This is a genomic window from Chryseobacterium proteolyticum (assembly GCF_046591535.1).
GTDB classification, from domain to species: Bacteria; Bacteroidota; Bacteroidia; order Flavobacteriales; family Weeksellaceae; genus Chryseobacterium; species Chryseobacterium proteolyticum.
Genome location: NZ_JBJLWK010000008.1, coordinates 1 through 57,671, shown reverse-complemented (window position 1 = coordinate 57,671; position 57,671 = coordinate 1). Strand labels below are relative to the sequence as shown.

The window sequence follows — 57,671 nt, the reverse complement described above, 5'->3', positions numbered from 1 at the left end:
ATTTACAATGTTATCAGATTGTTATTCAATCTAATGAAATCGGGCTGGATGAGATCATTATTAAAATCAGTACGGATAGTGAGTCTGAAGATTTCGTAAGCGAAGTACGGGATCACTTCCGGGCTAAGTTAAGGGTAAGTCCTAAGATTGAAATCGTGGAATTTGAGACTTTATCTAAAGTTGTACATAATCCCAACAGCAGGAAACCGATTACTTTTATTGATATGAGATAGATAAAAGAAATAAAGTACTTTAAACTAATAGAAAAGCGGCCTGAAACTAGGCCGCTTTTTATTGTAATTCTTGTTGTTGTTTCTCTATTTTAATCAGGTTAGCAAGATTTTTTATGACGGTATCGTGCTTCTTTACAAAAGGATTGTCTTTATTCCACACATAACCCGCCAGGACCGCACATATTTTTCTTTTCACATCTTCGTTTTCCGGCCTGTGGAAGAACAGCTCCTGTAAGTTTCCTGTATACCATTCTTTTACATAAGTGGTAAAAACATCCACACCATATAATATGTAATCCGAATATTCTTTTTGCCAGTCAATAGTTTCCCCGTTCAATTCTCTGATGGCAAGTTTGGCTGCCAGCATTCCGGATTCTGTAGCAAAAGCCATCCCCGATGAAAAAACAGGATCTAAAAATTCTGATGCATTTCCGGTAAGGGCGAACCCGTCACCGTATAGTTTTTTTACAGAGCAAGAGTAATCAACTAGTTTTTTAGGTTCAAAGATAAAGTCTACGTTTCCAAAACGTTTCACATAATAATCCGAGAGTGAAATTGCTTTTCTGAGAGCTTCCGTTGTGTCACCATTTTCTGCAAGCTTTTCAATATAACCTGTAGGACCTACAATTCCTACGCTTGTATTTCCATTAGAAAAAGGAATGACCCAAAGCCATACTTCAGTTTCAATGATATCGAAAGAGATTAAGGTTCCTTCCGTTCCCGTTTCTCTATTGATATCTTCAACATGCGAAAAAATAGCGGAGTGAGGAGATAGTTTTGAAGGTTTTTCCAGATCAAGTAAACGAGGCAACACCCTTCCATAACCACTTGAGTCAATAACGAATTTTGCATGGATTTCTTTCGTCTCGCCATTCTTATTTTTTACGGTGGTCACAGAATCTGTTCCTTCAAACCTGATGTCGACTACTTCTGTTTCAAATTCAAGGTCAATTCCTTTATTGATGACTTCGTTGGCAAGTGTATTATCAAAATCAGCTCTGGGAACCTGCCAGGTCCAGTCCCAACCTTCTCCGAATTTGTCACTGAAATCAAACAGGCAGACTTCATCACCTCTCAGGAAGCGGGCTCCCAGTTTTTTTTCAAAGTTCATTTTGTCCAGGGCAGGGAAAAGTCCGGCTTCATCAAAGTGATCCATTACTCTGGGAATTAGGCTTTCGCCAACGACCAATCTTGGGAATCTGGCTTTCTCAACAACCTTTACATTGATGTTGTTCTTCTTTAAGTATGAGGAAGATACACATCCTGAAGGTCCGGCACCGATTACAAGAACGTCTACAAACTCTTTACCCATCTTTGATTTTTTATTTTAATAATAACTTCTATCTTTGCCGCAAAATTAGTGACAATTAATTAATATTTTATAAAATTATCTACTATTACTTCTGATTAATGAAAATAGACAACTTTTTAGAACTGAGGGATTTTCAAAAAATTATTATTGAAAATGAGAAAATAGAACTGGATGATACACTTTTGATAAGAGTGGAAGAAAGCTTTCAGTTTTTAAAAGAATTTTCAAAGAATAAAGTAATATATGGTGTAAACACAGGTTTTGGGCCAATGGCTCAATTTAAAATCAGTGATGAAGACACCCATCAGCTTCAGTATAACCTGATCAGAAGCCATTCTTCAGGAATTGGGAATCCTCTTCCTGCAGCCGAAGTTAAGGCTTGTATGTTAGCGAGACTTAATACTCTGTCTTTGGGAAATTCCGGTGTTCATAGTTCTGTTGTCTATTTACTTAAAGAATTGATAAACAGAGATATTATCCCTCTTGTTTTTGAACATGGAGGAGTGGGAGCAAGTGGGGATTTGGTCCAGCTTGCCCATTTGGCATTGGTTCTGATTGGTGAAGGGGAAGTATTTTATAAAGGTGATAGGCAATCAACAAAAAAAGTTTTTGAAACGGAAGGATTAGAGCCGATAAAAGTTGAGATCAGGGAAGGATTAGCTTTAATGAACGGAACTTCTGTAATGTCTGGTATCGGAGCTGTAAATGCTTATAAAGCGAACCAGCTTACTGAAATATCCATAAAGCTTTCCTGCGCGATTAATGAGATTGTTCAGGCTTATGATGATCATTTCTCAGAGGTTTTAAACGGAACCAAAAGACATTATGGACAGCAGAAAATTGCTGAAAAAATGAGAGCCCATTTATCTGACAGTAAACTGATCAGAAAAAGAGAAGATCATTTGTATACCCACTTCGAAGAGCAGGAAAAAGTATTTAAAGAAAAGGTTCAGGAATATTATTCATTAAGATGTGTTCCTCAGATTTTGGGGCCTGTACTGGATACTTTGGAATACACAGAGAAAGTCCTTGAGAATGAGATCAATTCCGCAAATGATAATCCAATCATCAACGTTGATGATAAACATGTATATCATGGTGGAAACTTCCATGGTGATTACATTTCGCTGGAGATGGATAAACTAAAGTTGGTCGTAACTAAATTAACAATGCTTGCAGAAAGACAATTGAACTATCTTTTAAACTCCAAGATCAATGAAATTTTACCTCCTTTTGTTAATTTAGGAAAATTAGGATTTAACTTCGGAATGCAGGGTGTTCAATTTACAGCTACCTCTACTACTGCTGAAAGCCAGATGCTGTCGAATTCTATGTATGTCCACAGTATTCCTAACAATAATGATAACCAGGATATTGTAAGTATGGGAACGAATGCAGCGGTTATTTGTAGAAAAGTAATAGAAAATGCTTTTGAGGTGTTAAGTATAGAAGCGATCACAGTTGTTCAGGCAATCGAATATCTTGGTTTCCAGGATAAAGTGTCCTCTTCAACAAAAAGCTTATATGATGATATCAGAAAAATCATCCCGGCATTCTCTGACGATATGGTGATGTACCCTTATCTGGAAGAGGTGAAACAATATTTTAAAAACAACAAAGGATGAAAAAAGTGTTGATTTTTTCTCTTATCGTATTGGGGCAAAGTATATTTGCTCAGCAGCTTGCATTGGTAAAAGAAAAGGCGAAAATAGGATATATTGATAAATCGGGAAATTACGTAATTGAACCTGCATATGAAACAGCAAGAAGTTTCTCTGACGGATTAGCAGCTGTGAAAATCAAAGATATGTGGGGGTTTGTAGGGAAAGATGGTAAAATGGCTATCGAACCTTCCTTCACGAAGGCGAGGGATTTCAATGATGGACTTTGTGCTGTGGAACGTGATGGAATTTGGTTCTATATCAATAAGAATGGAGAAAAGCTAAACATGCCGTATTCGGATAAATTATACGATTTTAACAATGGACTTGCCTTAATAAAAGTTTCAAATAAAATCGGAGCATTTGATACGGGCGGAAAGGTTGTAATACCCGCAGAATATGATGTTATCAAACCCTTTCAAAATGGTTATGCGAGGATTTCTCAGAACGGATTATGGGGAATTATTGATACAGCCGGAAAAGTGATTGTTCCTGTGGAATATAACGATATCGGAGAATATAAGAACGGAGCAACCTGGGCGCAGAAAGGAAAAGCTTATGGTATTATTGATGGAAGTACTTTTTCCATCGCTGAAGGTGCGGATAAGGTCTGGGATTTTGGAAACCAGCCCATTACTTACGCCCGCAGAAACGGAAAAATAGGATTTGTGGACAAAGCAGGAAAATGGGTGATAGAGCCTAAGTTTGATAAGGCGAGGGCATTTAATCAAAATTTAGCTCCTGCATATTCAGGAGGAAAATGGGGATATATTGATATGAAAGGAAACTTTGTAGTAGAACCTGCATATAATGATGCTGAAGTTTTTAGCAATGATAACCTGGCTCCAGTAAAGGGAAAGAATTGGGGATTCATTGATACTTCCGGTAAGCTTGTTATTCCGATGGATTATGATATTTCAGTAAGCTTTGGGTTCAATGAAAAAAATAAAGGTTTTAATGACGGCGTTTCCAGAGTGAAGAAATCCGGAAAATGGGGTTTTATTGATAAAACAGGATCCCTGGTGGGAAATAAATGGTTTTATAATGCAGAACTTTTTCAAAATTAAAACTAATTCTAAGAGATGAAATGTGCAATTGTAACAGGTGGTTCCAGAGGTATAGGAAGGGCAATCTGTATAAAACTGGCTGAGGAAAAAAACTATCATATAATGATCAACTATACTTCTAATGAAGAGGCAGCAAAGGAAACATTGGCAAAAGTTGAAGAACTTGGAGCCACTGGAGAAATTCTTAAGTTTGATGTGGGAAATGCCGAAGAAACCCTTAAGGTTTTAGGAGATTGGCAGGAAAGTAATGCCGATGCATTGGTTGAAGTGATCGTAAATAATGCAGGGATTACCAGAGACGGTCTGTTTATGTGGATGAAGAATGAAGACTGGAATAGTGTAATTAATACCAGTTTAAATGGTTTTTTCAATGTTACGAATTTTTTCATTCAGAAATTGTTGCGTAACAAATATGGCAGGATTATAAATATGGTTTCAGTTTCCGGTGTTAAAGGAACTGCCGGACAAACCAATTATTCCGCTGCAAAAGGAGCCTTGGTGGGTGCAACAAAAGCGCTTGCGCAGGAGGTTGCTAAAAGAAATATCACGGTAAATGCAGTAGCTCCGGGATTTATAAGAACAGATATGACACAGGAGTTTAATGAAGATGAATTAAAGGCAATGATTCCTGCAAACAGATTTGGGGAGGCTGAAGAAGTGGCTGACCTGGTTGCATTTCTGGCTTCACGAAAATCCTCCTATATTACAGGAGAAGTGATTAATATTAATGGTGGTATTTATTCATAATCAATAGCATAAGAAAGATGGAAAATAGGGTTGTGATTACCGGAATGGGAATTTATTCTTGCATCGGAACTTCTTTAGAAGAGGTGAAAGAGTCCCTATATCAAGGCAAATCAGGGATCGTTCTGGAAAAGGAAAGAAAGGAATTCGGATACAGATCAGGGTTAACAGGACAAGTTCCTAAACCGGACCTTAAAGGTCTTCTGAACAGAAGACAGCGTGTAAGCATGGGAGAAGAAAGTGAATATGCTTATCTTGCTACAGTAGACGCCTTAAGACAGGCTCAGGTCAGCGACAGTTTTCTTGAAGATCATGAAGTAGGTATTTTGTATGGGAACGATAGCGTATCTCAGGCTGTAGTGGAAGCGATTGATATTGCCAGGGAAAAGAAGGATACTACATTGATGGGATCAGGTGCCATTTTCAAGTCTATGAACTCTACGGTGACCATGAACCTATCCACGATTTTTAAACTCAAAGGAATTAACCTTACCATCAGCGCAGCTTGTGCAAGCGGATCACATTCTTTGGGGCTTGCTTATCTGATGATCAAAAGCGGTCTGCAAGACATGATTGTTTGCGGCGGAGCTCAGGAGACCAATAAATACTCAATGGCCAGTTTTGATGGGCTGGGTGTTTTCTCTGTAAAGGAAGACGAACCTGAAAAGGCATCAAGACCTTTCGATTCTGCACGTGACGGATTGATCCCGAGTGGGGGAGCGGCGACCTTAATCGTCGAAAGCCTTGAATCTGCCCAAAGGAGGGGAGTTCCTGTTTTAGGAGAGATTATAGGATATGGTTTTTCTTCAAACGGGGGACATATTTCTACTCCTAATGTAGATGGTCCTGCTTTAGCAATGGACAGAGCTCTAAAACAATCCGGATTAAGTGCTAAAGATATAGACTACATCAATGCACACGCTACATCTACTCCGATAGGAGATGCTAATGAAGCACGTGCGATCTACGAGATTTTTGGCAGCGAAGTTCCGGTAAGCTCTACAAAATCAATGACAGGACATGAATGTTGGATGGCGGGAGCCAGCGAAGTGATTTATTCGATGCTGATGATGGAGAATGGTTTTGTAGCTCCGAACATCAATCTTGAAAATCCCGATGAAGAGGCAAAAAGGATAAATTTGGTATCTAAAACAAAAAATCAAAAAATTGACGTATTTTTGTCGAATTCTTTTGGGTTTGGGGGAACCAATTCGGCATTAATTGTAAAAAAATTTGATTAAAAAAGATGGAAAGAGAAAAAATTGTTGCTATCGTTAATGATTTTTTAGTAAATGAATTTGAGGTAGATGGCGATGAGATAAACAAAGACGCTAACCTTAAAACAACTTTAGGTTTAGACAGTTTAGATTATATTGACATGGTTGTCATTATTGAGGCTAACTTCGGAGTGAAGTTAGGCGAAGCCGATTTTAAAAAGATGGTCACATTTGATGACTTCTACAACACTATTGAAAACAAAATAGCTAACAAAAACGCATAACTATCGACTGAACTTTATTTTTTATTATAAAAATCAGGCAGATCAAAAATGAACAAGTGGAAAGGTAAGTCTAAAGGAACAATATCAGGATATAAGATATTTGTTTACTGTATTAGAAATATCGGCATCAGAAGTTCATATTTTGTGCTTTATTTTGTAGCAACCTATTACTTTCTGTTTCTAAGAAAGAGTAATCAGTATATCTTTTATTACTTCAACAAAAGATTAAAGTATAATTTCTGGAAGTCAAAAATCGCTGTATTTAAAAGTTACTTTACTTTTGGAAAGGTTCTTATCGATAAGACAGCCATATCGATTGGCTTAAGGGATCGGTTTACCTATGAATTTGATGGGATCCAGAATCTTAAGGATCTTCTTAATGAAAAAAAAAGGCGGCGTACTTATCAGTGCTCATATCGGAAATTTCGAAATCGCGGAACATTTTTTTGCAGATATTGATTTCGATTGTCAGATTAATTTAGTGACTACGGATCAGGAGGTTACAGCCATTAAAGAATATATGGACAGTATTGCTGTTAAAAAAAGCAATATCAAATTTATTTACGTTAAAGATGATATGTCCCATATTTTCGATATTAATACCGCCTTATCTAAAAATGAGTTGATTTGCTTTACAGGAGATCGCTACTTTGAAGGCTCTAAATCCCTGGAAACCGAATTGCTGGGGAAAAGTGCCAAGTTTCCGGCAGGTCCGTTTCTTATTGCCTCCAGGTTAGGAGTGCCTGTGGTGTACGTTTATGTTATGAAAGAAAAGAATCTCCACTACCATTTATACGCTAGGGTTGCACACGTAAAAAAACGGGACGCTCAGGGGTTATTAAACTCTTATGTCGAGAATCTGGAGAATATGATTAAAAAATATCCGCTGCAATGGTTCAATTATTTTGATTTCTGGGATGATATTAATTAATTTTCTATACTTTTAAGGCATAAAAACTAACAATAACTCCAACTGCTAAGATTTCTTTAGAAGTTTAGATCAATGAAGCTTACTGTATTTGTTTTTGTCCTTGCATAATCTTAATGTAAGGAAGAAGCAAAAATAAATACTCGTCTGCTTAATAATTTAACCTCTGAATTTCTTAGCTTTAAAGAAATGAGACGCTACTTTTGAAAAAAGAATATGACATACTTGTAATCGGCAGCGGTTTAGGAGGTCTTGTTTCGGCTTTGATTTTAGCGAAAGAAGGTCTTAAGGTATGTGTATTGGAGAAAAACAATCAGTACGGAGGTAATCTACAGACCTTTTCCCGTAATAAACTTATTTTCGATACCGGTGTTCATTATCTTGGAGGGCTTTCAAAAGGCCAGAACCTGAACCGTTTTTTTTCCTATCTGGAAATTATGGATGATCTGGAAATCCATCAAATGGATCTAAACGGATTTGATAAAATAACTTTTAACGGAGATGATACAGAATATCCTCATGCGCAGGGTTATGAGAACTTTGTTTTTCAATTATCCCGTTTCTTTCCTCATGAAAAAGAAAACCTTGAAAGATACTGTGAGGGAGTACAATACGTCTGTAATCATTTCCCCAGATATAATGTGGTTGGAAAAGATCATTACAATGAGGAGATCCTTCACCTCAATACCCGGAGATTCATAGAATCAATTACTTCTGATAAGAAGCTGCAGGCCATATTATTAGGGTCTAATTTTCTGTATGGCGGAGATTCTGAAAATACCCCGTTTTATGTGCATGCACTTACCGTTAATTCCTGTATTCAGAGTGCTTATAAATGTGTGAAAGGAGGAAGCCAGATCTCCAAGTTGCTCATCCGCAAATTACGGGAATATGGTGCAGATGTTCACAAGCATTCTGAAGTCTCTGAAATGATCTTTAATGAGGATGTTTTGGTAGCCGTAAGGACTAAAACGGGTAAGGAATATGCTGCTAAAAAGTTTATTTCCAACATGGAAATCCGTTCTACTCTAAAGCTGATCAACGAGAAAAGACTAAGAAAATCTTTTCTTAACAGGGTTTTAAGCTGGGAGCCTATTTCTTCCTGCTTCAGTGTCTATATTGTTCTGAAGCCGGGAAATATACCCTATTTTAATCACAACATCTACCATTATTCTTGCAGTGAACAGGTTTGGAATGCTTATCAGTATAAGAATGAAACCTGGCCTGAGACGTATATGCTAAGCTCCACGCCATCGAAGCATCATCCTGAATTTGCAGAAAGTATGACAGCAATTACTTATATGGATTTTGATGAGGTGAAAAAATGGGAGAAAACAGTCAATACAGTAACGGATGAGCATGAAAGAGGGAAAGAATATGAAAAGTTCAAGCAGGAAAAAGCCAACAGGATGATTGATGCGCTGGAAAAGAAAATTCCGGATCTCAGACAATCGATTAAACATATATACACCTCTTCACCACTTTCTTATCGTGATTATATAGGAAGTTTTGAAGGAAATATGTATGGATATATAAAAAGTTCTGAAACCCCATTGAAAACAATGGTTTCACCAAGGACTAAAATTGATAATCTTTTTTTAACCGGACAGACTGTTAATATGCATGGTATTTTAGGCGTGACCATAGGTGCTTTTAATACCTGTGCCGAGATTTTAGGGAAAGGACTTATTGATGATCGTTTGAAAAAAATGGATACAAAGAGTGACAAAGAGAGTTAATTTCAGGTTTTCAATTCGGGATGATAGAAAGTGGAATGAGGGTTTTCAATCTTCCTTTTCTATCTTACGTATTGTTGATATCTGTAAGATAGTATGCTCGCTCTTATGCACTATTACGCTCGTCTCATGTGGTATTCAAAAATCCATACATCATCTTCCTGAAGTAAAACAATATGCTTTGGAAGTTCCCAAAGTTGAAAGGATTAACGATTCTACCTTTAGTTTTAATCAGAATTATTTAACAAAGAACCGGCAGCAGCTTTGGGAATTATATATCAAGGGAAATCCTTTACAGTTGGGATACAATAATGGTGCATTGACGAAAGACCTGATGCAGAGGCAGGAAGCCATTTTTTTCTCTAAGGTAGAAGGATTTGTACCATCCAATTTTAAGCAAAAATTACTACGAGGATTTCTAAAATGGTATAACAGGAAGATGTACCTGAATGTGAGGGAAGATTATCAGGCTGAACTATACGGATTGTCCCGTTACTCCTCTGATCAGTACAACTTTATTGCTCCAAGGTATTTAAGAAGCCTATATCTTCATGGAGCTCATGATATTGGCCACGCCATGCAGGATCTTGCTTTGGTGGGATGCAGCTCTCTGGCAGTTTGGAATGATAATACGGAAGATGGAGACCTGCTGATTGGTAGGAATTTTGATTTTTATGTTGGAGACGATTTTGCAAAAAATAAGCTTGTAGAATTTATAGAACCTGAAGAAGGTATTCCCTATATGTCTGTCAGCTGGCCCGGAATGATCGGGGTGGTTTCCGGAATGAATAAAGAAGGAATCACGGTGACGATCAACGCAGGGAAATCCAAAATCCCATTAACCGCAAAAACCCCAATATCTCTTGTAACCAGGGAGATTTTGCAGTATGCTAAAAATATTGACGAAGCCATTGCTATTGCTAAAAAAAGAAAGGTTTTCGTTTCAGAATCTATATTGGTAGGAAGCGCCAATGATAAAGATGCAGTGATAATTGAAGTTTCTCCCAACAACTTTGGAGTTTACCGGGTTCAGAATTCAAGTCGTATTGTTTGTACCAATCATTTTCAATCTGAGTCTTATAAAGATGATAAGAAAAACAGGAAACATATTCTGGAAAGCCATTCGGGATATCGATATGAAAAACTTCAGGAGCTTCTTCAGGAGAACAAAAAATTAAATCCTGAAAAGATGGCTTCGATTCTCAGGGACAGGTCAGGTTTAAAAGGTGAAAAGATAGGATATGGAAATGAAAAAGCCCTTAACCAGCTGCTGGCTCATCATGCCGTCATATTTTCACCTCAGAAGAAATTAGTCTGGGTTTCTTCTAATCCTTATCAGTTGGGCGAATTTGTTTGTTATGATTTAAACAGGATATTTTCCGCAGATCGTTTGAAATCCGGAGAATTTGCTGTTTCCAGCCTCAATATATCTAAAGATCCTTTCTTAGACTCCCGGGAATTTAAAAATTATGAAGAATACAAAAAGCTTCATAACCAGATAGATGATGCTTCAGAACGTACGGGAGAAATGCTGTCAGAAGATTGGATCCGGCATTATCAATCCTTAAACCCAGATTTCTGGCTTGTTTATTACCAGGCGGGGAAGTACTATCTCAGTAAGAAAGACTTTTATAAGGCAAAGGCAGCTTTCGAAAAAGCTCTGACGAAAGAAATCACTACTGTCCCGGACAAAAGGAAAGTTGAAAAATATCTGAGAAAATCCGATAGAAAATTGAATTAAGACTGTTCTATCTAAAACCTTCCCATTCCCTTTAATACTATTGAATATTTAGTGATCATATTTTATCTGATTTTTATTGGGTATAAAAATATATGTGTTTGTGGGATTGCTTGTATTTTCAGTTATTTTATTGAGTAATTTGTTTTATTTATGGCAATTTGTTTTATTATTTTAATTAAAAATTAATTTTAAGTGAAAAATATTTTAAAACATTTGAATTTATTAATTATATTCGTTTGTTTAAAATTAATAAATGAATGAAGAAAATCTATTTTTTATTTCTTTTGTCCTTTCTTATTATGTACTCCTGTAAAGATGAGAGAATCGAAGGAATAGGCGTTGAAAATCCCCGTGTTAATTTCGATATTAATGCTGTTCCCTATGCAAAATTATCTACTTATTCTTTTTTCACCGGCGAATTGAAGAACCTGGTTCCGGCACCCAAAGTAATACCTTATGAACCTGCCAGTTCGCTTTTTACAGATTATGCTTTAAAGAAAAGATTTATCTGGATGCCGGAAGGTACAAAAGCTACTTTTGATGGTGATAGCAAAACATTGGACTTTCCTGTTGGCACTGTATTGATAAAAAGTTTTTATTACAATACCATACAGCCCGGTAATACAACGAAAATTCTGGAAACGAGATTAATGATAAGAAAATCCAGTGGATGGATATTTGCCGAATATTTATGGAATGATGGCCAGACAGAAGCCAACCTCGTATCCGGAAACGATTTTACCAGCGGAAGCTCCAAAAATATTACATTTAAAAAAGAAAATAATGAAATTCTGAATATTGACTACAGAATTCCATCGGAAGCAGAATGCTATGCATGTCACAAATTAGACAATAAGCCTGTCCCTATCGGGGTAAAGCCCCAGAATTTAAATACAACATACAATTACCCTGGAGGAGTTAAAAATCAATTGCAAAAACTGGTTGACGAAGGTTATCTGGTCAGCTATCCTGCAAACATCGTTTCTACAGTGAATTATAAAGATACGAGTAAGCCTGTGGATATCCGGTTACGATCCTATCTGGATATTAATTGTGCTCACTGCCATCAGCAGAATGCACGTTGTGATTATCGGGCTATCCGATTGAGCTTTAACCAGACTACAAACCTTACCAATATGGGAGTTTGTGTACTGGCAGATGAACCGATAGATGCCTCATTGGAGAGAATTATAACACCTGGAAATCATAACAAATCAGTGATGAGCTTCAGGCTTTCTTCTGTAGATGAAAGTAAGAGAATGCCTTTGCTGGGGAGAACTATCGTGCATGATGAAGGGGTCGCCCTCTTAAATCAATGGATCAATTCTTTGAACCAAAACTGTCCCTAAAAACTAAACAACCTGAAGAAAACATGAGAAAAAATTTATCCCTTTTTATTTTGTTATTCAATATAACCTGGGGAATTGCACAATTAACGTGTGCTTCTGCATTGAATGTGGTGCTGGGAACAAATACAGCACCTGTAATTACCGGAACTGCAGCTACTACGGCATGTAATATCGGACTGCCTGGTACAGCCGGATTATGGTATAAATATACCGCGACCCAGGATAGGAGTGTTACCGTCTCAACAGTCATTACAGGACAAAATGTTGATACCCGGGAGATTATATTTAAAGGCACCTGCGGAGCATTGACCTGTGTAACGGCGAATGATGATTTTTTAGGAAACGCTTCTCAGGTAACATTTACAGCACAGGCCGGCACAACATATTATATTGTTTTTGATAATAAGTGGTCCAGTTCAGGATTCAATTTCACGGTATCTGAAACGGCTCCGCTTGTCAACAGGGTGTCTTTTACCCCGCAGTCCGGTAATGTTTATGGTACTTATAATAATTGTGTAGTAGATATGAACGGGGATTATCTGGATGATATTGTATCCGTTTTGAGTAACACGCAGATTGCAATCTCCTACCAGCAGCCTGGAGGAACTTTTAATCCGGTTACCTATAACGTTCCCAACACCACAGTTACCCCTAGCTGGAGCATAGCAGCTGGAGACTATGACAATAACGGATTTAATGATCTGATATATGGTTCGGGAAATGGCATTTGTTTTTTAAAGGCCAATGCAGATGGAACGGGGTACACTTCTGACAGAAAACCCCAAACATTCCTGACACAGCGTACCAATTTTATAGATATTAATAAAGATGGAAAGCTTGATGCTTTTGTATGTGATGATAATGCGCCGAACCGGTTCTATTTGAATGATGGTACTAATATGAACCATAACCAGGGAGGATTGGGAGATTTTCCTTCAGGAGGTAATTATGGTTCTATCTGGATTGATTATGATAATGACGGAGATATGGATCTTTATATTGCAAAATGCAGTGGTGGTGGTTCAGGGCCAGGAGGAAACGTAGATGAGCTGCACCGGAATAATGGTGATGGAACGTTTACGAATGTGGCAGTGGCGGCTAATATGGCGAATCCTACACAGACATGGTCCTCTGCATGGGGGGGATTTTAATAACGATGGCTGGATGGATGCTATCATAGGGATAAACTCTACCTCAAACGGGTTGAGCAGAGTCATGAAAAATAATGGTAACGGTACCTTTACTGATGTATCTGTAGGCTCCGGATATGATATTATAAGCAATCTAAGCAGGGAATATGTGGCCTATGATTTTGATAATGACGGATTCCTCGATGTATTGGGAGCTGGAAATACAATTATGTTTGGCAATGGAAATTTCCAATTCACTCCTAACCTTAATCCTTATAGTCTTGACTTTAACAAGCGTCCAATAGGTGATCTGAATAACGATGGCTTCCTGGACATTCAAAGTGGACAAACGATCATGATTAATGACGGAAATTCTAATCACTGGTTAAAAGTGACATTGAGGGGAACCCAGAGTAACAGAAATGGAATCGGGGCAAGAGTTGAGATTTACGGAGAATGGGGTAAGCAGATTCGGGATGTGCAAAGTGGGGTAGGTTTCATGAATATGAATACTCTTAATGTTCATTTTGGAATCGGGCAAGCAACAACGATCGGAAAAGTGGTCGTAAAATGGCCTTCCGGATTGGTAGATGTCATTAGTAATGTTACCCCGGATACAACATTGCATGTTGTGGAAGGAACACATCTTGATGTGAAGGAAGTGCAAAATACACAAGAACTGCTGACGGTTTATCCTAATCCGAGTGCGGACCTTTTAAATTTCAAATCCAACGCCGATTTCGTTCCGGTGGAGGCCAGATTATTTGATGCAAGCGGTAGAATAGCTTTGCAGACAAAAGTTGAAAGAAATACAATATCGATTAAACAGCTGAACACAGGTACTTATATTCTTGTGTTATTAGATAAGAATGGCAAATTATATTCGCAGAAAGTAACTAAAAAATAGTACTACAATCAATTAATAACTTCAAACTGCAAAGTCGAAAGGCTATGCAGTTTTTTATTTAAAATACTATATTGCAGGCTCAAAATAATATTACATTATTCTGAGAATAAGTAAAAACGATTCAATGATTTCGAAGAAGATTAAAATCTTATTTAGTATTCCTTTTATTATTATTGTGTGCTACACTTGTTATTTAATAAGTGTATATGATTCCATTCCCGAGATTATCCCTATCCACGGATATGGGAAAAATACAGATGGATTTGGCAGCAAAATGTTTTTATTTTTTCCCATCATTCTTAACCTGATCCTGTTGTTGTTTATCTGGTGGATTATCAAAAGTCCTCATAAAATTAATTTTTCCTTTGAAATAAAAGAGGACGAGAAAGCCAGGACCTATGCAACAGCTCAAATGGTGTTGGTTATCGTTTCGATATTTATTACTGTTATATTAACCCTTTTGTTATTTTCAGGGGTTGTATTTAAATAAATTAATTATTCAGGATTTACTTTATTAAGAAAAAGATAGACTGCAGCACCTGAAATAGCAGATGCTGTGCTTGCAAGGATCATACTGCCGATAACATATTGAAGGAGGTTATTCTTTACCAGATCGAAATTTAATTCCTGGTTAAAAACATTGCTTTCACCATGTACGAAAGGAGCTCCGATAAATAAAGAGATTGCTATGATAAAAGGAATAAAGGGAGGTAAGCTTATATTAGATGCGACAAAAGCCAACACCTTATTTAATTTAAATAATACTGATAAGGAAATAACAAGCAGTGTCTGAAATCCCCAAAAAGGTGACAGCCCGATAAATACACCTAATGCAACGGAAAAAGCTTTCGTTCTGTTACTGCCATCACTTTCAAGCACATCCTCTTTAATGAACTTTTTGAGACTTTTCTTACGGAAATTATTAATAAAATTTCTTGGAATAATGTAGAAAAGGGTAATCGTAACAAGAATGGTATTCAGGATACTTATCCGGGTAAAATCTTTAAATGGCCTGAAATGAGAAACCCTTTCTGCAGGATCATATAGAACCTTAACAGGAACATTCTTTACAGGAATATGCCGCCATGCAGATCTTACAATAACTTCAATCTCAAACTCAAATTTTGGGGTAAAATATTTCTTGGGGATCTTTAGTAATGGATACAGACGGTAGCCAGATTGGGTATCTTCTAATTTAATACCTGTTTCAAACCAAAACCAGAAATTAGAAAACCTGTTTCCAAAGCTGCTTTTCTTAGGAATTCCGTCTTGAGACATATTTCGGTTACCGATGAGCAAAACATCTTCTTTTTCTTTGATAAGGGCTTCTGTAAAAACCGGAATGTCATCCGGGTAATGCTGGCCATCAGAATCTATTGTTATAGCATAATGAAATCCTGATTCTTTTGCTTTTCTGAAACCTGTTCTTAAGCCGTTTCCTTTACCTTTATTTTCCTGAAGTGTAATGACTGTAATTTGCGGATAGCCGTTCAGTATCTGAGCTGTGGAATCCGTGGATCCGTCATTGACCACAATAATGTTTGAAGTATATTCTAAAACACCATCAATAACTCTTGCCAGTGTTCTTTCATTGTTGTAGGTGGGAATTAAAATACAGATTTTCTTTTCGGAAATTGTATTTTGTACTTCAGGAAGGGTCATTGTTTTATTTTAATGAAGCTTTGTCTGCTGGAGTAAAAGTTTTAGACTGCGCTGCAAATCTCTGAATATAGGCTTTTAAAGCCTGATTCTGCTTGCTGTAATTGTTCAGAATGAATAATTTATCATCTTTTAAACTGGAATGGTATCCTACAATTTTAGGAATATTTTCCTGAACGCTCAGGCGGATCACTCTCAATTCAATATTGTTAGGATTATTTTTAATAATACTTTCAAGACTTGTTGCACCTGTTTTTACAAAAGATTTTCTCTTTCCTTTTTCAGTGGTTACCTTGGCTTCCATAATTTGTGCAGCTGCTTTATAACCGGAAATAACGGGATCAGTTGAAGACTGTTTTTCCGCGATATTGATAAAGGACTGAGTATTGGCGTTCGATTGATTGGCTTTCGCATAGCTGTTTCTCAATGACTCCAGATCAGAGGACTGAAAGAAAAATGTAAATACAGCTACCAGCGATAAGATGAATTTCATAATTTCTATCTTTTATAATGTACAGACATCTTTAATGCAATAGTCTCGCCAAATAAAGTCGTGTTCTTTACTTTAATCTCATCTTCTCCTTCATTAATATCGAGCTGTACAGTAAGGTCGGGTGTTTCAAAAGGATTAATGATGGCCATAAACTTCACATTGGAAGCTGTTTTTAAGAACAACTTTGAACCGGTGATCTCTTCTGTAAGTTCTTTTACAATTTGCATCATGCACACTCCGGGCGTAACCGGATTTCCCGGGAAGTGTCCCTTAAAAATTTCGTGATCACTGTTTAATCTGATATGGGCAACGAAGCTTCCGTTTTCCGCTTTGTCGTACGATTTTAGAGTATAAAAGTCTGTAAGAATGGTTTGCATCTGTTACTCGGTTTCTGTTATTTGAACTAACTTTATATTGATCTTGAAATCTTTATGTTGAAGATTGATACTATCCGCGAATATATGTTTTTTTGCTTCAAAACTAAAATCGATTTTTGCTTTATTATTCCTTGTGTACATGATCTGATGAAGCAAGCTGTCCTTTTTATCAAAAAACAGATAATACTTGTTGTGGTCTTCCTGAGAGACAAAAATCTTTGACTGATCATTTTCAAAACTTTCCTGTACCGGATAGGTCTGCTTCAGAAGATGTTGAAAATCATTCTTCAGGAAGTTTTTTACGATTTTCTTATCGAGATCAGGAATGATATAATTGATTTTGAAATCTTGATCTGAAATTTCAAAATCAATAAGCTTATTCCCAAAATCTGATGTCAATGCCACGCGATGTGTCGTTTCGTTGATCCTTTTTATGATAAGAATTCCACTCACTTGATTTTTATAAATATCGATCTGGCATTTATATACATAATCTTCTTTTGAAGAAAAATATAAGTTCTCAACAGATTTCTCAGTGCCTGGTGCAGGTTTTACATCAATAAGCTGATAGGTCTTACAGGATATGAAAAACAGTAGAAGAGTACTATAAAGAAAACTCTGATGCAGAAATCGGGGCATTGATCTTTGTGTTTTTGAAAACTATATTCGTCGTATCTCCCGATGCTTCCAGCATATTGACCTGGGCAACGGTGGATTCATTTTTAGGAAAATATAACTCGATCTGTTTGATGTACTTCAGGAGCTGAGCAGATTTAGGAGTAAATTTTGCAATATTGTAAGCAGAGCTTTTGAAGTAGGTGACGATGAATTCGGGATCACTAAACATTTTTCCATTGGAGCTTCCTACAATAAGTTTGTTGATTTTTTCAAATGTTTTACTTTTTGCATCAACAGAGGATTTCTTCCCCTGATCATTGATGAAGATCTTATTTTCCTTAAAAACAATGCTGTATTGATAAGGCTTGGTGTATTTCCAGCTTAGCATATTGGGCGATTTAAGAGACATCTTACCATAGGTGACAATGTTCTTATCCAGGAAATCCATTTTTTTGGTTTGGGTAAAGTCGCTCTGCAACGTTTTGATTTGTTGTGTTTCAGATGATACCTTCGTTACAAACGCCTTTGCCTCAGTTCCTGTCATTGCTGTGTTTTGAGCAAAAAAGAAACCTGAAACCAATAAAAATGCTCCGAAAGCAATATTTTTAATCATTTTTTATTTGATTTTATAATTGAATCAATAGTAAAAGTAGTATACTTTTTATCCTTCAAAAATAGCAATAAATCTACCAAAACACGATAGGTCTTTTCTGAAGTGTCGTGAAGAAGCACAATGCTGCCGGGTTTTATTTTAGATGTAATCCTTTTGTAGATTTTCCTTTCATCTTCTATAACGGTGTCTAGCGATCGTACATTCCAGCCGATACTTATTTTTTCGTTTCTTTTAATTGCTTTAGCTATGGAAGGATTGGTCACTCCAAATGGAGGCCTGTATAATACGGTTGCGGTGTTTCCCACAGAGGCAATTATTTCATCACATTTTGCTATTTCATCAGTCATTTTTGCTGTCGGTAGAAAACCCGTTGAGTTAGAATGAGTATACGTATGGTTTCCAATGTTATGACCTTCGGCAATAATCCTTTTGAACGTATCAGGATATTTCTCAATTTGTTTTCCAATACAAAAAAATGTTGCTTTGATGTGATGTTCCTGAAGCAGATCTAAAAATTGAGGTGTAAACTCAGTCGGTCCGTCATCAAAAGTAAGGGCAACCTCTTTAACTTTTGTTTTTTTATGGGTAATGCTATTCACAAAATAGCCCAGCTTAATATCAAAGGAACCCCAAACCACAAATGCCGAAAAAAGCAAAAAGCAGAATACATATACCCAAAAGCTCCCGTGAAATGCATAAATAAATACATTACAGAATATATAAAACAGGATCATTGAATAATGCTTCATTGTATTGTTTTTTTGAATTTCCAATCTAAAATTTTTCATCTGGGGTTTGGCACAGCAGAACGAAAAATCTAAAAAATTGAGAACATACAAGGTGTTACCCGCTTACAATTTAACGATTTTGAAATGTAAAGATTAAAAATTCCGTCCTTTTATCCTATCATACCTTTTCTAACAATACCAAACTATGATCATTTCCTAAAAGATGATTGTACAAAAGCACATTTTTAATCGCATTCTTTTTTATAGAATTGATCATCATGATCTCCGGGATTTGTTGATTTTTCAGAATATGACATGCCATAAATGTTGAAAAACCACTTGCCGTATTGTATTCTCCGCTTAAATGTTTATAATATAGCAATGCTGATTCAGGAAACAGGTTCATTGCTGTTTTATAATACGTATCCGATTCCTGATCGCCACTGAATCCTAAAATTACGGCATCAATATCGGTAAAAGAAAGATTATTCTTCACGAGAAAAGCTTCAATAAATCTTTCGGTTTCCTGCTGTTCAAGTTTATTGGTTATTTGAACGTCCCTGATCTGGGCATAAGAATTTTCCGTCTTATTTTTTCCAATGACAAAAAAGCTTGAACCTTCACCCCATAGTACACCTTTTGTTGTTGATGTTAAAAAATCAACAGGAAAATGTTCGGTTTTTTTAATGATGTGGCGGAGCTGGTAAAGTTCCATTGTTCTTTCAGTCTGTTCATCCGTAGAGCCAACAAGTATATTTTCAGCCTCATCATCGGTAAGCTGAAGTTTGGCATCCAATAAGGAAAACTCTAGAGCTGAAGAAGTATTGACATAAGTAAAATTATAAGCGTGGCATTGTAGAGCCAAAGCAATCTGGCCGGCTACGGTATTGTGCGTCGACTGAATAAAATAAGTTGGAGTTAAAAATTCCTCCTGATTGTCGATTACATTTTTTAAGAATTTTTCAGAATCCTGAGAACAGCCCATTCCGGTTCCTACAATAATGGCATCCGGTTTTTCTATTCCAGCCTCTTTCAAGGCATAATGAGATGCGACAGAACTCATTTTTACCGTTTTAGACATCCTCCTGATCATTGCTGCGGGAATAAATTCTTTATATGCCGGTTCTATTGCTTTTACAATTGGTACAGAGTTTTCAGGTTTGAACTGACCAAAAAAATCTTCAGCTAATGTATCCTGTACCGAAATACATGAAGCCCCATTGATATACACTGAACTCATGGCTTGGAGAAAATTAGGGTTGAACAGTTTCCTCCGAATCCAAATGAGTTGGATAAGACATGGTTGATATTTTTTTTTCCTAAGTTCAGTAACCGGAACTAGGTTGAATTCTTCCATAGGAGTTTTAAAATTCAAATTCGGAAATATAATGCCGTGCTGAATGGCTAAAATGGAATAAACTGCTTCTATTCCTGCTGCAGCGGCTAATGTATGTCCTGTAAAAGCTTTGGTGGAACTGAATTCGGGAACATTTCCTTCTCCGAAAATACGGATCATTGCAATTCCTTCCGACAGATCATTATTGGGAGTGGCTGTCCCATGAACATTGATGTAGTTAATTTCCTCTTTGTCGATTCCGGAAACCTTTAATGCCTGCTGCATCGCAAGATAAGCGCCTTGTCCGTTTTCAGACGACGCGGTTTGATGATGGGCATCATTAGCATTTCCATAACCTGAAAGGTAGGCAAGAACCTTTTTATCCTCTTTTTTTACAACTTCATCAGACTCCAGCACCAGAAAAGCTGCGGCTTCACCTAGATTCAAACCTTTTCTGTTCTGGTCGAAAGGAGTATTATAAGAATCAGTAAGAATCATTAGGGTATTAAACCCATTGAGTGTAAATTTGGATAAAGAATCTGTTCCGCCTACGATCACACGATCCAGCACCCCATTTTTAATAAGCTTAGCTCCCATCATGATCGCATTCGCTGCCGATGAGCATGCGGTACTTATTGTTGATACCATTCCTTTTAAGCCCAGATAATCTGCAATGGCTAAAGAGGAGTTTCCTGCATCATGAGCATCAATATATTTTTGCTTTTCAGGAAAGCCTTCATAGTTGTAGAAATACTTTTCAGTAATATCCATTCCTCCGACACTTGTCGAGGAAATCAGGCCTGTTCTGAAGGCATTGATATCGGAAATTCCTGCATTTTCTACAGCTTCTTTTGCGGCAATCATTCCTAATAAAGAGGTTCTTGTAACATTGTTGTCTTCATTCAGCCGAAGGTGTTGTACAAGTTCTTCATTAGACTGTTTTATTTCACCTGTTTTAATGTGTCCTGTATGGCGGCTTTCAAACATTTGTATGTCCGAAATGCCATGCCGGCCGGTTGTCAGCGAAATAAAATTTTCTTCCACGTTGTTGCCAACGGAAGAAATGATGCCCATTCCTGTTATGGCAATTTTATGACCCATTAATTATTTTGTTCTGTTTTCTTCGATGAATTTTGCCATCGTATCGATAGATTGAAAAATTTCTTTTCCTTTCTTTGGATCAGCTAATTTTATTCCATAATCCTTATCCAGAAGAACAATCAGTTCTAACGCATCAATAGAGTCTAATCCTAAACCACCACCAAATAACGGGTCTGTGTCTTTGATTTCCTCAACAGCTACATCTTCAAGGTTAAGAACTTCTATAATTTTGTGTTTTAATTCTAATTTTAAATCTTCCATAATTATTATTTTAAGGTAACCCTATAACAATGTGCCAGATTACCAATGATATTTTATAATGCGAGCAAATATACAAAAGCTTTATAACTTTCCTGATATAGTTCCACCCAGCCACACAATACATTTTCTGCTTTTCCGGACTTCAGTAATTGCTGGGCATAATTGTTTAAAAAAATTTTCATCAAATTCGTCTAAAACGAAAAAAGCATTTTCAGTCTGCATTTTATGTCGGACGCTTATTTCTCCTACACAAATGTTAGGCAATGTATACACAAAGACCGCAGGGCTGGGAAAATAATTCTCGTTGGAATTGATGCTTTCCTGATATTTAAAGTCCGTATCCAGACTTGATGATTTATTGGCAAAAACCAAAGCAGTTTTGCTGTTATCCTGATCTTTCAGAAGCATTTCTGCGGCTAAAAAAGCAAGTTTGCTTAGCGGATCCATTTTATGGAACTTAGGATAATTAAGATCAAGGTTCTTGTAGGCTTCTTTAGCAAACTCCTGAAATGTTGTTTCCTGATTTGAGAAGACTATATTCCCGTTCATAGTAATTGTAGAATTTTCTATAGTGCAAACAGCTGTTTTCTTCATCTTATCCGGTTTAACATTTTTCTAAAACAATTGCAGCATTACATCCTCCAAAACCAGAAGCGGTTTTTAAAATATATTTAATTTCTGAGTGTTGCTGTTCTTTTATAATATGCAGAGGTTGGGAGACACCCATCTCTTTAAAGTTTTTGGAGGGAAGAAGGGTATTGTGCAAAGCGCTTTCCATTGAAATGATACTTTCTAATAATCCCGATGCGCCAAGACAATGTCCGTAAAACCCCTTCATACTATTCAACGGGACATGTTGAAGCTCCATTCTGTTAAAAGCAATAGCTTCCATTTCATCATTATACAGGGTTGCTGTTCCGTGTGCAGAGATAAAATCAATATCAGTGGCAGCTACTTTAGCCTCTGTCATGGCATTCCTGATACTTTTATACAGTCCGTCTCCTGTTCTTGAAGGACCTGAAATATGGTTAGCATCATTAATAGCAGAATCTCCGAGAACTTTAAACCTAAACTGATCGGTTGAAATTGTCCCGGCAGTTATATATAACGCTGCCGTAGCCTCTCCGATATTAATTCCGTTTCGGTTTTTATCGTAAGGCTGGCAAGGTTCTGTTGCCAAAGCCTGAAAAGAGTTAAAACCGGAGATAACAAACTCCGTGATTTCATCACCTGCAATAACAAAAGCATCTTTATAATTTCCCGATTGAATCAGGTTTTTAGCTACGCCAATAGCCATCACTCCTGAAACACAGGCGTTAGAAACAACAATGGGCTTTGATTTAAATCCAAAAAAATCAGCGATCTTTTGTGCCAGGACAGAAAGAAATGCCTCCTCTGGTAAAGAAGATTGATTCTTTAGTAAGCTCACATTTCCCTTTGTGGTAGATAATATAAAAGCTGTTTCTGTAGTAATGTCGTGCCTTTCTATTAAAGGTTTTAAGCACAACAGGAACATTTTTTCCAATCGGGTGAAATTCTGGTCGGGAAAATGGCTGTTGAATTCCGTATTTAATTTTTCAGTATCCACCATTGAAGCATATACTGCTTCCTGGTTCTCTAAAATTGGATGCTGAGCAACTCCGGACTGGTTTTGCAACAGAGCATGCCAATTGTCGTTGAGGTTCATACCCAGCGGAGTGACACAGTTATAATCAGTTATGTAAATCTCCTTCATCATGACAATTTCATTTTATCTTTCCATTTCTGAAAGAAGTCGGGATTATAGAGGCATAAATTTCCGTCATTATCTAAAAATACCTGAATGGTCTCGCCTTTGCAAACCAGTTTATTATCCTGATTGAATATTTCATAAGTAAAGATCAGTTTTGCCGCAACCGAATTCACAAAAGTAGTTTCTATCCTGAAGGTTTCTCCGTATTTTAAGGGAAGAAAATGCTCGCAGGTGCTTTTTACAATAGGAGTAAGGTAACCGGCATTCTGGATGTCGAGATACGAAAGTCCGTGCTCTCTTCCAAAAGCTTCCCTTCCGTCTTCAAAATAGACAATATAATGACCATGCCAGACAATTCCCAAAGGATCTGTTTCATTGAATCTTACTCTGACTTGTTCAGAAAAGGTAATATTTTTTTTCTTTAGACTGCATTTTTTTTCCTTTCGTAAAAAATAGAAATTGTGACCATAGCGATATAAAATAAAAATAATAAAATAAGCTCTTTCGCTATATCGGTGATTCCACTGTTTCTTAAAATAATATCGTAATACGCATTAAGTCCCCAGTTCATAGGTGAGAACTTGGCCATATGCTGCATAAATTCAGGCATCAGGAACACGGGAACCCAGATTCCACCAATAGCAGCCAATACAACAACAGATGTTGCGCCAAAAGGCGCAGACTGTTCCTGAGTATCTGCAATGGTTCCCAATAAAACCCCAAACCCAATAGCGGCAAGCCCGGCAAATAAAGTAACCACAATAAGGTGGAACATTTTTCCCGACACATCGAAAGCCGGAAGATTCATGTATGGAAAAAGGTATATACCTACAGCAACCATCAGTAAAAACTGAATCATACAAATGATCAGATAAGTACATGTTTTACCGAGAATATGAATATAATAAGGTGTTGGACTCACTCTGGCTCTAACACTGGTGCCCTGGCTTTTTTCTTTAACCAGATTGATGGAAAGAGGGACTACAATGAAAAAGATAGCAAATAATGTCCATGCAGGAACGTTATGCTGAACAGAATTCGGGATTATCTCCACATTGCCTTTCGATGGAGTGATCTCTTTAAAGCTGATGAGATTCTTGTTTTCCTCCAGGTTTTCTGTTGTTCCGAGCTGATCCTGGAAAGCTTTGTAAATTTTTTTATTTTCAATCTCAAAGATCATTTTATTCACAGAATTCATCACTGAGTTTTTGAAGCCTGCATTGGTTGCAGGATCAAAATATAAATGAATATCTTTTGTCTTTGGAGCTGTTTTTTTTTACAGCTGCGGAGTCAGTTTCCAGTCCGAAAGAACTTACGATCGTCTGAACTTTGGATTCTATATTGGAATTCAGGTTTTTGGTTAAGTCTTCAGGAATGACAATGGCCATCTGATATTCGCCCGAAAAAACGGCGTCCCGGGCGGACTTTTCGTTGTAATGGGTCAGAAGCTGAAATGTCTTGCTGTTTTCCAGTTCCTTTTTTATATTTTGAGAAACGTCAGACTTGTCTTTATCGATAAAAATGATTGGTATTTTGGATCCTTCCAGATTTTTAAAAGTCGAATCCTGAATCAATGTGATCGTAACGATAAGCAGCAAAGGCATCACAAAAATAATAACGATCCCTCCGATATCCCTTTTTAATAAAAGAATTTCTTTAATAAAACTTCTCCACAATTTATACAACAACATCTCTTAGTTCTTTTCCGGTTAATGAAATGAAAACGTCTTCCAGATTTTCGGCGGAAGCTATCTGTGCAACAAGCTCCTCCGGGGTCCCTGTAGCATGGATCTTACCTCTGTCGATAATGGCAATTTTTGTACAAAATTCCTCGGCTTCTGAAAGATGGTGGGAGGTATAAATAATACAGGTTCCGTTTTTATTGAGTTCCTGAAGGAAATCAATGATCACTTTTTTGGATTGTACATCTACTCCTACGGTAGGCTCATCCAGGAAAAGGACTTTAGGATTGTGAAGTGTTCCTGCAATAAGATTACAACGACGTTTCATACCTCCTGAAAATTGTTCTACCTTTTTATTGGCAAATTTTGATAATCCCATAATTTCAAGGGATTCATCAATGCTTTTATGAAGTGCTTTATGCTTGAGCCCATATAAGCTTCCAAAGAATAACAAATTCTCTTTTGCAGTAAGGGTAGGATAAAGAGCATATTCCTGAGGAACTATTCCAATGATCTGCTTTATTTTAAAACTGTTTTTCTGTGGTGAAAGACCATTAATGGTAAACTGGCCGGAAGTGGGCTTGATCAGTCCCGAAAGCATGGAAATGAGGGTCGTTTTTCCCGCACCGTTTGGCCCAAGAATTCCATAGATTTCGTTTTTGTCGATATTTAAAGAAATATCATTGACAGAAAACTCATCAGAGTTCTTGTATTTTTTATAAAGATTTTTAATTTCAATAATATGCTCTGCCATATCAGATTGCTTTTCTTAGTTTTTTATAGAAAGCTTCTTCCAGATCTGCTATATGAAGCATTGATTTCGAAAGTTCCTGATAAATATTGCTTTTTGAATTCCTGTTTTTATAAACGCGGGCAATATCCACAGCAAAGTCTCTCCATAGATCACCTATGGCTGTAATTTCTTTTGACAACTCCCTTAATTGATCATTCTTAAGAATTTCTGCTGCTTCTTGTAAAAAAGCTCCGTAAATAAATCTAAATCCGCCACCACCAGTTCCTATTTCTTCCTGCATTCTTATTAATTGCCCCAAATAATGGTTGGTCACTTTCGTTCCTTTTTTCTCAGCCCATTTGGGAATACTTTTCGCGACCCATCTCATGGCTTTTACTCCTATGAGAGGCACGGGAGCAAGCATATTTTTACAGGTATCTTTAATCCCTTTTTTTATGGCTTCTTCCAAATGGATGTTTTCAGGGATATAAACGGGATAATACATGTGGCCTTTTGGCGGTAATGCTCCCTTTGCATATCTTACTTTTTCGAGTTCAGCTTCAGATAATGTGGTTACGTAATCCATTACAGGATCACTGATCAGAAACCTTCCGTCTTCCTTTCCGTAAACGACAAGATTATGCGCATTAAAATGAAATTTATATTCTTCCGGGAAATACGTAAGGTTAAAAACCCCGACCTGAAGTCCTGTAGGGATATTGTTCTCTAAGTTTTTTTCTAATGCTACCTGGGCATCTTTAGGATTTGAGAATTTTTGTCTTTTAATTTTAATACCCAATCTTTTTGCTGCTTTGCTGAAAATAGCACCTGGCATCGGACGATAGCTAAAGCCCGGTGCAAAGTTTACTTTTAGGAAAGGCAGATACACAAAAAATAACCCCGAACCTATTCCGAAAATCATAGGTTCGCTTAATTTTATACCTTTATAGAGTAATAAATTAGAGGCAACACCGTTTTCGCAATGAGCGGTTTGGTGGTGTTCAAAATTCAATTTCATCCTTATATTTTTTTTATTTCAGGGAAGATAGAATCAGTATCAATTATGTACTTTATCTTATTATCTTCCATTGAAATTTTTTAATTCTTCTACTGTGATTCCAAATGCATCAGCATATTTTTTCAGCACAGTATCGCTTAGTGTTCTAAATACTTTTGGTTTGGTATGTCTTTTTATCCGCCACTGCCACATTCCGACATATGCAGAAAGGACAGCCATATCCATTTTATTTAATTCCATGAAATAAATGATGGGACTTACGGTCTGAGCAGCAACGTTTTGCCGGGCTTCTTCTATCCTCTCATTAATAAGAGCCATGGATTCGTCAAGGGCAAGCTTTTTGGCTTCCCAGCCAATACTGTTTGCTGTTGTATAATTGTCATTTTCATCGGTAACATATACCACTTCGGTCATGTTCGCTGATTTCAGATTACTTTCGTCCTGTGGAAGATCCTGCTTTTTCATAGTCTGTTTTTTATTATGATAGTTTTTGAATAAACAGATTGATTTCAGCTCTTATCAATAATTCATCATTATTAAAAGTTTCGCAGAAGATATTGCATATATTCTCATATTTGGAAATAAGCGATGCCTTCGAAATGATCGTATCACCCACTTTCGGTAATGAAAAGATGTCGATTTTTTTAATATTGGTAATGAATCCGATCACTTTTGTTTCTATTTCGGGCCCTTCAAAAAAACTCTGGCCTACAATAGAGGAGCATGTTTGTGCGGAATTTTCGATTAACCCTGCTTCTACAAGTTCATTGTTATGAACAAAAATATTATCTGCTGTTATCAGAAAGGAAGTGATCACATTTTCTTCTGTTAATTCCAGAATATAATCCACCATCAGCATAGGTTCCCGATGAGGTAAAAAGTTATGGATATTGATGATATTGTCTTCCTTAATTTTCATTACTATTATTTTACAACAGTTTTCATTTGAGAGCTTGCGATAGTTAGTCCGTTCAGTTTCGTAATACAGTTAACTAATGTAACTCCCATTACTTCGTTGAGGATTGCCACTTCTGTTTTTAGCTCATCTCCAAGTTTGGGTAAAGATTCCGCGTCAAAAGATTTGATGGCTCCTATATAACCCGTTGGAGCTTCTTTACCTAAAAGGTAATACTTATAGCCTGTATGCAAAGCTACACTTTGAGCCTGATGTTCGATCAATCCCGATGCCTGGAAGATTCCATCCTGCAGGAAGATATTGTCTTCTTTTATCGTAAAACCCGAGACCAAATGATTCTCAGAGTATTCAGTTAATTCATTCACCATGACAAAAGGAAACCTCTGTGGAATTAAACTTTCCACAAAACTTTTATCAGATGTTGGCAGATTGATTTCCATTAGCAAACCGTTAATAATGCACAGGAGTAAGCAAACCTTCCACTTTCAGGAACACAAAGAAGTACTTTTTCTCCCTTTTTCAGTTTTCCTGAATTCATCAGTTCTTCTAAAGCAATGAAAATAGAGCCAGCTCCAATATTTCCTACTTCGGAAAGGTTATAATACCATTTTTCCCATGGGAAATCCATTCCTTTTTTGGCAAATTCTTCCTTAAGCCCATTTTTAAAGTAACCGGATGAAATATGTGCCAGGACATGATCTATTTTTTCAGGGTCTAGCTTGTGCTTGTCGAAAGAAGCTCTTAAACTTTCTGCCCCTTTTACTAATATATATTGATCCAGAAGCTTTGTATCCTGCTTTAATGCAAAAAGAGACTGCTTCAGCCATTCATCAGATGGATAATCTGCCCATGATTTTAAGCTTCCGTCCTCTTGCTTTTCACAGCCGGAATACATACAAGCTTCAATTTCATGTGCATAAGAATAGAAATCGATGAATTCTACTTTTAAAGAAATGCTGTTTTCCCTTGGTTTGTTTTCTAATAATAAAGCACCTGCACCATCGGAAAGCATCCATCTTAAAAATTCTCTTTTAAAAGCAATAATAGGTCTTTCCTCCAGTAGTTTCAGGTTTTCTGCTTCGTGATTGAATTTATCTGCTGTCATCCAGGCCGAAAATCTCTCAGAACCTACACAAACCGCATTATCACGTACACCGGCTTTTACAGAAAGAAAACCATAATTAAAGGCATTCATTCCTGAATTACAAAGTCCTGTTGAGGTATTGATTTCTATAGATTTTCCCACATTCAGCTCTCCATGAACCATCGAAGCATGAGAAGGCTGAATCTGATCTGCAGAAGTAGTTCCACAAGATAATAACTGAATATCATCTTTCGTGAAATTTTCATCAAACAACCCTTCTACAGCTCTTGCTGTGATCTGGGCATTGGTATGGGTAGGTTGGCTGTTTTTATCTAAAGCGTAATATCTTGTTTTAATCTGATTATTTCTTAAGATCAAAGCTCTTGCTTTAGAGGGGGTGTCATTGACCAAGCCAAGATAGCTTTCCATCTCATCATTAGAAACCGGATCATTGGGTAAGTATGTTGAAGCTTTGGTTATAAATACGTCGTTCATCTCTTATTTTAAATTTATTCCTTGTAAATATTTTTTTTTCTTTCATTCTTTTAGATCTCAAAAGAGGTGCCAACAATATGTGAAAAACTAAAACAATAGGGGAAATAATCCATATCGCTGCCATCAAATATACCTTAAAGAATTTGATAAGCATAGGTCGCTTTTCTTTTTTCCTGATAATAAGGTTAGACCATACAGTAAAGATTTTGTTCCCTACTTTTTCCACCCTTACTAAAAAAGGTCTGATTTCTACAGCTCCGTTCTTTACCAGTTCAGGTTGCAGATTATCATAGTGGTTATTATCGAAATGCCTTTTGATGATGTTACCGTATTTTCCGGCTCCGGCAATCTCTTCATCGGAAATTCCTGCTGCCGGAAGCATTCCCGATTTTTCTTTTTTTCCAGTTGTCAACCAGCGCAAAATAGTCAATACACTGGTATAATTATCATGTCTGTCTACCAATGCAATGTTTCCGACCAGTTTTGCATTTAAGTTTTTTAAATATACCTTAAGTTTTTCCTGCGAAAGCATCCACATATTTCGGGTTCCTGAAACAGTAACGACAGGAGTGTCTTTTAAAATGTTTTCCGCATAACCGCTTTTTAAGAAAGAGATAATTGGAATTGAGGGAGTTAAATACCAAACCTGGTACCCGAAAATAATAAGATCGAATTTCTTATTCAATACTTCTTCGGGCGGAGGAAGGATTTCTCTTGGGATCTGTAAATAAGACTCCGGGAATGTATTGAAAAAAACATCACCTGGCCATGGAAAAGGGAAGTCTTCCTTAAGCTTAATGCTATAATAGGTGACATTATATTCGTCCTTTTTATCCTCAAAAGGCTGGGCAATATTCTTTACAATATCCTCTAATTGGCCCGTTTGTGTATAGTATAAGACAAGTATGTTCTTCTGCATGGAAATTTTTATTGTTTACAAAAATATAATTTTATAATTTATCTGTTATCTCTTATAGATTTTAATTGATTCTGAACTAAAATATAAATTATATTCGTCGTTTTGAAACAATAAATTTTTAATATTGAAGAAAATAATAATATCAGGAAGCTGATCAATACTGTTTAAAGCATAGTTTTCACTGGAAACTAAAAGTATACCAACCTTTTTATTAATCTCTGAAATTGTGGATATATAGTTTATTTTTCTTTTTTTTAACGAGATAATTATGATCAGCGATTTCTCTTTTTTCAATATCCGGAATCAAACTGAATATCTTGCGGTTTGCCTGTTGAAGAGAAAGTAGGATATCAATCTGGCCGTAGTCATCTGCAATATGAAGAAGCGTTGCGTCTTTAGGAATATGCTTGTTCAATTCAAAGTAAGCAGACTTATTGATCCTGAAATCTTCTTTAACCTGTTTTACAATCTCATTTTCCTTATACAAAAAGCTCAGAAACAGCTTCTTTTTAAAGTAATCCTCATCCTCCAGCTCTTCTCTTAGCTTTGAAAACTCTTCTCTGAAATAAGCGTTTATTTTTTTTTGTTCGTTCAGAATACGTGGACCCAAAACTCTCATCATTTTGATGGATACGATCTCCTACTTTTACCGTAATGCTCCCATCATAAATGATAAAGTCTCCTTTTGGCAATACTTCCGAGTTGCCATGAATATATACAGGCAAAATATCCAGATTCAATTGTTCAGAAAGGTAGAAAGCTCCTTTATGAAATCTTTTGATATCATTCGTATAAGAACGTTCTGCTTCCGGAAAGACCACCAGCGAATATCCTTGTTGTACCTTTTCTTTTAGTTTGTCAATTCCGTTTTCAATACCTTGGGAAACCGGATAAAAACCTAATGCCTTTACAAGTTTTCCAAAAATGGGTGAGTTATACACCCAATCATTTACAAGATATACAATCTTGTAATTGGTCATTGCCAGTGCTAGTGTATCCAGGAATGAAGTATGATTGGCAATAATAATAGCAGGTTTACTGAAATCTTCTTCAGGATTTTTTATCACCGTCTTTTTTACAAATGGATTACTATATAAAACAGAAGTTAAAAACCGGGCAATGAATATTTTGATATACCTGAGTGTATTTCCCTTGGCATTTTTAACAAAAAAAGCGCCAAATAAGGAAAAAAGAAATCCTCCCAGCCCATAGTAGGCAAACGATACCACGGAGTGAAGGAATAATCTAAAAGTAATAGGAGAAAGTCCCTTTTTTGCTCTGTTAATAATTAAAAGTCTGAACCAGAACGGATACAAAGTAGAAGTAATGATAATAACCGAAAACATTCCTATTAAAGCCACCAGTGCCAAAGAGTGTAATGCCGGATGCTTGGCAAAAATCAATGAGCCGATCGATAAAATAGTGGTGAAAACAGCTAATATGATTGAGATCCTGTAAGTAGGAAGTTCATTTTTACCTGTAGTATGTTCCTTTTGCATAGCCTTTGTCAGAAAGATGCTGAAATCGTCTCCGACTCCAAAGATGAGGGTACAGACTACAGTACTGAAAATATTGAGTTCCAGCCCTAAGAAATAAAGAATGCCGGCTGTAACCACTCCTGTTAATACAATAGGGAACATGGTAAGGACAGTGAGTTCAAAATTTCTGAAAAAGACAATAATAGTAAGGATGATGGCGAGTAGTGAATAATTGATCAGGGTGTTGAAATCTCTTTTCAATAATCCCAGAAAATTCTCATTCATTTGCTGGCGGTCAATAGCAAGAACATCCTGCTTTTTTTCTACATCTCTGATAAAGGCATCTCTTTTAGTTTCATCCACTTTTATAATATTGGAAATAGTATAAAATCCTTTTTCATTGCTTAAAAATTCAGATACCTGTAGTGCTTTTATTTTTTCATAATCCTCAATGCTGCGGGTGGAGTAGTTTTTGTTTAAAAGTTCTGTAAATTGCTTAAAAGCTGAACTATTAAATCCAAATTTGTTTCCATTGCTTACCAATTCTGAAACCGTTTGATTTTTCTTTGGGTCGTTCCAGAATTTTTTCCAGTTTTCAATCTTTTTTTTGCTGATCCTTTTCAGACAGGACTACATTGCCCAGAGAATTATAGCTCAGGATTTTTCCTTCCTTTTTTTCTTTTTCCAGAAAATGGTTCAGTTGGGTGTTTCGGGTTAATGCTTCTTCTTCAGAATTACCATAGGAAATGGTGTAGATTGATTTTGAAGTAATATCTGAAAGCTTCTGTAATTTTGCTTCACTTATTTTCAGATCCTTTGGAATGTAATTTAGATCTCCAATGTCTTCATTAAAACCCACGTGCCTGAATCCAAATAAGCAGGCAATAATGACCAGGGAGCATCCTATAATTAGGGGTTTGTTCTTTTCATAGGGATAAAAGCCGATCCTGTCAATGAAATTTGTGCTTGCTTTTTCCCCTTTTTCTTTAGGATTGTATAGTTGGGGAACAATAATCAAGGCTGAAATAGAAGAAAGCATTACGGTTATGGAAGCAAATAGTCCCAGATCCTTTAAGGCTTCCGATCTTACAAAGACGAGACATAAAAAAGAAACCGCAGTGGTAGCACTGCTTAAAATAATAGGTTGGGTAATTTCTTTATAGAGTTCTTCAATATTATTATTGTGTTTATAGTGTGTAAGAATGTGCAAGGCATAATCTATTGTAATTCCGATAAGGATTGCTCCGACACTTAATGAAATTGCTGAGATCTTATCCTTAATAAAATATAAGATAAGCAGTGCCAGCAGAACAGAAAATACCGTAGGAAGAAAAACAATAATCGGAGTGAAGAAATTCCTGAAATAATAAATAAGCAGGATCAGCAGTACAGTCATGGAAATCATTACTGTATTCTGAATGTCCTTTTTTATCTGTTCAGCATTTGCAACCGCAATTACGGGTGAACCAAAGTAGCTGATTTCTGTCTTTCCTTTAAATTCTTTATTAAGATCATCCTTTATTTTGTTGAGCTGGTCTACAAAAAATTCATTGTTTTTAGTATCGTTACTTTTGTTTTTAGGATCAATAAAAAGTAATAGATTTTTTCCGTCTTTCGTTACAATAAAATTATCCTCCAGCTTAAAATCTTTGCTGACGTTAAGTGCATTCAATTTTTTAATGCCTAAAAAAGTAATTCCGAGGGGATCTTTTTTTTATAAATTCTTTTGTAACCAGGCTTGTTGGGGAAGCAAGAGAAATGTAATTGTTTTCTACCTGTTTTGCAATGCTGTCTTTCTGAATCTTCCTGTTGATTTCTTTATAGTCATTTTCATCTAAAAACAAAGGGAGGTTTTGATTTACAAAATCAAAAGTCTCGGAAATTTCACTGTCATTTACCTTTCCCTGAATCGCTCCGATATACTTTTGTAAAGGAGAAATTTTTTCCAGAAAAGTATTGGCGGTTTCAGAAAGCTGAAAATTATCCTCCGAAGATTTATTCTCAATGATGACGATGATCTTATCTGAAAAATTAAGTTGTTTAAGAATTTTTGCAGTAAGATCAGATTTTTCACTTTTAGGAATGATCTGATTGATGTCTTCCTCGAAATTTATTTTTGATGCAAAAAACAGGCAAACCAAAGCAATTCCCACTGCAAATAATGCAGATAGAACTCTGTTTTTGGAGATTAAATAGTATAAAAATATAAAAAAACGATGCATCGCATTAAAAAATCAAGTTTGCAAATTTAATTTTTTAAGTATTAGTTCAAAACTTTTACCCCGTAAGTTTATTTTAAAATCAATAAAATGTTTAGGTAAAATAAAAAAAAACTTTTACTTTTGCAAATGTCCCTCCTAATAATATATTTTAAAACAAAATTATTCTGAATAAAAAGCTGTTTTGATATGTTGAAAATATTTGATGAAAAAATAAACGGATTTTTATTTACGATAATACTTCCGCTTTTGCTGTTCTCAATGTCCTATTATGGATTTGAGTCTTCATACACAAGATTGAAAACAGCAGAAAGGCCGCCCGATTATTTGTTTTCATCGGTCTATGCTTATCGGGTGCTTCCCAACTATCTCAGTTTGTATCTTACGGACATTGTGGGATATATTATTGAAAATTATCTGGGCTTTTTTCGGAAATTTCTACATAAAAACGGAACTGCATTTTATCATGGTCTTTTTCTGATGAACAGTTTCTTCTTTATTCTTTCTTCCGTTGTTTTTAATAAACTACTTTCCCTGAAGCCGGTTTCACTTCTTTTAAACATCAATCTAAAAAGAGTTATTCATCTGCTGGCCGTGTTTTTTATTGTAATCACGCAATATGCACCTACAAATTGTGATATGATGGCACTTTTTTGTTATCTGACAGGAGTGTTTTTAACATTAAAATATTTTCATACAAATAAGACGGCATATTTTTATATTCTAATTGCTTTAATATTTCTTTCGACGTTCGTTAGGGAGACGGCTTGTCTGAATATTGCTTTTTTTGCTGCGCTCTTCCTGGATATGGATGATCTCAGAAAAGGAAATTATACAATGGTCGCAAAAACAATTCCTCTGGTGATCTCTTTTTTAACAGCCTATTTAGGATTGAGAATGATTGTTGTTCAGGAAACCACTTTTGTAGAAGGCTTTTATATCAACAGGAACTTCGAAAGCCCGTTCAATCTGGCGGGGCTGTTATTTGGATCCATAGTCTTGTATTTTGTATACCTGTTGGGCGTATCTGCTGACAATAAAACGATATTTAAAAAGTATTTATTTTTCTCATTGCCTTATCTTGCTATGATTACCATGGTGGGACTTTACTGGGAGGTGAGGCTTTTCCTTCCACTTATTCTGACAGGAATTATAGTGGCTTATCATCAATTTAAAAATTCCCTGATCCTTTCATGAGTTTATTGCATCCATATTACATCATTGCGATGATCTACATGCTTATTTTTAGTGTGCAGGAGATCTTTGGAAATAAAGTTGATAAAAAGTGGTTTTGGTTTTTAGGGGTTTACCTGATTATTATTGCCGGGCTCAGAGATAGTGTTGGGCCGGATTATGGGAGTTATAAAGGGATTTATATCTATTCAGATACAAAAGAATATTGGAGTATCTTTTTAAAGGCCCTTCACATAGAAGGTTCAGAGAATGTTGATATAGAATGGTTGTATGCATTGATCAATAAGATCATGCTTAATGTGTTCAATGCTCCGTTTTACATGCTGACACTCGTTATTGCTATTTTTGCTATATTTTTTAAGATAAAATATACAGAAGACAATACTTTTTATCCATTTACTTTTACGCTGTTTATGTTTATTCCCAATTTCTTCATTGGAGAAAGTGGACAGATCAGGCAGAATCTTGGAACTTTTATTATATACTTCGCAATCAGGTATATTAAAGAAAGAAAATTATGGCACTATTTATTCTTTGTATTCATAGCTTCAGGGATTCATAATGTATGTTATATATTTCTACCCATGTATTGGGTTGCACGCATACCTTTAAATAAAACAATGATGCTGGTATCTATTATTGTTTCGATCTTTTTGTCTCCATTCGAAGTGTATAAGGTTTTTGGTAACTTTTTGAGTAATATTGCCTCCGATAGTATGCTTGTGGAAGGTTTTAACGGATATGTGGATGAGACGGCGCAGCGATTAAATGGGGGATTTGGTATTCCCGAAGCGTTAATGGCAATTCTCACATTCTTTTTATTTGCATTTGATACTCCCATGAAGGAAAAATATCCATATTATGAATATCATAGGAACTATGCCGTCATTGGAATCTGTTTTTATTTCATATTCAGAAACAATCCGGTGTTCTCATCCAGGCTTGCGGGAGCGTTTATTGGTTTCTCATTTGTATTGATTCCTAATGCAATGTATGTTGTTTCGGCTAATAAAAAGAGATTAATATATTCCTTTATCATTGCATTGACCATATTCAACTTCGTGGTATTTTCCAGTTTCAGAAATATTATTGCAGGTAGGTTCACCATTGACCTCTATAAAAATCATATTTTACCTTAACAGTAAAGTAAATGTATTGACAAAAGGCGCACTTTAAAGATGCGTCTTTTTTCTGTTATCCCTTATCAATGCTCGTTTCTTTACGCTCCAGGCTGTATTTTTCCTTATTATTTGTGAACTTAATATACCACAAATTTAAAATTCAATACAATAATATTGTAGTTTTGTGCTGTTTTAATCAAAATAGAATATCTATAAATAATTGTTTTATTTAATAGTATTTATATAATAATTAACTTATTAAATATATATTTATAATATAAATCACTATTTATTGATGCGGGCTTAAAATTTGTATTGGTGTTTCTACACCAAACCTAAGGATATGAGAAACAGTATACTAAAAAAAATGACGGCAATTTTTTGCCTTGTGTCAGTGAGTGCCTATTGTAGCAATGGGTATAGATATGATAAAGATGATGAGTGGCCAGGTGATCACTATACAAAAGTTAACGATTCTTTGGTCAGGATACCACAAAACTATGATCAAAGAGTGATCAATTCTGCTGATACCCAAAGTTTTTCATCCCAGCTTAATGTAAAAAGTAAAGTAAACCCACTTGCCTTAGATTGGACTAAGGCGCCCAATAGTTATATTTTTGATCCTAACCAGGAATATGGTGGCCTGCTAATACCTGTCAGAAAAGCCTATGCCATGTGGGAAGATGATAAATATATAGGAAGTGAAGGTATTCCCGAAGGAAAATTAACAGCTGATGTATTATGGGAAGATGTGCCTGGGCTCATTATAAGTGGAGGAAATTACGCTCTTGAAATACTTGATACAGGGCAGAATGCCAAAATTAAAGTTCCTGTAAATAAATCAAAAGAGGGAAATGCTGTAATAGCATTTAGAATAAATGGCGAAATTTTTTGGTCATGGCATGTATGGGTTACTGATGATCCCACTAACGGATCTGCCTATAAAAGTTTTGAAACAATTAAAAGACAGAGAAACGATGGAGTGATTGAGCAGATCCCCGATTCGGACTGGAGGTGGATGGATAGGGATTTAGGCTCTGTAAGCGGAACGATCACAGGAACAGAATGGAACAGGAATTTAGGCTTACTCTATCAATGGGGTAGAAAAGACCCGATACCCTCTCTGGTATACAGGGGTAATAATTTCTATGAAGTATCAGGATCTATCGGAAGAATAAGGCACCGGGGAGCAAAAAATTTCACTAATGCCATTAAAATTGATGATCTCAGAAAGTTTGTTTTATTATCCAATGCTGAAGTAACCAATAATATCAAGCTTTCTGTAAAAAATCCTTTGAGTCTTATCTATGTGAATAAGGATGATAACTCTGGTCCCGCATATTATAATAACAATGCTAATCTGATGGTTAACTGGTTTGGAAAATCCTCTAATTTTAAAGACTACCAGTTATCTGAGCTTAATTTATGGTCAGACAATTCACAGGGGAAAATAAACGCAACTTATACCACTGATGATTCGGCTCAACCGTACCGTGATAAGTCATCTTATGATCCTTGTCCCAACGGATGGCGGATTCCATCGGTTTTGGTTGCTAATCTTGCCTCAGCAAATTATGTGGATGATATCAGGACCGATTTTTCTCCCTTTGGAGTAAGAACCAATATGGGGAAAAATGCTTTTGAATCCAATGGCTACCATATTATAAAACCCACTGATACGAATATGCCTTTATTTATGAAGGGAATTAAATTGTATCCCAATATCGGATTTGACCTTTCTCAGGTCGGAGGTTACGATATGGGATTGTTTCCCGGAACGGGGCAGGTAGCTATTGAAACACAGGCCGGACAATATGCGGACCAGCACCATACCAACATATGGACTGCGACGATGGCCAGACAGTTTGATGCTACTCCTGCTACTGTTGCAAGAGGCTTATATATGATTCCGGATAAAGCCCAGCCTGACATTCCGGATTCAAATTTCCCTACGATAAAAGGTAGATTTCAATATGTGCCGTTAGCAACAATGAATACTTCAGAAGCTAATGGATGCCGTTGCGTAAAAGATCCTTTGTATGTGGTGGATAATTATGATTTTCCTACTGAATTTTTAAACATTTCCAATGAATATCTTGAAGGGTTAAATAATCCGAATACTTATCAGATCGTTAAGGCGACGACTGTATCTACCATAGAGATTCCAGTGAGTAAAGCATTTTCAGTTCAAAGTCAGCTTCTTAATAATCAGGAGATTCTTGATCCTTCCAATTATAACAACCTTAAGGTAAATGTACTTTGGACAACTAATACAAGTTTAATTAGTAATGTATCAATAGCTAATCCCTCTCCTGCGTCGCTGGGCGGTTTAAGCGGGTCTAAAATTGTAGTTGCAATTAATCCCAATCAAAGTGGAAATGCGGTGGTTACTCTTCATAATGGCAATATCACTAATCCTGTTTACTGGAGCTGGCATATTTGGGTTACTGACACGCCTGTGAACAGTCTTCAATATACAACAGAATTGCCGGCCGGAAATGCCACCAATTATGTCAATTATGTAGATAAAGCAGATATTCCCTTCCGGACCGAATTTATGGACAGAAATCTGGGGGCAACGGATGCATTTCCGATGGTTGTAAATAATCTTACCCCTACCTCTGCGGAATTATCCAGAATCAGGGCATCCACTGGGCTTCATTATCAGTGGGGAAGAAAAGATCCTATTCCAACATTCCAGTATGCTGATAACAGAGGGTCATACAATGTGTTTCTTGGGAATGTTTTAGCAACCGGAACGATTAGTTATACTACCCTTGCTGCGTCTACTTATAATAATATGTCCGGAAGTTATATTGTTCCTTATAATACTTATGCTGCGAATGCAAATCTCCTGGATACAGATAAGGTGTCTGACAAAATTTCGAAAATCTTGTCTTATTCTGTTAGAAATCCTTTAGTATATATGATTCCAAGTACTTTTGCTCCCTATAATAGCAGTACACCTAATTATACAAATGGAACGGATTGGCTATCTACTGAACCGAATCTGGCGCCGGACAGATGGGGAAGAGGAGGTGTGAAATCACCGTTTGATCCTTGTCCGGAAGGCTGGAGAATTCCTGATGTGTCTGGTGTTGCAATTGTTTCCGGTAAAGATTTTGGAATGACTCCATGGTATAAAAAGGATAAAAATGTTGCAACCATGTATAGTATCGTTAACGATTATCAGGGAGTGAGAGTCAGAAATCCAAGTACGACAACTACGATTGGCTATATGTTCAATCAGTCAGCATATCCTGTCGGCAATTATCCTAATTCCGGATCCAGAGGTTTCAGAAGTGTTACAGGGAATCAATCTGCCCAGGGAACTTATAACGTCCTTAATTATCAATATCCCGGATTCTGGACCGGTGCATTGGCGTCGAATTATACAGGGCGTTCTGTAAATATGTTATTCGATGCAGCTTCCTCTTCAAACCGTATTATGGCTTTTCATGATAATAACGACCCTTATTTTGGAATGAGCTGTCGTTGTGTAAAGGTTAAATATGATGAAGACGGAAATGAAGAAGGGGTAATTACAAAACTTCAGATTACATCTTTGTCAGCGACAAAAGCTGCAACACCTTTAAATAAAGATGAGTTTTTGGATATTATGGGAAAAGAGCAGGTCTCTGTTTTTCCTAATCCGGTAAAAAGTGAACTTCATATCAAGGCACCGGATACTACCGGAGGATATTATTATCAGATATATAATATGTCGGGACAACTGATCATGTCCGGAAAATTTGAAAATGATAAGACTAATCTATCTGCATTGACATCAGGAATATATTTGATCCGGATAAATAATTCGGATAAGATTATTAAGCTTATAAAAGAATAAAAATTTAAATATAAATAGGCTGTTTCAATCACGAGACAGCTTATTTTTTACTACTTTATTTACCGATCTTATAATAATAGGTGAAAAATTCTATTAAGATGTGTTTTACTAAATTAATTTTAAGTCAATCACTTGATTGAAAAGAATAAAACCAGTATATAAATGCCCTGTAAAGTCATTTCATTTTTAAATTAAACAAGTATTGCAAAACCTATGTAATAAAAAAGCTTTACTTTTGCAAAAATTTTAGAATGTCGAAAAATTTAGTAATTGTAGAGTCCCCGGCAAAAGCAAAAACTATTCAGAAATATTTAGGAAAGGATTTTGAGGTGAAATCCAGTTTCGGACATATCCGGGATTTACCTAAAAAAGGGATGGGTATAGACCTTGAGACATTCAGTCCTGATTACGAAGTTTCTGCTGACAAAAAGAAATTGGTAACAGAATTAAAATCTGCTGTTAAAAAAGCTGAAATTGTTTGGCTTGCTTCCGATGAGGATCGTGAAGGAGAAGCCATTGCATGGCATTTGGCAGATGAATTAAAGCTTAAGCCGGAAAACAGAAAACGTATTGTTTTTCATGAAATTACTAAAAATGCTATTCTAAAAGCAATTGATAACCCGAGAGATATCGATCAGAATCTGGTTAATGCACAACAGGCAAGAAGAGTCCTTGACAGAATCGTAGGTTTTGAAATGTCTCCTGTTCTTTGGAAAAAAGTAAAACCGGGATTATCAGCGGGTAGAGTTCAGTCTGTAGCCGTAAGATTAATTGTTGAAAGAGAAAAAGAAATACGCGCTTTCAATCCTAAAGCAAGCTTTAAGCTTGACGGGATTTTCGTGAATAAAGAAGATCAGGAAATCGCTGCGAAACTTAAAAAAGATTTCGAAAAAGAAGAAGAAGCTGAAAAATTTCTGGAAAAGGCAAAAACAACAGAGTTTAAAGTTCTGAATGTTGAAACAAAGCCTGGAACGCGTTCCGCATCTGCTCCTTTTACTACTTCTACATTACAGCAGGAAGCTTCTTCCAGATTAGGTTATAATGTAACAAACACTATGCGTCTTGCACAAAGACTGTATGAAGAAGGATACATTACCTATATGAGAACAGATTCCGTGAATCTTTCTCAGGAAGCAATCGAAGGATCAAAAAGACAGATTATATCTGAATACGGTGCAGAATATTCCGCTCCGAGAAATTATACGACAAAGTCGGCTTCAGCACAGGAGGCTCACGAAGCGATACGACCGACTGATTTCGCAGTAAAAAGTATTGGGGATGCTCAATTAAACAGATTATATCAATTAATATACAGAAGAACGCTGGCCTCTCAGATGGCTAATGCTAAAATTGAAAAAACGGTCATTGAAATAGGTAATGCGAGCTTGCCTCAGCATTTTGAAGCTCAGGGTGAGGTTATTATTTTTGATGGTTTCCTTAAAGCTTACGGTATTGTAAAAACGGAAGATGACGACGAAGAAAATAATGAGAAATTACTTCCGAAAGTAAAAGTAGGAGAAGTTTTAAGTTATAAATCAATTACGGCAACTGAAAAGTTCACCAGACCCAGTGCAAGATATACAGAAGCAGGATTGGTAAGAAAGCTTGAAGAATTGGGAATAGGCCGTCCTTCCACGTATGCGCCTACCATTCAGACCATCCAGAACCGTGAGTATGTTGATAAGCGTGAGATTGAGCCACAGATTCGTGAAGTGGTGAAAATGTCTTTGGTAAAAGATAAAATTAAAAAGGTAATACTCGACGAGAAATTCGGAGGTGATAAAAATAAATTTGTTCCTACAGATATTGGTGAGGTAGTCAATGACTTTCTTATTGATCATTTTAAGGAAATTCTTGATTACGGATTCACGGCAAGAGTTGAAGAAAGTTTCGATGAAATTGCAAACGGAGATCAGAAATGGAAGGAGATGATGACTGATTTTTATTCCAAATTCCATCCAAGAATTGAAGACGTAGAAGAAAATGCGGACCGTGCAAATGGGGATAGGCTGTTGGGTGTTGATCCAAAAACAGGTAAAAATGTTCATGCCAGAATTGGAAGATTTGGAGCTATGATCCAGATAGGGGAGACTGAAGATGAAGAAAAGCCTACTTTTGCATCGCTAATGAATGGGCAGAATATTGCAACCATTACGCTTGAAGAAGCATTGGAACTATTCAAGCTGCCTTTTGATCTGAAAGATTATGAAGGCCAATCCGTTTCAGTAGGTGTGGGGAGATTCGGTCCTTATGTAAAGTGGGGTGAAACGTATATCAGTATTCCAAAAGGAGAGGATCCGCTTTCTGTAGATCAGAACAGGGCTGAAGAAATTATAGGAGAAAAGAAAAAAGCTGATGCTCCTATTGCAACCTACAAGGGAGAGCCGGTAACCAAAGGAACAGGAAGGTTTGGTCCTTTTATCAAATATCAGAGTATTTTTGTAAACGTTCCTAAAAAGTATGATTTCGATAATCTTTCTCAAAGCGACATTAATGAATTAATTGATGCTAAACTGGAGAAAGAAGCGAACAGATATATTCAGCAGTGGGAGAAAGAAAAAATATCTATTGAAAATGGAAGATGGGGACCATTTATTAAGTTTGGAAAGAGCATGTTCAAAATTCCAAAGAAAAAAGATGACACAAAATATGATGCTGAAGAACTGAAAGAAGTTTCATTGGATGAGGTGAAAAAGTGGATTACTGCCCAGGATAAAAATGCTTTTGCCGAGAAAAAAAAGCCGGCAGCCAAGAAAAAAGCGACTGCCACAAAAAGAAATAAAAAGTAATGATATTACAAAGCCATTAACAAACAGTGTTAATGGCTTTTTTTATGACCATTAAATGATTTTATTTTAATATTTTTGGTTTTTAAGACTTAATTAGAGAGAATGAATTTTGAAGATTTTATAATTGCCCCTAGGAATTTCAAAACTGAGAATTGGCAGATTGGAAACCAGATTACCAAAGAAATAAAAGAAGACAGTATTGTTTTACTTTTCGTATCAGATTACAGAGGATCAGGTGGCGATGCTGAAGTACAGGATTTTACCTCTGTAAGAAAGGAATTTTATAAATTATCACAGTTGGATTTTGAAATTCCCATCGTTGATCTTGGAGACCTTGTTTCTGGTAAATCTGTTCAGGATTCCCATTATATCTTACAGGAGGTTCTTTCTGCCTGTCACTATAAAAGAGCAATTCCTGTCATTATCGGAGGTTCTAATGATTTCGCCTTTTCTTTATTTTCAGGATTGAATTTTCATCAAAAAAATATCAATTATACACAGATCAGTAACGTCATCTCTCTTAAACAGGGTGAGCATATCAATGAGCATACTTTTCTAAGCAAAATTTTGGGTGCTAAGAATTTTTCGATTAAGAATTACCACCACCTGGGATATCAGAAGCACCTGAATGAAGTAGATTCTGTAAAGCTGATTAAAGAAGTTGAGTTTGATATTGTCCGTCTGGCAGAAATGATGAATTCTACGGAAAAAACAGAACCCTTCTTCAGAAAAGCTGATTTGGTGACTCTCAATTGTGATGCAATTGAAAGTTTTGGAGAACCTTTTTCAATAAATCCACAGGTGAATGGACTAAATAGACGGGAAATTTGCGCTTACATGAAGGAAATTGGGTTGAGTGAAAATTTGAAGTCTGTCGGAATTTTTAATTATAACATATATTCGGAAAGCCAGTTGAATCATCAATTGTTGGCACAGATGATCTGGTATCTGATAGAAGGAATCAATATCCAAAGATCACACCCAAAAGAAAGGCACTACGAAATTTTTTATGTGTTGATCGATGATAGCCAACATACATTTAAGCGTGATACGTTTAGTAATCTGTGGTATTTTGGAGATGATGAGAATATTGAGAATTGTATTCCTTGTTCAAGAAAAGATTTTGACGAAGCAAAGAAAGGCTGGTTGAATGCAAGGCTGACGAAAATTTAATTTATGATGAATACTGTTCCCTCAAAAGTTTCTATCATAGTTCCTGTTTATAATGTTGAAAATTATTTGGCTAAATGTCTCGACTCTTTGATTAATCAAAGTCTGCAGGAAATTGAAATTATCGTTGTGGACGATGGTAGCAGTGATAATTCTGGATTGATTGCACAGGAATATGGCCAGCGTTTTCCGGAAAGACTAAAAGTTTGGAAGAAAGAAAATGGAGGGTTAAGCGATGCCCGGAATTTTGCCATCGATCGGGCGACGGGAGATTATATTGGTTTTGTGGATAGTGATGATTATGTCGGAAAAACCATGTTTGAAGAAATGTTTAACCTTGCGGAAAAACATAATGCCGAAATGGTCATCTGTAATATTCAAAAAGTGGACGAGTCGGGAATTGTTACCCAAAAGCTTACTCAAATTCCTAATATGCCGGAGAAAATTGATTTGGAGAAAAACTTTTCTGTTTTTTCTGATCTCAGCTATTTTGCATGCAACAAGTTGTTCCGAAAGGAACTTTTTAATGATAAAAGGTTCAAAAAAGGAGTGCATTTTGAAGATATTCAGCTCATTCCACAACTTTTACTCAAGTGTAAGATTGTAGCACAGACGCAAAACTTTCATTATCACTATTTGGAAAGAAATGATTCTATCACTAAAACACATACTGAAAAAGGATTGGATATCCTCAAAGCAGTAAAAGATGTAGAATCTGAATTTAAAACATCATCCTACTCAACAAAAAAAGAGGAACTGAAAAACTTCCAGATTTTAGAGGGAGTATATAGTTTTTTGGCCTATCTGGCGTTTGTAAAAGATGATAAAGTTTTTTATGATATGGCTGATCAGCTGAAAAATTTTATAGAGGAAAGGAATATTAAAATTAAAGATATATTGTTCTATAGTCGTTTTGGTAAGAATTATATTTTATATTTGCCACTGAAAAAAAAGATATTTTATCTATTGTTTTTTGCAGGGCAAAAAAAATTGATAAGAAAGTTGATTTAAACACAAATGTAAGTACTGTCATTTCGATATATTACAAATTTCGTAGATACTATTTAGCAGATCTTAAGTAATGAGTGCTAAAGCATAATGAAAGTACTTAAATAGGAAAAAATGAAGAATTTTGAATTGTTCTTAAGCGAGATGGATATTTCTATTTTTTATGTAAAAATAGGATTTGGATTCTTGTTTTCTTTTTTAATCACGTTTTTCTCTATCCCAACCATTATTAAAATTTCCAGAAGAAAAAATCTGATGGATGAGCCGGGGGTAAGAAGTTCACACTTGAGAAAAATTCCCAATCTTGGAGGAATTGCTATTTTCTATTCTATAGGTATTTGTACTTCTATTTTTGCCTATGAACTTTTTGATCTGTATAAGTTTTTATTTGCTTCATTGCTCATTCTCCTTTATGTAGGAGTAATGGACGATATTGTAGTGATGAGAGCTTACAAAAAGCTTGTTGCCCAGATTGTGGTATCCACGCTTATCGTTATAGGATCTGATATAAGAATCAGAAATCTCTTTGGGATCTTTGGCATTTATGAACTTGAGTATGTTGTAAGTGTTATATTTAGTGTCATTACTTTTATTGTTCTTATTAATGCATTTAATCTCATTGATGGGATTGACGGACTCGCTGGAGGGTATTCAGTGATATGCAGTGCATTGTTTGGGATAAGTTATTATAGATTAGGGGAATATAATTATCCTCTGGTCGTATTGTCCGTTGTAATCATTGGAGCTGTTTTGGCATTTTTATACTATAACCTCTCGAATTACAGGACCAATAAGATATTCATGGGAGATACCGGATCTATGTTGTTAGGATTTTTATTGGCATTTACAAGCATCTGTTTTATCGATATATTTATAGACAAAAAGCTTCCGGATATTCCAAGGTATCACTTACAGTCAGCTCCGGCGATAGCTGTAGCCATATTGATTTTACCGATTGTAGATACTTTGAATGTTATCTTTGTAAGACTTTGGAATAAGAAATCTCCCTTTGATGCGGATAAGAATCATATACACCATAAGCTTCTGAAGCTTGACTTTACCCATAGAAGATCGGGTTTTTATATTGTCGTCTACTATCTTTTTATAGTAATGGTGGCTTATTTTTTAAGACATATAAATGTAAATTTATTGTTATTGGTGATACTTGTGCTGGGCTTTACTGGTGCTTATTTGCCGGATTTTATTTATCGGATAAGAAATAATAGGAAGTAACAATTAAATTTTTATTTTTGTAAACAACATTTGATTATGATAAGAAATTTTAAATATTTATCCCTTTTAATCCTGCCTTTTTTCATTACATCTTGTATCACAAAAAAAGATGTAAGATACATGCAGCCTAATGAAAATCTTGTGATCAATGAGGAAGGTCTTGTTCCTTACAACATTCCCGTATACAGGATCACGAAGAACGATATACTGAATCTCAATATTGTTACTACTCCAAAGGGCGATGCAGCGCAGTTTTATTCTACTTTAAATACTTCCGGTAGTACAGTTGCTCCCGGGGTTAATCCCACAACTATAGGAACTTTAGGGCGTGTTGGAAGCGGAAGTGGAGGAAGTGGTGGCGGAGGAAATACCAATTTCTATTTTAATGGTTTAAAAGTGGATTCCAATGGAGATATTAATGTTTTTGGAATCGGCTACATCAAAGCAGAAGGACGTACTATCGAAGATATCACCAAAGAGATCCAGGAGAAAGTAAATGAAAATTTCCAGGATGGAAAGTCTCAGGTGAGATTAAATACGGACGGGATAACTTATTATATTCTTGGAGACACGGAAGCTGTTGCTATTACAGGAGAAAAAGTGGCTCACAAAAATACGCTTACCATTACTGAAGCACTGGCAATTAATGGAGGTTTAAATAAAAGCGTAGATAGAAAAACCATTGTTATCCACAGAAAATTACCGGAAGGAATTAAAATTGCGAAAATAGATTTAACCCGGGAAGATGTAATGAATTCACCGTATTATTATGTGCAAAATGGTGATGAAATCTATCTTAATACCAGAGGAAAAAGCTTGAATGGATTGGGAAAAGACCCTGTACAGACTATCACAACAGGAATTTCATTAATTACTACAGCGTTGTCAGTTTATTTAATCCTAACAAGACTTTAATATCATGATTCCAGGAAAAGAAACTAACGTTGAGAAGAATAATTCTCAAAAAGATAAAACCGGTTCTTTTGAATTGTTTGATGTTGAGCACTTTTTAAGAAGGATATTAAAGAACTGGTATTGGTTTGTTTTAATGCTGTTTATTGGCTACTGTATCTCATGGATGTATGGTAAATATTATGCACAGAGTATTTATGCTTCAAACCTTTCTTTAAGTGTGTCTAATAATACTTCCAGCTACTTTACTCCTAACCAGTCAATTAACTTTATTTGGGGACAGGGAGGAAATCAAGACGGGATTTATTTGAAAAAAATGCTTTTGTCAAGATCACACAATGAATTTCTTGTAAAGGAGCTTGATCTTTTTGTTAACTATTCTACAAAAGGATCTATAAAATCTACTTATCTGGATAAAGACGATTCACCGGTCTTTGTGCAGATTGATAAGAAACACCTACAACAGATTAATTATCCTATTACACTGATGCCAAAAGGAGGAAATACGTATGAAGTTGTATTACCCGATAAAGGAGAATCAACTCATTTGTATAATTATGAAGTGGAGGGGTTTCAGGATATTCATAGCTTTAAAAGACCATCGAATAAAATAATTAAAGTAGGAGAATGGTTCACAGCACCTAATATTAAATTTAGACTGCTTCAGAATCCAATAACCCCAAATATTAAACTGGATAATATTATTGTTAATCTTAGTTCTGTCAATCAGTCCGTTAATGAGATTGTATCAACCATCGGAGTAGAGTTTGATAAGGAGATCAATTCTATTATGATCATTACAAAAACAGGTTTCAATCTTAATGGAACTGTAAATTTCCTTAACAAGTCTGTAAGTGAGCTACAGAAGAAAAGGATGCTTGATAAAATGACCGTTGATAAAAATACGGAAACCTATCTTCAGGATAATCTTACAGGAGTAAGAAAGAAACTGGATTCAAGTGCTACTGTTCTCAACTATTTAAAAACTTCGGAAAAGCTCTACGACATTAAAGATAGAGATGAAAAATCTCTGACGAAGATTAAGGAATTGGAAGCAAAAAAGGCGGACCTGACCAGTAAAATTAACTCCCTTAATCTTATTAAGAACACACTGGAGAACCAGAATTTTGATAAAATGATCAGTACAAATGCTGCAGGATTCGAAGACGGAATGTTTACGGCTTCAGTTTCGGAACTTAAAGCATTGTATCTTAAAAGGAGAGAAATGGCTACGATTTATACGCCAAATTCAGAACCTATGAAAGAAATCAACAGGTTGATCAGTGATGCAAAATTGAGCTCTTCCAACTCTTTGAGCAATTACTATAATGGATTTAATGTTGAAATCAATAAGATTAATCAACAGGTAGCTGAAGCTAATGCGGATCTTGATGCTTACCCTGAAAAGGAAAGAAAGTATTTGGATGCAGAAAGAGGGTACAATATGATTGAAGCCACTTATAATAGTTTACTGGGAAGGCAGAATGAAACTAAGATGAGGATGGCGACGAATCAATCTGATATATCTGTTATTGACCCTGCCAAAAATGTAGGACAGTCTCCTATCGGGCCCAATGTAAAAGGAACGAAGCTGGTCATTATGGGAGGTTTATTACTTCTGCCGTTTTTGTTTATTTTAATCGGAGAATTGCTGGATAATAAAATAAGAAATATTAAAGAGTTATTGAGTGCTACCAAAATTCCATTGCTTGGAGTGGTAGGTAATAATAATAATGAGAATATGCTTACCGTGCTTGATCAGCCTAAGTCTTCAGTTTCTGAAGCATTTAGAGGAATAAGGGCGAATATGCGATTTTTGTCTGATGAAAATGAAAAAAGTAAAGTTGTTTTAATTACTTCATCGATTGGAGGGGAAGGTAAAACATATGTTTCAATTAACCTTGCTTCAGTTCTTGGTTTAAGTGATAAAAAGACTATTCTTTTGGGAATGGACCTAAGAAAACCAAAAATATTCGGTGATTTCAAAATTGATAATAAATATGGAATTTCGAATTATCTTACAGGCGAAGTTTCCATTGACCAGATTATCAATAAAACAACAATTCCAAATCTTGATGTTGCCACATCAGGGCCAATTCCTCCGAACCCGTCAGAACTGTTAATGAGTAAAAAGAATATTAAATTCATTGAAGAGTTAAGGGAGATTTATGATTTTATCATTATCGATTCCCCTCCGGTAGGACTTGTTGCAGACTCATATGAATTGATGAAATATTCTGATACTAACATCTATGTGGTGCGTCATGAATATACTGAAAAGTATATGCTTAAAATGATTACGGAAAAATATCATAATAATGAGATTGAAAACCTTGGTCTTGTATATAATGATTATATTATAAAGCAGGGATATGGTTATGGCTATGGATACGGATACGGTTATGGCTATTTTGATGAGGACAAAAATTACAAAGAGCCGCTATTGATTAAAATAAGAAATAAAATACAGGCAATTTTTAATAAAAAATAAAACATTAAACCCTCATTTAATGAGGGTTTATTATATAAGGCTTTTATTGATTCTATTAAAAAAAGAATATTTTCGGTACTTTGTCGTTTACTTTATAACAAATTATGTTTTTTTGTTTGTTTTTAACTAAACATTAAGAATATCATTAATATAAAAATGTTTTATATTTGCAAAAATTAAATTTTAAAATAACCATAAATCCATATTCTTTTATGAATAAAAAATTATTATTTAGCTTCCTGGCCGTCCTTGGAACAATGACTGGTGTGAAAGCACAAAGAAACGAATTGGGAGTTCGTCTAGGTATGAGTAACCTAGTGGGTGATATAGGAAGTACGAGTTATATTTTACAAAAGCCGTTGGATTTAAGCAGAGCATCAGATTGGGGAGTTCCATTTTATGGTGGTATATTATATAGATTTAATTTTAATCCCTACCAAACTGTTAGACTAGATTTAGGTTATAATCAGGTACAGTTTAGTGATAAAGCAGCGAAAGAAGATTATAGAAGAAATAGAAACTCATTTGGAAAGAATAATGTATATGAAGCAAGTTTGGTATTTGAATATAATTTTTTCCCGGTAAATAATGAGCAGATAAGTATGGTTAGCCCTTATATATTTGGGGGTATTGGAGGTTTAATGTTTGATGCTCCTAAAGCGACTTTAGTGAATGACTTTAGAAGAGATGCAGATGGAGTAGCACAAGCTCCTATTAATGAAAGGGATTTTACTACAAGAGCAGAATATTCTCTGGGTAAGAAAGTAACAATGCATATTCCTTTTGGAGTCGGATTAAAATATAAATTTAACCATAGCTGGGCAATATTTGCGGAAGCTACGTTTAGATATACATTAACAGATCAGTTGGATCATAGTAAAATATTAACTAAAGATGTTGTATCTACCTATAATGGAGATATAGTAAATCCTACAACAGGAGGGTCTTTATTGCAAACAGGAAATTATTATGCTGTTTCAAAAGAAAGAGAAGCTGCATTTGTTAATGGAAGAAATGTTGGAGATACAAAATCTAAGGATTGGATGAATACCTTTAGCTTAGGTCTTACATTCTCCTTTGGAAGACCTCCGTGTTATTGTGAGTAATTAGTATGTCGTTGATTAAAGATAAAATAAATTCAGAGAATTTACCAAAACATGTTGCTATCATTATGGATGGCAATGGAAGATGGGCAAAATCTCGTGGTGAAGAAAGAACTTTTGGTCATAAAAATGCCATTAATGCTGTAAGAAATGCCATTAATGCGTGTAATGAGATCAATATCCCATATTTAACATTGTATACATTCTCTTCGGAGAATTGGAACCGGCCGAGTGATGAAGTAAATACTTTAATGAATTTGCTTACTGAAACATTATTGCTGGAAGCGGAAGAAATCTTCAGCAAAGGTCTAAGAATGCATGTTATTGGGAATCTGGATAAGCTGCCACCTCTTGTAAAAGAGCAGCTGCTAAGAGTGGTTGAATTAACAAAAGAAAACACAAAAGGTAATTTAGTATTAGCGATCAGTTATGGCTCGCAAAACGAGATCCTGAATGCCGTGAGAAATATAAGTTCTGATGTAAAAGAAGGCAAGGTGGATGTAGAGAATATTGATGAGAAATTATTCGAAAATTATCTCTATACAAAAGATTTTCCACCTGTCGATTTATTAATAAGAACCAGTGGTGAAATAAGAATTAGTAATTTTCTTCTTTGGCAGATCGCCTATGCAGAACTCCAGTTTTTAAATGTTCTGTGGCCAGATTTCACAAAAGATATTTTCTTCCAATGTATTGTAGACTATCAAAACAAAGAAAGGAGATATGGCCTAACCGGCGAACAAATAAAAATCCAGTAAAATTTAAAGAAAAGAAAGACTACGATAAAATGAAGTTTAGACTATTACCCATCATCATGTTTGTTGCTTCTGCACATTTTTATGGACAGGTGACTCCACAGGATAGCACAAAAGTGAATAACCCTGTGCATGCAGAAAACCAAACAGGAACCTACGTTCTTAAAGACATTGTTGTAGATGGGGTTAAGAAATATACACCTGCGCAAATCTTAAGATTTACAGGATTATCTAAAGGAGAAAGTGTGGATATCCCCGGACAAAAAGTTAGCAATGCTATCAAAAAGCTTTGGGATACCCAATCATTTTCAGAAGTAGAGGTTTATGTTCAAAGTATTGAAGGAGAAACAGTAGTTTTGAAATTTTACTTGCAGGACTTAAAAGAACTTGGAGAAGTTAAATTTTCAGGTAAAGGAATTGGAAAGTCAAAAAGCGAGAAACTAGCTAAGGATAATAACCTTAAGCCGGGAACTAAAATTACACAGAATTTAGTTTCAAGCCTAAAAACAAATGTTCCTAAAGACTATATTAAGAAAGGTTTTGCAGATGCAAAGATTTCCATTCAGGATAAAGTAAATGCAAATGACCCTGCTTTAGTGGACTGGACCATCAATGTAGATAAAGGCAAAAGAGTAAAGATTGATCATATTGAGTTCGAAGGGAACGAAAATGTGAGCGATTCTAAACTTAGAAACAAAGCATTTAAAGAAACCAAACAAAAAAGATTTGGGATCGGTGGTATCTTGAAATCCTCAAAATTTATCGAAGATAAATATCAGGAAGATAAACAAAGCCTGATCAGCTATTATAACTCATTAGGTTATAGAGATGCTGCTATCGTATCCGATTCTGTTTGGAGAAATAAAAGAAATAATTACGAAATCAACGTAAAATTAAAAGAAGGTAAAAAATACTATATCGGAGATATCACTTTTACCGGAAATACAGTATATGCCACAGAATACTTGCAAAGACTTCTCGGTTATAAAAAAGGAGATATTTATGATGCAGTAGGTTTCAACAAAAAAGTTGGAGAAGATGGAGGTAAGGAGGATGATTCCGATATCAAATCGGTATACATGAATAATGGTTATCTTTTCTCTAATGTAACCCCTGTTGAAAAATCAGTATCTGGTGATTCTATCAATTTGGAAATCAGAGTAAACGAAGGAGAACAGGCAACTTGGAACAGAGTTACTTGGCAAGGAAATACAACAACTCATGACCACGTGATTCTTAGGGCATTAAGAACAAAACCAGGGGAGCTATTTAAGAAAACCGAAATCAAAAGAACTTATTTTGATTTAGCAGGTATGTCTTTCTTTGATCCGCAACAGATCGGTCAGGATATCCAGCCAAATCAGCAGGACAATACAGTAGATATCAACTGGAAGCTTGTTGAAAAAGGATCTTCGCAAGTACAGCTACAAGCGGGGTATGGAGGAAATAGCTTTATCGGAACATTAGGTTTAACCTTTAATAACTTCTCTTTAAAGAACTTCCTGAAGTTTAAGGATTTCAGACCTGTACCTCAGGGAGATGGACAGACCCTATCTATTCAGGCTCAGGCCGGACAATATTTTCAGAATTATGGGGTGTCGTTTACTGAACCATGGTTATTCGGAACAAAGCCAACGGCACTTTCTGTAAGTATTAATAACTCAATTGTTAGATATAGTACGTCAGTTACAACGACAAGTACTGACGCATCAAGATTGAACATTTTTTCGGCATCTGTTGGGTTAAACAGGCTATTGAAATGGCCGGATGATTATTTCTCATTGTATACTGGGATTCAGTACCAGAAATATGATTTCAAAAACTACCCATTTGACTTTGGAGGAACTACAGAGAATTACGGTACTGCCAATAACTTAAGTTTAAACTTAGGACTAAGCAGAAATTCTGCAGGTATCGACCCGATATTCCCTACAATGGGTTCCAATATCGAACTTTCAGCTAAGTTAACTCCACCATATTCATTGTTTAGTAATAAAGACTATTCTACAATGTCGCCTACAGATAAATATAAGTGGATGGAATTTTATAAAATTAAATTCAAAGCTGATGTTTATAACGAAATTGCAGGTAAGTTAGTCCTAAGGTCTTCTGCCGAAATGGGCTTCATGGATGGTTATAACAAGCAGTTGGGAGCACCACCTTTCGAGAGATTCTATATGGGAGGAACCGGGCTTTTCGGAGGAAGATATGACGGTAGGGAATTAATTCCTTTAAGAGGTTATGAAAATGCTTCTACTTACGGAGGAGATGGTACTCAGGGAGATATCACTCCACAAGGAGGAGGGACCATTTATAATAGATTTACATTGGAGCTAAGATATCCGATATCATTAAATCAGACAGCAAAAATTTATGCATTAACCTTTGCTGAAGGAGGTAACGTTTGGAACTCATGGGGAAGCTACAATCCTTTCCAGTTAAAAAGATCAGTGGGTGTAGGGGTAAGAGTATATATGGGAGCATTTGGATTGATCGGATTTGATTTTGCTTATGGATTTGATAAACCAATAAACTCATCAGAACCTTCAGGATGGAAGACACACTTCTTAATGAACCAATCATTATAATGATCACATGAAAAAAATTAAAATCATTTTCACATTTGTATTATTTTTGCTCTTCAGTTTTAGCAATGCGCAGAAAATTGGAGTAGTTGATACAGAATATATTTTGAACAAGCTTCCACAATATAAAGAGGCAGAAGCAAGATTAAATTCGCAGATTGATACTTGGGAATCGGAACTTCAGAGTTTGAATGCTGAGTATGAAAAGAAAAGATCTGCATTTGAAAATGAGAGAGTGTTATTAGTTGGAGACCAGCTCAAACTGAGAGAAAAGGAAGTAATGGATCTCGACAAGAACATTAAAACAACAACAAGTTTACGCTTTGGAACAAACGGGGAGATTACAAAATTGAGATCTAATCTCGTTGAACCTTTTCAGGATCAAATTTGGAACGCTGTAAAAACCATGTCCGAGAAAAATGGCTTGGGCATAGTTCTTGATAAAAGCAATAACATTAATGTTATTTTTCTTCAAAAAAGATATGACTATACAGACAAAGTACTAGACATTCTTTTAAAAGGAACAGAAAAGAAAGAAAAAACTAATACAAGAGGTAAAAAGTAATCGATAGAATTAACTTTTACTGAAATTAAAAATCTAAAACAAATTAAATTATTTATTTACCAATTATGAAAAAATTAAGTGTATTATTTGCAGCAGTAATGATGGTTGTATCTGTAGGTATGGCAAAAGCTCAAAAAATTGCTACTTTAGATGTTATAGGTGTTCTTAACGCAATGCCTGAAAAGAAAAAGGCTGATGCTGACTTAAAGACTTTCTTAGATACTAAGCAAGCTGAGATCAAAAAGAAAGCAGATGCTGGACAAGCTAAATTAAAGCAATATTCTGAGGAAGCTCCTAAGAAAACTGCCGATGAAAACAAAGCAAGAGAAGCTGAATTAGCTAAAATGCAAGAAGAAATTCAACAAATGAACGATAAAGCTCAGAAAGATTTTGTGGCTAAACAAGATGCTGCTTACGAGCCTATTGAGAAGAAACTAAACGAGGCTGTATCTAAAGTAGCTAAAGCTGCAGGATATGATTTCATTATGGATGCAAACTCTTCTGCATTTGTATACAAAGGAGGTCCGGATGCGACTCCAGCTGTAAAAAAAGAATTAGGTGTTCAATAATCTAACAAATTAACAAACATTTATAAAACTTACCACCTCTTTTAGGGGTGGTTTTTTTATTTTTGCCAAATGGAAAAAGAAGTATCAACAACGGTAAAAGTCAGATTCAGTGATTGCGATCCTATCGGGCATCTCAATAATGTAAAGTATTTGGATTATATGTTTAATGCTAGAGAAGATCACGTTGAAACATTTTATGGCTTTACTTATGAAGAGTACACCAAAAAAAACTGGCTGTACCTGGATTGCTATACAGAATGAAATAGCATACCTGAAAGAAGTAAGATACAATACCCAGGTTGTAATCAGCAGCAAAACAATCGACATACAGGACAGAACTGCAAAAGTTGAAATTCTTATGAAGAGTCTTGATGAAAGTACAATTCATGCTGTTTTATGGGTTACCGTAATTTATTTTAATGTTAAAACAAGAAAATCAGATATACATCCTGAAGATATTAAAGAAATTTTCCATAAGTTCTACGTAGATTTAGAAGAAAAAGATTTTCAATCAAGAGTTAAGTTTTTAAGATCCCAAAACGCAAAAAATCCATAATGAAGAAAATAGTTGTTATAGGCAGTAATGGTCAGTTAGGCAATTGTATAAGGAAAATAGGCCCTGATTTTGAAAGTGATTATGAATTTATTTTTACGGACTCCCAGACCCTTGATATTACAGATGAAGACCAGGTAGACACCTTCTTTTACGATAATAAGCCGGACTTCTGTATCAATGCATCGGCGTATACAGCGGTAGATCTGGCTGAAAAAGAGAAAGAAAAAGCATTTGCAGTAAATGCTGATGGGGTAGCACATCTTGCCCAGGCATGTTCTGAACATAAAGCAGTTTTAATACATGTTTCTACGGACTATGTTTTTGATGGAGAAACAAATTTATGCTATTCAGAAGATGACTTTACAAATCCGATTGGGGTATATGGAGCATCTAAATTAAGAGGAGAAGAACTTGCATTGGAAATTAATCCTCAAACAATTATCCTGAGAACCTCCTGGCTGTATTCTGAATTCAATAAGAATTTTGTAAAAACCATGCTGAACTTGTTTTCGCAAAAGGATGAGTTGGGAATTGTAGCAGACCAATTCGGACAACCGACTAACGCAAATGATCTTGCAGAGGCCATTATGGATATTATTAAAACCTCACGTAAGAACTTTGGTGTTTTCCATTTTTCAAATTACCCTGAAACCACCTGGTATGAGTTTGCAAAAAAAAATTGCTGAATTATCAGAATCTTCAGTTAAATTAAATGCACTGACTACTGAACAATATCCTACTCCGGCCAAAAGACCTAAGAGAAGTACAATGTGCTTAGACAAAATTGAAGAAGTTTATAAAATTGAACCCAAACATTGGGAGAATAGTCTTGAAGAATGTGTTAGCATTCTTTCACAACAATAAATATCTATGAAGAACCTTGCAATTGTAATTTTTGTTTTTGCCATTCATTTTTTTTAATGCACAAAATGTGTATTTAACAAAAGTTGAGAAAACAAATGATAACTCAGATAAATTTTTATTTAAAATTAAAGAGGAAATAAAAGATGCGCAATATCTGGGAGAAGTGGAAGTGCGTGGTTTTTCGAAAGACGATGCTGCTGTTTTTTCTATGATATTTAAAAAAGCAAAAGAAATCGGAGCAAATGCAATTTCTTTACAGCCTTTTAACAATGTAGATGGATCTCATCAGACTTTTAATCCTTCAAATTATAAATTGAATTTATATTATTTGCCAAAAGAAAAATTTGTTTCACAAACAGATCATATATTTTTGTTTGCATCCTCGGATAAAGATCAAAAAATTAGTGTTAACAAGAAAGACTATTTATTATCTCCAAGATCTTTTTTTGTAATAGACGTTGTTCCGGATGAAGTGTATACCATATCTACGAGGAAATTATTAGGCTCTACGATCAAAATTCAGCCTAAGGCAAATGAAACCAATCAGTATTTCCAGGTGTCAGCTCTTAAAGTAAAATCTGATAATACCGGAGTTGGTGGATTAAACCTTAAATCAGGTGATATTATTGGACTGGAAAAATCTTTTGCTGAATTTTTAAGTTTAATATATACCAAATTAGATTCTAAATAAGAAGAATCTTCTTGTTTGTATAAAATAACGACCTCAAATTCATAGAGGTCGTTTTTCTTTTATATACACTGTATGTAAACTTTATCTAGTATTTACCCGTCTCTTCATCTTTTATACTTTTCTTTTTGATAAAAACCCTTCATTTTATAGCTTTTATTTTTTCCCTTTTCCCTTGTTATGGCTGTTTTCTCTTATGTTTTCGCCTTTATCATTCTAAACCCAGAAAAAAGCATCGAAATTTTTGAAGTTGCTTATCAGTGAGTTAAGATCAAATATGAACTAAATATGAATTTAAGTATAAAATGATTTGGATTGTGTGATGAATAAGGTGTACTTTTGCCCCACTGAAAACGAGAGATAGTAGGTAGCGCAGAAGAGGGTAATTATAAACGAAGATTTAAAAAAATAAATAATAATTTATTTTGAAAATTGAGAAAAGTTTGT

Annotated in this window: 49 protein-coding genes and 7 pseudogenes (1 of these 56 running past the window's edge); 30 read left to right on the top strand and 26 right to left on the bottom strand. The window is 35.6% G+C overall.

Annotated elements, in window-relative coordinates:
* Positions 1-233, top strand: a pseudogene (locus tag ACJ5H0_RS22440) (phenylacetate--CoA ligase family protein) (it extends 1,061 nt beyond the left edge of the window).
* A 58-nt stretch (positions 234-291) separates the two neighbouring features.
* Here ACJ5H0_RS22440 and ACJ5H0_RS22435 read toward each other — a convergent pair.
* On the bottom strand, positions 292-1,545 hold the full coding sequence (locus tag ACJ5H0_RS22435) for an NAD(P)/FAD-dependent oxidoreductase (protein ID WP_411252106.1): 1,254 nt from the start codon (positions 1,543-1,545) through the stop codon (positions 292-294).
* 98 nt (positions 1,546-1,643) lie between these two features.
* Here ACJ5H0_RS22435 and ACJ5H0_RS22430 point away from each other — a divergent pair, with 98 nt between their 5' ends.
* The 12 genes and pseudogenes from ACJ5H0_RS22430 (at position 1,644) to ACJ5H0_RS22375 (ending at position 14,799) form a co-directional block, all read left to right on the top strand.
* Positions 1,644-3,170, top strand: a complete 1,527-nt coding sequence (locus ACJ5H0_RS22430) for an HAL/PAL/TAL family ammonia-lyase (protein WP_411252105.1) — start codon at positions 1,644-1,646, stop codon at positions 3,168-3,170.
* The gene (locus ACJ5H0_RS22425) at positions 3,167-4,273 is read left to right on the top strand and encodes a WG repeat-containing protein (RefSeq protein ID WP_411252104.1); all 1,107 of its coding nucleotides are present in this window, start codon (positions 3,167-3,169) and stop codon (positions 4,271-4,273) included. The genes ACJ5H0_RS22430 and ACJ5H0_RS22425 overlap by 4 nt, the downstream gene beginning before the upstream one ends.
* Positions 4,274-4,288: 15 nt before the next feature.
* The gene (fabG, locus tag ACJ5H0_RS22420) at positions 4,289-5,020 is read left to right on the top strand and encodes a 3-oxoacyl-ACP reductase FabG (protein WP_411252103.1); all 732 of its coding nucleotides are present in this window, start codon (positions 4,289-4,291) and stop codon (positions 5,018-5,020) included.
* A gap of 17 nt (positions 5,021-5,037) precedes the next feature.
* On the top strand, positions 5,038-6,258 hold the full coding sequence (locus ACJ5H0_RS22415) for a beta-ketoacyl-[acyl-carrier-protein] synthase family protein (protein ID WP_411252102.1): 1,221 nt from the start codon (positions 5,038-5,040) through the stop codon (positions 6,256-6,258).
* 5 nt (positions 6,259-6,263) lie between these two features.
* Positions 6,264-6,518: an acyl carrier protein gene (locus tag ACJ5H0_RS22410; RefSeq protein WP_172281149.1), complete on the top strand. Its 255-nt coding sequence runs from the start codon at positions 6,264-6,266 to the stop codon at positions 6,516-6,518.
* Between the two features lie 48 nt (positions 6,519-6,566).
* Positions 6,567-7,449 (top strand): annotated as a pseudogene (locus ACJ5H0_RS22405) (LpxL/LpxP family acyltransferase).
* A 200-nt stretch (positions 7,450-7,649) separates the two neighbouring features.
* Positions 7,650-9,185 carry a phytoene desaturase family protein gene (locus tag ACJ5H0_RS22400; protein WP_411252101.1) on the top strand — a complete coding sequence of 512 codons (1,536 nt, stop codon included), beginning with the start codon at positions 7,650-7,652 and terminating at the stop codon, positions 9,183-9,185.
* A 70-nt stretch (positions 9,186-9,255) separates the two neighbouring features.
* Entirely contained in the window at positions 9,256-10,923 is a 1,668-nt protein-coding gene (locus ACJ5H0_RS22395; RefSeq protein ID WP_411252109.1) for a C45 family autoproteolytic acyltransferase/hydolase, read from the top strand.
* 257 nt (positions 10,924-11,180) lie between these two features.
* Positions 11,181-12,272: a hypothetical protein gene (locus tag ACJ5H0_RS22390; protein ID WP_411252100.1), complete on the top strand. Its 1,092-nt coding sequence runs from the start codon at positions 11,181-11,183 to the stop codon at positions 12,270-12,272.
* Between the two features lie 23 nt (positions 12,273-12,295).
* The gene (locus ACJ5H0_RS22385) at positions 12,296-13,423 is read left to right on the top strand and encodes an FG-GAP repeat domain-containing protein (RefSeq protein WP_411252099.1); all 1,128 of its coding nucleotides are present in this window, start codon (positions 12,296-12,298) and stop codon (positions 13,421-13,423) included.
* Positions 13,341-14,309: an ASPIC/UnbV domain-containing protein gene (locus tag ACJ5H0_RS22380; RefSeq protein WP_411252098.1), complete on the top strand. Its 969-nt coding sequence runs from the start codon at positions 13,341-13,343 to the stop codon at positions 14,307-14,309. The genes ACJ5H0_RS22385 and ACJ5H0_RS22380 overlap by 83 nt, the downstream gene beginning before the upstream one ends.
* Before the next feature lie 124 nt (positions 14,310-14,433).
* Positions 14,434-14,799 (top strand): hypothetical protein, encoded by a 366-nt coding sequence (locus ACJ5H0_RS22375; protein WP_273649919.1) that lies wholly within the window; start codon positions 14,434-14,436, stop codon positions 14,797-14,799.
* A 5-nt stretch (positions 14,800-14,804) separates the two neighbouring features.
* Here the strand turns inward: ACJ5H0_RS22375 and ACJ5H0_RS22370 are convergent, their stop codons facing one another.
* From ACJ5H0_RS22370 to ACJ5H0_RS22250, 25 genes and pseudogenes are all read right to left on the bottom strand, one after another.
* Entirely contained in the window at positions 14,805-15,971 is a 1,167-nt protein-coding gene (locus ACJ5H0_RS22370) for a DUF2062 domain-containing protein (RefSeq protein WP_411252097.1), read from the bottom strand.
* Between the two features lie 4 nt (positions 15,972-15,975).
* Complete coding sequence (locus ACJ5H0_RS22365) at positions 15,976-16,461, bottom strand: hypothetical protein (RefSeq protein WP_411252096.1); 486 nt, start codon at positions 16,459-16,461, stop codon at positions 15,976-15,978.
* 5 nt (positions 16,462-16,466) lie between these two features.
* Positions 16,467-16,838, bottom strand: a complete 372-nt coding sequence (locus ACJ5H0_RS22360) for a hotdog family protein (protein WP_172281131.1) — start codon at positions 16,836-16,838, stop codon at positions 16,467-16,469.
* A 3-nt stretch (positions 16,839-16,841) separates the two neighbouring features.
* On the bottom strand, positions 16,842-17,477 hold the full coding sequence (locus ACJ5H0_RS22355; RefSeq protein ID WP_411252095.1) for a hypothetical protein: 636 nt from the start codon (positions 17,475-17,477) through the stop codon (positions 16,842-16,844).
* Positions 17,443-18,069, bottom strand: coding sequence for a LolA family protein (locus ACJ5H0_RS22350; RefSeq protein ID WP_411252094.1), 627 nt, complete (start codon positions 18,067-18,069; stop codon positions 17,443-17,445). The genes ACJ5H0_RS22355 and ACJ5H0_RS22350 overlap by 35 nt, the downstream gene beginning before the upstream one ends.
* Positions 18,066-18,818 carry a polysaccharide deacetylase family protein gene (locus ACJ5H0_RS22345; protein ID WP_411252093.1) on the bottom strand — a complete coding sequence of 251 codons (753 nt, stop codon included), beginning with the start codon at positions 18,816-18,818 and terminating at the stop codon, positions 18,066-18,068. Before ACJ5H0_RS22345 ends, ACJ5H0_RS22350 begins: the two co-directional genes overlap by 4 nt.
* A gap of 157 nt (positions 18,819-18,975) precedes the next feature.
* Positions 18,976-19,908 (bottom strand): annotated as a pseudogene (locus tag ACJ5H0_RS22340) (beta-ketoacyl synthase chain length factor); the annotation flags it as partial.
* A gap of 125 nt (positions 19,909-20,033) precedes the next feature.
* Positions 20,034-21,234 (bottom strand): annotated as a pseudogene (locus ACJ5H0_RS22335) (beta-ketoacyl-[acyl-carrier-protein] synthase family protein).
* A 3-nt stretch (positions 21,235-21,237) separates the two neighbouring features.
* Positions 21,238-21,495 carry a phosphopantetheine-binding protein gene (locus ACJ5H0_RS22330; RefSeq protein WP_172281119.1) on the bottom strand — a complete coding sequence of 86 codons (258 nt, stop codon included), beginning with the start codon at positions 21,493-21,495 and terminating at the stop codon, positions 21,238-21,240.
* 53 nt (positions 21,496-21,548) lie between these two features.
* A pseudogene (locus ACJ5H0_RS22325) lies at positions 21,549-22,089 on the bottom strand (3-oxoacyl-ACP synthase).
* A gap of 10 nt (positions 22,090-22,099) precedes the next feature.
* Positions 22,100-23,233, bottom strand: a complete 1,134-nt coding sequence (locus tag ACJ5H0_RS22320) for a beta-ketoacyl synthase N-terminal-like domain-containing protein (protein WP_411252092.1) — start codon at positions 23,231-23,233, stop codon at positions 22,100-22,102.
* Positions 23,230-23,637: an acyl-CoA thioesterase gene (locus tag ACJ5H0_RS22315; RefSeq protein ID WP_411252108.1), complete on the bottom strand. Its 408-nt coding sequence runs from the start codon at positions 23,635-23,637 to the stop codon at positions 23,230-23,232. The genes ACJ5H0_RS22320 and ACJ5H0_RS22315 overlap by 4 nt, the downstream gene beginning before the upstream one ends.
* An 11-nt stretch (positions 23,638-23,648) precedes the next feature.
* Positions 23,649-24,425 carry an ABC transporter permease gene (locus tag ACJ5H0_RS22310; RefSeq protein WP_411252091.1) on the bottom strand — a complete coding sequence of 259 codons (777 nt, stop codon included), beginning with the start codon at positions 24,423-24,425 and terminating at the stop codon, positions 23,649-23,651.
* A 34-nt stretch (positions 24,426-24,459) separates the two neighbouring features.
* On the bottom strand, positions 24,460-24,918 hold the full coding sequence (locus tag ACJ5H0_RS22305) for an ABC transporter permease (RefSeq protein ID WP_411252090.1): 459 nt from the start codon (positions 24,916-24,918) through the stop codon (positions 24,460-24,462).
* Complete coding sequence (locus tag ACJ5H0_RS22300) at positions 24,905-25,663, bottom strand: ABC transporter ATP-binding protein (RefSeq protein WP_172281109.1); 759 nt, start codon at positions 25,661-25,663, stop codon at positions 24,905-24,907. Before ACJ5H0_RS22300 ends, ACJ5H0_RS22305 begins: the two co-directional genes overlap by 14 nt.
* A 1-nt stretch (position 25,664) precedes the next feature.
* Positions 25,665-26,660: a BtrH N-terminal domain-containing protein gene (locus ACJ5H0_RS22295; protein WP_172281107.1), complete on the bottom strand. Its 996-nt coding sequence runs from the start codon at positions 26,658-26,660 to the stop codon at positions 25,665-25,667.
* 60 nt (positions 26,661-26,720) lie between these two features.
* Entirely contained in the window at positions 26,721-27,125 is a 405-nt protein-coding gene (locus ACJ5H0_RS22290; RefSeq protein WP_172281105.1) for a hypothetical protein, read from the bottom strand.
* Positions 27,126-27,138: 13 nt separating this feature from the next.
* A complete protein-coding gene (locus ACJ5H0_RS22285) occupies positions 27,139-27,579 on the bottom strand; it encodes an ABC transporter permease (RefSeq protein WP_345991566.1) in 441 nt (146 codons plus the stop codon).
* Positions 27,580-27,584: 5 nt separating this feature from the next.
* Positions 27,585-28,016: a hypothetical protein gene (locus ACJ5H0_RS22280; protein ID WP_172281101.1), complete on the bottom strand. Its 432-nt coding sequence runs from the start codon at positions 28,014-28,016 to the stop codon at positions 27,585-27,587.
* Positions 28,016-29,155 carry a beta-ketoacyl-ACP synthase III gene (locus ACJ5H0_RS22275; protein ID WP_411252089.1) on the bottom strand — a complete coding sequence of 380 codons (1,140 nt, stop codon included), beginning with the start codon at positions 29,153-29,155 and terminating at the stop codon, positions 28,016-28,018. The genes ACJ5H0_RS22280 and ACJ5H0_RS22275 overlap by 1 nt, the downstream gene beginning before the upstream one ends.
* On the bottom strand, positions 29,109-30,074 hold the full coding sequence (locus tag ACJ5H0_RS22270; protein WP_411252088.1) for a dialkylrecorsinol condensing enzyme DarA: 966 nt from the start codon (positions 30,072-30,074) through the stop codon (positions 29,109-29,111). The genes ACJ5H0_RS22275 and ACJ5H0_RS22270 overlap by 47 nt, the downstream gene beginning before the upstream one ends.
* 211 nt (positions 30,075-30,285) lie before the next feature.
* A complete protein-coding gene (locus ACJ5H0_RS22265) occupies positions 30,286-30,684 on the bottom strand; it encodes a hypothetical protein (RefSeq protein WP_411252087.1) in 399 nt (132 codons plus the stop codon).
* Positions 30,596-32,095 (bottom strand): 1-acyl-sn-glycerol-3-phosphate acyltransferase, encoded by a 1,500-nt coding sequence (locus ACJ5H0_RS22260; protein WP_411252086.1) that lies wholly within the window; start codon positions 32,093-32,095, stop codon positions 30,596-30,598. The genes ACJ5H0_RS22265 and ACJ5H0_RS22260 overlap by 89 nt, the downstream gene beginning before the upstream one ends.
* Before the next feature lie 52 nt (positions 32,096-32,147).
* Positions 32,148-33,224 (bottom strand): MMPL family transporter, encoded by a 1,077-nt coding sequence (locus ACJ5H0_RS22255; protein WP_411252085.1) that lies wholly within the window; start codon positions 33,222-33,224, stop codon positions 32,148-32,150.
* 4 nt (positions 33,225-33,228) lie between these two features.
* Complete coding sequence (locus ACJ5H0_RS22250; RefSeq protein WP_411252084.1) at positions 33,229-33,774, bottom strand: hypothetical protein; 546 nt, start codon at positions 33,772-33,774, stop codon at positions 33,229-33,231.
* A 186-nt stretch (positions 33,775-33,960) separates the two neighbouring features.
* On the opposite strand from ACJ5H0_RS22250, the gene ACJ5H0_RS22245 reads away from it, so the two are divergent.
* From ACJ5H0_RS22245 to ACJ5H0_RS22165, 17 genes and pseudogenes are all read left to right on the top strand, one after another.
* Positions 33,961-34,968: a hypothetical protein gene (locus tag ACJ5H0_RS22245; protein ID WP_411252083.1), complete on the top strand. Its 1,008-nt coding sequence runs from the start codon at positions 33,961-33,963 to the stop codon at positions 34,966-34,968.
* A complete protein-coding gene (locus tag ACJ5H0_RS22240; RefSeq protein ID WP_411252082.1) occupies positions 34,965-36,104 on the top strand; it encodes an EpsG family protein in 1,140 nt (379 codons plus the stop codon). The genes ACJ5H0_RS22245 and ACJ5H0_RS22240 overlap by 4 nt, the downstream gene beginning before the upstream one ends.
* A 349-nt stretch (positions 36,105-36,453) precedes the next feature.
* Positions 36,454-39,936, top strand: coding sequence for a T9SS type A sorting domain-containing protein (locus ACJ5H0_RS22235; protein WP_411252081.1), 3,483 nt, complete (start codon positions 36,454-36,456; stop codon positions 39,934-39,936).
* Between the two features lie 251 nt (positions 39,937-40,187).
* Entirely contained in the window at positions 40,188-42,725 is a 2,538-nt protein-coding gene (gene topA / locus ACJ5H0_RS22230) for a type I DNA topoisomerase (protein ID WP_411252080.1), read from the top strand.
* 102 nt (positions 42,726-42,827) lie between these two features.
* Entirely contained in the window at positions 42,828-43,898 is a 1,071-nt protein-coding gene (locus ACJ5H0_RS22225) for a formimidoylglutamase (protein ID WP_411252079.1), read from the top strand.
* 6 nt (positions 43,899-43,904) lie between these two features.
* Entirely contained in the window at positions 43,905-44,906 is a 1,002-nt protein-coding gene (locus ACJ5H0_RS22220) for a glycosyltransferase family 2 protein (protein WP_172282397.1), read from the top strand.
* A 111-nt stretch (positions 44,907-45,017) separates the two neighbouring features.
* A complete protein-coding gene (locus tag ACJ5H0_RS22215; RefSeq protein WP_273649875.1) occupies positions 45,018-46,136 on the top strand; it encodes a glycosyltransferase family 4 protein in 1,119 nt (372 codons plus the stop codon).
* 36 nt (positions 46,137-46,172) lie between these two features.
* Positions 46,173-47,051: a polysaccharide biosynthesis/export family protein gene (locus tag ACJ5H0_RS22210; RefSeq protein WP_172281083.1), complete on the top strand. Its 879-nt coding sequence runs from the start codon at positions 46,173-46,175 to the stop codon at positions 47,049-47,051.
* 4 nt (positions 47,052-47,055) lie between these two features.
* The gene (locus ACJ5H0_RS22205; protein ID WP_345991587.1) at positions 47,056-49,539 is read left to right on the top strand and encodes an exopolysaccharide transport family protein; all 2,484 of its coding nucleotides are present in this window, start codon (positions 47,056-47,058) and stop codon (positions 49,537-49,539) included.
* A 212-nt stretch (positions 49,540-49,751) separates the two neighbouring features.
* Complete coding sequence (gene porG, locus ACJ5H0_RS22200; RefSeq protein ID WP_172282395.1) at positions 49,752-50,645, top strand: type IX secretion system protein PorG; 894 nt, start codon at positions 49,752-49,754, stop codon at positions 50,643-50,645.
* A 5-nt stretch (positions 50,646-50,650) separates the two neighbouring features.
* Complete coding sequence (gene uppS, locus ACJ5H0_RS22195) at positions 50,651-51,400, top strand: polyprenyl diphosphate synthase (protein WP_172281079.1); 750 nt, start codon at positions 50,651-50,653, stop codon at positions 51,398-51,400.
* A gap of 29 nt (positions 51,401-51,429) precedes the next feature.
* Entirely contained in the window at positions 51,430-53,985 is a 2,556-nt protein-coding gene (gene bamA, locus ACJ5H0_RS22190) for an outer membrane protein assembly factor BamA (protein ID WP_273649870.1), read from the top strand.
* Positions 53,986-53,992: 7 nt separating this feature from the next.
* Complete coding sequence (locus tag ACJ5H0_RS22185; protein ID WP_172281075.1) at positions 53,993-54,547, top strand: OmpH/Skp family outer membrane protein; 555 nt, start codon at positions 53,993-53,995, stop codon at positions 54,545-54,547.
* A gap of 65 nt (positions 54,548-54,612) precedes the next feature.
* On the top strand, positions 54,613-55,116 hold the full coding sequence (locus ACJ5H0_RS22180; protein ID WP_172281073.1) for an OmpH/Skp family outer membrane protein: 504 nt from the start codon (positions 54,613-54,615) through the stop codon (positions 55,114-55,116).
* 69 nt (positions 55,117-55,185) lie between these two features.
* Positions 55,186-55,672: pseudogene (locus ACJ5H0_RS22175) on the top strand (acyl-CoA thioesterase).
* Positions 55,672-56,536: pseudogene (rfbD, locus tag ACJ5H0_RS22170) on the top strand (dTDP-4-dehydrorhamnose reductase). The pseudogenes ACJ5H0_RS22175 and rfbD overlap by 1 nt, the downstream one beginning before the upstream one ends.
* Before the next feature lie 67 nt (positions 56,537-56,603).
* Entirely contained in the window at positions 56,604-57,227 is a 624-nt protein-coding gene (locus ACJ5H0_RS22165; RefSeq protein ID WP_411252078.1) for a hypothetical protein, read from the top strand.
* Positions 57,228-57,671 lie beyond the last annotated feature (444 nt).

Bases quoted from the DNA above. Each gene is read 5' to 3' on its own strand.
- ACJ5H0_RS22185 (WP_172281075.1), top strand. From the start codon at position 53,993: ATGAAAAAAATTAAAATCATTTTCACATTTGTATTATTTTTGCTCTTC.
- ACJ5H0_RS22275 (WP_411252089.1), bottom strand. From the start codon at position 29,155: ATGAACGACGTATTTATAACCAAAGCTTCAACATACTTACCCAATGAT.
- ACJ5H0_RS22385 (WP_411252099.1), top strand. From the start codon at position 12,296: ATGAGAAAAAATTTATCCCTTTTTATTTTGTTATTCAATATAACCTGG.
- fabG (WP_411252103.1), top strand. From the start codon at position 4,289: ATGAAATGTGCAATTGTAACAGGTGGTTCCAGAGGTATAGGAAGGGCA.
- ACJ5H0_RS22415 (WP_411252102.1), top strand. From the start codon at position 5,038: ATGGAAAATAGGGTTGTGATTACCGGAATGGGAATTTATTCTTGCATC.
- ACJ5H0_RS22300 (WP_172281109.1), bottom strand. From the start codon at position 25,663: ATGGCAGAGCATATTATTGAAATTAAAAATCTTTATAAAAAATACAAG.
- ACJ5H0_RS22375 (WP_273649919.1), top strand. From the start codon at position 14,434: ATGATTTCGAAGAAGATTAAAATCTTATTTAGTATTCCTTTTATTATT.
- bamA (WP_273649870.1), top strand. From the start codon at position 51,430: ATGAAGTTTAGACTATTACCCATCATCATGTTTGTTGCTTCTGCACAT.
- ACJ5H0_RS22180 (WP_172281073.1), top strand. From the start codon at position 54,613: ATGAAAAAATTAAGTGTATTATTTGCAGCAGTAATGATGGTTGTATCT.
- ACJ5H0_RS22290 (WP_172281105.1), bottom strand. From the start codon at position 27,125: ATGAAAAAGCAGGATCTTCCACAGGACGAAAGTAATCTGAAATCAGCG.
- ACJ5H0_RS22390 (WP_411252100.1), top strand. From the start codon at position 11,181: ATGAAGAAAATCTATTTTTTATTTCTTTTGTCCTTTCTTATTATGTAC.
- ACJ5H0_RS22240 (WP_411252082.1), top strand. From the start codon at position 34,965: ATGAGTTTATTGCATCCATATTACATCATTGCGATGATCTACATGCTT.
- ACJ5H0_RS22295 (WP_172281107.1), bottom strand. From the start codon at position 26,660: ATGAAATTGAATTTTGAACACCACCAAACCGCTCATTGCGAAAACGGT.
- ACJ5H0_RS22370 (WP_411252097.1), bottom strand. From the start codon at position 15,971: ATGACCCTTCCTGAAGTACAAAATACAATTTCCGAAAAGAAAATCTGT.
- ACJ5H0_RS22435 (WP_411252106.1), bottom strand. From the start codon at position 1,545: ATGGGTAAAGAGTTTGTAGACGTTCTTGTAATCGGTGCCGGACCTTCA.
- ACJ5H0_RS22410 (WP_172281149.1), top strand. From the start codon at position 6,264: ATGGAAAGAGAAAAAATTGTTGCTATCGTTAATGATTTTTTAGTAAAT.
- ACJ5H0_RS22330 (WP_172281119.1), bottom strand. From the start codon at position 21,495: ATGGAAGATTTAAAATTAGAATTAAAACACAAAATTATAGAAGTTCTT.
- uppS (WP_172281079.1), top strand. From the start codon at position 50,651: ATGTCGTTGATTAAAGATAAAATAAATTCAGAGAATTTACCAAAACAT.
- ACJ5H0_RS22235 (WP_411252081.1), top strand. From the start codon at position 36,454: ATGACGGCAATTTTTTGCCTTGTGTCAGTGAGTGCCTATTGTAGCAAT.
- ACJ5H0_RS22225 (WP_411252079.1), top strand. From the start codon at position 42,828: ATGAATTTTGAAGATTTTATAATTGCCCCTAGGAATTTCAAAACTGAG.
- ACJ5H0_RS22270 (WP_411252088.1), bottom strand. From the start codon at position 30,074: ATGCAGAAGAACATACTTGTCTTATACTATACACAAACGGGCCAATTA.
- ACJ5H0_RS22350 (WP_411252094.1), bottom strand. From the start codon at position 18,069: ATGATTAAAAATATTGCTTTCGGAGCATTTTTATTGGTTTCAGGTTTC.
- ACJ5H0_RS22320 (WP_411252092.1), bottom strand. From the start codon at position 23,233: ATGATGAAGGAGATTTACATAACTGATTATAACTGTGTCACTCCGCTG.
- topA (WP_411252080.1), top strand. From the start codon at position 40,188: ATGTCGAAAAATTTAGTAATTGTAGAGTCCCCGGCAAAAGCAAAAACT.
- ACJ5H0_RS22285 (WP_345991566.1), bottom strand. From the start codon at position 27,579: ATGAAAATTAAGGAAGACAATATCATCAATATCCATAACTTTTTACCT.
- ACJ5H0_RS22280 (WP_172281101.1), bottom strand. From the start codon at position 28,016: ATGGAAATCAATCTGCCAACATCTGATAAAAGTTTTGTGGAAAGTTTA.
- ACJ5H0_RS22310 (WP_411252091.1), bottom strand. From the start codon at position 24,425: ATGAATTCTGTGAATAAAATGATCTTTGAGATTGAAAATAAAAAAATT.
- ACJ5H0_RS22425 (WP_411252104.1), top strand. From the start codon at position 3,167: ATGAAAAAAGTGTTGATTTTTTCTCTTATCGTATTGGGGCAAAGTATA.
- ACJ5H0_RS22380 (WP_411252098.1), top strand. From the start codon at position 13,341: ATGGAACGTTTACGAATGTGGCAGTGGCGGCTAATATGGCGAATCCTA.
- ACJ5H0_RS22365 (WP_411252096.1), bottom strand. From the start codon at position 16,461: ATGAAATTCATCTTATCGCTGGTAGCTGTATTTACATTTTTCTTTCAG.
- ACJ5H0_RS22360 (WP_172281131.1), bottom strand. From the start codon at position 16,838: ATGCAAACCATTCTTACAGACTTTTATACTCTAAAATCGTACGACAAA.
- ACJ5H0_RS22205 (WP_345991587.1), top strand. From the start codon at position 47,056: ATGATTCCAGGAAAAGAAACTAACGTTGAGAAGAATAATTCTCAAAAA.
- ACJ5H0_RS22430 (WP_411252105.1), top strand. From the start codon at position 1,644: ATGAAAATAGACAACTTTTTAGAACTGAGGGATTTTCAAAAAATTATT.
- ACJ5H0_RS22250 (WP_411252084.1), bottom strand. From the start codon at position 33,774: ATGCATCGTTTTTTTATATTTTTATACTATTTAATCTCCAAAAACAGA.
- ACJ5H0_RS22220 (WP_172282397.1), top strand. From the start codon at position 43,905: ATGAATACTGTTCCCTCAAAAGTTTCTATCATAGTTCCTGTTTATAAT.
- porG (WP_172282395.1), top strand. From the start codon at position 49,752: ATGAATAAAAAATTATTATTTAGCTTCCTGGCCGTCCTTGGAACAATG.
- ACJ5H0_RS22345 (WP_411252093.1), bottom strand. From the start codon at position 18,818: ATGAAGCATTATTCAATGATCCTGTTTTATATATTCTGTAATGTATTT.
- ACJ5H0_RS22305 (WP_411252090.1), bottom strand. From the start codon at position 24,918: ATGTTGTTGTATAAATTGTGGAGAAGTTTTATTAAAGAAATTCTTTTA.
- ACJ5H0_RS22245 (WP_411252083.1), top strand. From the start codon at position 33,961: ATGTTGAAAATATTTGATGAAAAAATAAACGGATTTTTATTTACGATA.
- ACJ5H0_RS22355 (WP_411252095.1), bottom strand. From the start codon at position 17,477: ATGCCCCGATTTCTGCATCAGAGTTTTCTTTATAGTACTCTTCTACTG.
- ACJ5H0_RS22210 (WP_172281083.1), top strand. From the start codon at position 46,173: ATGATAAGAAATTTTAAATATTTATCCCTTTTAATCCTGCCTTTTTTC.
- ACJ5H0_RS22215 (WP_273649875.1), top strand. From the start codon at position 45,018: ATGAAGAATTTTGAATTGTTCTTAAGCGAGATGGATATTTCTATTTTT.